The sequence below is a fragment of the Nocardioides sediminis genome, assembly GCF_003047295.1.
Lineage (GTDB): Bacteria > Actinomycetota > Actinomycetes > Propionibacteriales > Nocardioidaceae > Nocardioides > Nocardioides sediminis.
Map to the genome: position 1 here is coordinate 1 of NZ_PZYZ01000006.1, position 52,761 is coordinate 52,761.

Annotated in this window: 66 protein-coding genes (1 of these 66 only partly in view); 38 read left to right on the forward strand and 28 right to left on the reverse strand. The window is 71.7% G+C overall.

The genetic code is table 11. The features are described 5' to 3' along the window. Nucleotides 1-214 precede the first annotated feature (214 nt). A complete protein-coding gene (locus tag DAI17_RS14030; RefSeq protein WP_107773839.1) occupies nucleotides 215-460 on the forward strand; it encodes a tautomerase family protein in 246 nt (81 codons plus the stop codon). A gap of 55 nt (nucleotides 461-515) precedes the next feature. On the opposite strand, the gene DAI17_RS14035 is transcribed toward DAI17_RS14030, so the two are convergent. Then, nucleotides 516-842, reverse strand: a complete 327-nt coding sequence (locus tag DAI17_RS14035) for an Imm51 family immunity protein (RefSeq protein WP_199905137.1) — start codon at nucleotides 840-842, stop codon at nucleotides 516-518. On the opposite strand from DAI17_RS14035, the gene DAI17_RS14040 reads away from it, so the two are divergent. Further along, nucleotides 841-1,185 carry a hypothetical protein gene (locus DAI17_RS14040; protein WP_159081543.1) on the forward strand — a complete coding sequence of 115 codons (345 nt, stop codon included), beginning with the start codon at nucleotides 841-843 and terminating at the stop codon, nucleotides 1,183-1,185. The two genes, DAI17_RS14035 and DAI17_RS14040, sit on opposite strands and share 2 nt — an antisense overlap. A gap of 89 nt (nucleotides 1,186-1,274) precedes the next feature. On the opposite strand, the gene DAI17_RS14045 is transcribed toward DAI17_RS14040, so the two are convergent. Further along, nucleotides 1,275-1,904: a class I SAM-dependent methyltransferase gene (locus DAI17_RS14045; RefSeq protein WP_107773841.1), complete on the reverse strand. Its 630-nt coding sequence runs from the start codon at nucleotides 1,902-1,904 to the stop codon at nucleotides 1,275-1,277. 34 nt (nucleotides 1,905-1,938) lie between these two features. On the opposite strand from DAI17_RS14045, the gene DAI17_RS14050 reads away from it, so the two are divergent. Further along, nucleotides 1,939-2,949: an aldo/keto reductase family protein gene (locus tag DAI17_RS14050; protein WP_107773842.1), complete on the forward strand. Its 1,011-nt coding sequence runs from the start codon at nucleotides 1,939-1,941 to the stop codon at nucleotides 2,947-2,949. Nucleotides 2,950-3,001: 52 nt separating this feature from the next. On the opposite strand, the gene DAI17_RS14055 is transcribed toward DAI17_RS14050, so the two are convergent. Both DAI17_RS14055 and DAI17_RS14060 read right to left on the reverse strand, forming a co-directional pair. Next, a complete protein-coding gene (locus DAI17_RS14055; RefSeq protein WP_107773843.1) occupies nucleotides 3,002-3,526 on the reverse strand; it encodes a DUF2231 domain-containing protein in 525 nt (174 codons plus the stop codon). 85 nt (nucleotides 3,527-3,611) lie between these two features. Beyond that, complete coding sequence (locus DAI17_RS14060) at nucleotides 3,612-5,426, reverse strand: DNA/RNA non-specific endonuclease (protein WP_107773844.1); 1,815 nt, start codon at nucleotides 5,424-5,426, stop codon at nucleotides 3,612-3,614. A 114-nt stretch (nucleotides 5,427-5,540) separates the two neighbouring features. Between DAI17_RS14060 and DAI17_RS14065 the strand changes: the two genes are divergently transcribed. Then, nucleotides 5,541-5,978, forward strand: coding sequence for an SRPBCC family protein (locus tag DAI17_RS14065; protein WP_159081544.1), 438 nt, complete (start codon nucleotides 5,541-5,543; stop codon nucleotides 5,976-5,978). Next, a complete protein-coding gene (locus tag DAI17_RS14070; protein ID WP_107773846.1) occupies nucleotides 5,975-6,940 on the forward strand; it encodes an SDR family NAD(P)-dependent oxidoreductase in 966 nt (321 codons plus the stop codon). The genes DAI17_RS14065 and DAI17_RS14070 overlap by 4 nt, the downstream gene beginning before the upstream one ends. Nucleotides 6,941-6,961: 21 nt before the next feature. On the opposite strand, the gene DAI17_RS14075 is transcribed toward DAI17_RS14070, so the two are convergent. Then, on the reverse strand, nucleotides 6,962-7,915 hold the full coding sequence (locus DAI17_RS14075; protein ID WP_107773847.1) for an NAD(P)-dependent alcohol dehydrogenase: 954 nt from the start codon (nucleotides 7,913-7,915) through the stop codon (nucleotides 6,962-6,964). A gap of 101 nt (nucleotides 7,916-8,016) precedes the next feature. On the opposite strand from DAI17_RS14075, the gene DAI17_RS14080 reads away from it, so the two are divergent. Genes DAI17_RS14080 through DAI17_RS14090 form a run of 3 tightly spaced genes read left to right on the forward strand, consistent with a single transcriptional unit; the run spans nucleotide 8,017 to nucleotide 9,309 of the window. Next, nucleotides 8,017-8,703 carry a TetR/AcrR family transcriptional regulator gene (locus DAI17_RS14080; protein ID WP_107773848.1) on the forward strand — a complete coding sequence of 229 codons (687 nt, stop codon included), beginning with the start codon at nucleotides 8,017-8,019 and terminating at the stop codon, nucleotides 8,701-8,703. Between the two features lie 9 nt (nucleotides 8,704-8,712). Then, nucleotides 8,713-9,006 carry a Dabb family protein gene (locus tag DAI17_RS14085; protein ID WP_107773849.1) on the forward strand — a complete coding sequence of 98 codons (294 nt, stop codon included), beginning with the start codon at nucleotides 8,713-8,715 and terminating at the stop codon, nucleotides 9,004-9,006. A gap of 36 nt (nucleotides 9,007-9,042) precedes the next feature. Then, nucleotides 9,043-9,309: a hypothetical protein gene (locus DAI17_RS14090; RefSeq protein ID WP_107773850.1), complete on the forward strand. Its 267-nt coding sequence runs from the start codon at nucleotides 9,043-9,045 to the stop codon at nucleotides 9,307-9,309. Between the two features lie 20 nt (nucleotides 9,310-9,329). Here DAI17_RS14090 and DAI17_RS14095 read toward each other — a convergent pair whose 3' ends face one another. Then, a complete protein-coding gene (locus tag DAI17_RS14095) occupies nucleotides 9,330-10,145 on the reverse strand; it encodes a DUF72 domain-containing protein (protein ID WP_107773851.1) in 816 nt (271 codons plus the stop codon). Nucleotides 10,146-10,253: 108 nt separating this feature from the next. Here DAI17_RS14095 and DAI17_RS14100 point away from each other — a divergent pair, with 108 nt between their 5' ends. The 3 genes from DAI17_RS14100 (at nucleotide 10,254) to DAI17_RS14110 (ending at nucleotide 11,640) form a co-directional block, all read left to right on the forward strand. After that, nucleotides 10,254-10,736: a cupin domain-containing protein gene (locus DAI17_RS14100; protein WP_107773852.1), complete on the forward strand. Its 483-nt coding sequence runs from the start codon at nucleotides 10,254-10,256 to the stop codon at nucleotides 10,734-10,736. A gap of 108 nt (nucleotides 10,737-10,844) precedes the next feature. After that, entirely contained in the window at nucleotides 10,845-11,201 is a 357-nt protein-coding gene (locus tag DAI17_RS14105) for a hypothetical protein (protein ID WP_107773853.1), read from the forward strand. A gap of 61 nt (nucleotides 11,202-11,262) precedes the next feature. Then, the gene (locus DAI17_RS14110; protein WP_107773854.1) at nucleotides 11,263-11,640 is read left to right on the forward strand and encodes a tetratricopeptide repeat protein; all 378 of its coding nucleotides are present in this window, start codon (nucleotides 11,263-11,265) and stop codon (nucleotides 11,638-11,640) included. Nucleotides 11,641-11,760: 120 nt separating this feature from the next. On the opposite strand, the gene DAI17_RS14115 is transcribed toward DAI17_RS14110, so the two are convergent. Continuing rightward, on the reverse strand, nucleotides 11,761-12,705 hold the full coding sequence (locus tag DAI17_RS14115) for a helix-turn-helix transcriptional regulator (protein ID WP_107773855.1): 945 nt from the start codon (nucleotides 12,703-12,705) through the stop codon (nucleotides 11,761-11,763). Between the two features lie 62 nt (nucleotides 12,706-12,767). On the opposite strand from DAI17_RS14115, the gene DAI17_RS14120 reads away from it, so the two are divergent. Then, nucleotides 12,768-13,343 (forward strand): mycothiol transferase, encoded by a 576-nt coding sequence (locus DAI17_RS14120; RefSeq protein WP_107774123.1) that lies wholly within the window; start codon nucleotides 12,768-12,770, stop codon nucleotides 13,341-13,343. A gap of 135 nt (nucleotides 13,344-13,478) precedes the next feature. Here DAI17_RS14120 and DAI17_RS14125 read toward each other — a convergent pair whose 3' ends face one another. Continuing rightward, complete coding sequence (locus tag DAI17_RS14125) at nucleotides 13,479-13,799, reverse strand: GNAT family N-acetyltransferase (RefSeq protein ID WP_107773856.1); 321 nt, start codon at nucleotides 13,797-13,799, stop codon at nucleotides 13,479-13,481. Between the two features lie 106 nt (nucleotides 13,800-13,905). Between DAI17_RS14125 and DAI17_RS14130 the strand changes: the two genes are divergently transcribed. The 5 genes from DAI17_RS14130 (at nucleotide 13,906) to DAI17_RS14150 (ending at nucleotide 17,462) form a co-directional block, all read left to right on the forward strand. Next, nucleotides 13,906-14,253: a hypothetical protein gene (locus DAI17_RS14130; protein WP_107773857.1), complete on the forward strand. Its 348-nt coding sequence runs from the start codon at nucleotides 13,906-13,908 to the stop codon at nucleotides 14,251-14,253. Next, a complete protein-coding gene (locus DAI17_RS14135; RefSeq protein WP_107773858.1) occupies nucleotides 14,250-15,035 on the forward strand; it encodes a WXG100 family type VII secretion target in 786 nt (261 codons plus the stop codon). Before DAI17_RS14130 ends, DAI17_RS14135 begins: the two co-directional genes overlap by 4 nt. Nucleotides 15,036-15,173: 138 nt before the next feature. After that, nucleotides 15,174-15,446, forward strand: a complete 273-nt coding sequence (locus tag DAI17_RS14140) for a hypothetical protein (protein WP_199905138.1) — start codon at nucleotides 15,174-15,176, stop codon at nucleotides 15,444-15,446. Nucleotides 15,447-15,631: 185 nt separating this feature from the next. After that, nucleotides 15,632-16,570 carry a JmjC domain-containing protein gene (locus tag DAI17_RS14145; RefSeq protein ID WP_325049871.1) on the forward strand — a complete coding sequence of 313 codons (939 nt, stop codon included), beginning with the start codon at nucleotides 15,632-15,634 and terminating at the stop codon, nucleotides 16,568-16,570. Then, nucleotides 16,563-17,462, forward strand: a complete 900-nt coding sequence (locus DAI17_RS14150; protein WP_107773860.1) for a sucrase ferredoxin — start codon at nucleotides 16,563-16,565, stop codon at nucleotides 17,460-17,462. The genes DAI17_RS14145 and DAI17_RS14150 overlap by 8 nt, the downstream gene beginning before the upstream one ends. 12 nt (nucleotides 17,463-17,474) lie before the next feature. Here DAI17_RS14150 and DAI17_RS14155 read toward each other — a convergent pair whose 3' ends face one another. Both DAI17_RS14155 and DAI17_RS14160 read right to left on the reverse strand, forming a co-directional pair. After that, a complete protein-coding gene (locus tag DAI17_RS14155) occupies nucleotides 17,475-18,428 on the reverse strand; it encodes a succinylglutamate desuccinylase/aspartoacylase family protein (RefSeq protein ID WP_107773861.1) in 954 nt (317 codons plus the stop codon). Beyond that, the gene (locus DAI17_RS14160) at nucleotides 18,428-18,916 is read right to left on the reverse strand and encodes an ATP-dependent zinc protease family protein (RefSeq protein WP_107773862.1); all 489 of its coding nucleotides are present in this window, start codon (nucleotides 18,914-18,916) and stop codon (nucleotides 18,428-18,430) included. Before DAI17_RS14160 ends, DAI17_RS14155 begins: the two co-directional genes overlap by 1 nt. 41 nt (nucleotides 18,917-18,957) lie before the next feature. On the opposite strand from DAI17_RS14160, the gene DAI17_RS14165 reads away from it, so the two are divergent. Both DAI17_RS14165 and DAI17_RS14170 read left to right on the forward strand, forming a co-directional pair. After that, nucleotides 18,958-20,151, forward strand: a complete 1,194-nt coding sequence (locus tag DAI17_RS14165; RefSeq protein WP_107773863.1) for a RimK family alpha-L-glutamate ligase — start codon at nucleotides 18,958-18,960, stop codon at nucleotides 20,149-20,151. Nucleotides 20,152-20,159: 8 nt separating this feature from the next. Further along, nucleotides 20,160-20,465, forward strand: coding sequence for a hypothetical protein (locus tag DAI17_RS14170; RefSeq protein ID WP_107773864.1), 306 nt, complete (start codon nucleotides 20,160-20,162; stop codon nucleotides 20,463-20,465). Nucleotides 20,466-20,470: 5 nt separating this feature from the next. Here DAI17_RS14170 and DAI17_RS21010 read toward each other — a convergent pair whose 3' ends face one another. The 4 genes from DAI17_RS21010 to DAI17_RS14190 form a co-directional block, all read right to left on the reverse strand. After that, nucleotides 20,471-21,214 (reverse strand): WXG100 family type VII secretion target, encoded by a 744-nt coding sequence (locus DAI17_RS21010; RefSeq protein ID WP_159081545.1) that lies wholly within the window; start codon nucleotides 21,212-21,214, stop codon nucleotides 20,471-20,473. Beyond that, nucleotides 21,214-21,531, reverse strand: coding sequence for a hypothetical protein (locus DAI17_RS14180; protein ID WP_107773866.1), 318 nt, complete (start codon nucleotides 21,529-21,531; stop codon nucleotides 21,214-21,216). Before DAI17_RS14180 ends, DAI17_RS21010 begins: the two co-directional genes overlap by 1 nt. Then, a complete protein-coding gene (locus tag DAI17_RS14185) occupies nucleotides 21,531-21,926 on the reverse strand; it encodes a YbaB/EbfC family nucleoid-associated protein (RefSeq protein ID WP_107773867.1) in 396 nt (131 codons plus the stop codon). The genes DAI17_RS14180 and DAI17_RS14185 overlap by 1 nt, the downstream gene beginning before the upstream one ends. A gap of 80 nt (nucleotides 21,927-22,006) precedes the next feature. After that, the gene (locus DAI17_RS14190) at nucleotides 22,007-23,056 is read right to left on the reverse strand and encodes a DNA polymerase IV (RefSeq protein ID WP_234412508.1); all 1,050 of its coding nucleotides are present in this window, start codon (nucleotides 23,054-23,056) and stop codon (nucleotides 22,007-22,009) included. Between the two features lie 97 nt (nucleotides 23,057-23,153). Between DAI17_RS14190 and DAI17_RS14195 the strand changes: the two genes are divergently transcribed. After that, nucleotides 23,154-24,848, forward strand: a complete 1,695-nt coding sequence (locus DAI17_RS14195) for an alpha-amylase family protein (protein ID WP_107773869.1) — start codon at nucleotides 23,154-23,156, stop codon at nucleotides 24,846-24,848. A 70-nt stretch (nucleotides 24,849-24,918) separates the two neighbouring features. Beyond that, on the forward strand, nucleotides 24,919-25,878 hold the full coding sequence (locus tag DAI17_RS14200) for a TIGR03885 family FMN-dependent LLM class oxidoreductase (protein ID WP_107773870.1): 960 nt from the start codon (nucleotides 24,919-24,921) through the stop codon (nucleotides 25,876-25,878). Here the strand turns inward: DAI17_RS14200 and DAI17_RS14205 are convergent. Continuing rightward, nucleotides 25,858-26,334, reverse strand: a complete 477-nt coding sequence (locus DAI17_RS14205; protein WP_107773871.1) for a MarR family winged helix-turn-helix transcriptional regulator — start codon at nucleotides 26,332-26,334, stop codon at nucleotides 25,858-25,860. The two genes, DAI17_RS14200 and DAI17_RS14205, sit on opposite strands and share 21 nt — an antisense overlap. Nucleotides 26,335-26,443: 109 nt before the next feature. Here DAI17_RS14205 and DAI17_RS14210 point away from each other — a divergent pair, with 109 nt between their 5' ends. The 6 genes from DAI17_RS14210 to DAI17_RS14235 all read left to right on the forward strand — a co-directional run bounded on the left by DAI17_RS14210 (nucleotide 26,444) and on the right by DAI17_RS14235 (nucleotide 30,654). Continuing rightward, nucleotides 26,444-27,040, forward strand: coding sequence for a maleylpyruvate isomerase family mycothiol-dependent enzyme (locus DAI17_RS14210; RefSeq protein ID WP_159081546.1), 597 nt, complete (start codon nucleotides 26,444-26,446; stop codon nucleotides 27,038-27,040). A gap of 41 nt (nucleotides 27,041-27,081) precedes the next feature. Beyond that, nucleotides 27,082-27,438 carry a hypothetical protein gene (locus tag DAI17_RS14215; RefSeq protein WP_107773873.1) on the forward strand — a complete coding sequence of 119 codons (357 nt, stop codon included), beginning with the start codon at nucleotides 27,082-27,084 and terminating at the stop codon, nucleotides 27,436-27,438. Beyond that, complete coding sequence (locus DAI17_RS14220) at nucleotides 27,425-27,832, forward strand: hypothetical protein (RefSeq protein WP_107773874.1); 408 nt, start codon at nucleotides 27,425-27,427, stop codon at nucleotides 27,830-27,832. Before DAI17_RS14215 ends, DAI17_RS14220 begins: the two co-directional genes overlap by 14 nt. Nucleotides 27,833-27,933: 101 nt before the next feature. Next, the gene (locus DAI17_RS14225; RefSeq protein ID WP_107773875.1) at nucleotides 27,934-28,527 is read left to right on the forward strand and encodes a DUF4956 domain-containing protein; all 594 of its coding nucleotides are present in this window, start codon (nucleotides 27,934-27,936) and stop codon (nucleotides 28,525-28,527) included. Between the two features lies 1 nt (nucleotide 28,528). Continuing rightward, nucleotides 28,529-29,308: a VTC domain-containing protein gene (locus tag DAI17_RS14230; protein WP_107773876.1), complete on the forward strand. Its 780-nt coding sequence runs from the start codon at nucleotides 28,529-28,531 to the stop codon at nucleotides 29,306-29,308. Further along, nucleotides 29,305-30,654 (forward strand): CotH kinase family protein, encoded by a 1,350-nt coding sequence (locus tag DAI17_RS14235; RefSeq protein WP_107773877.1) that lies wholly within the window; start codon nucleotides 29,305-29,307, stop codon nucleotides 30,652-30,654. The genes DAI17_RS14230 and DAI17_RS14235 overlap by 4 nt, the downstream gene beginning before the upstream one ends. 12 nt (nucleotides 30,655-30,666) lie before the next feature. Here the strand turns inward: DAI17_RS14235 and DAI17_RS14240 are convergent, their stop codons facing one another. Then, nucleotides 30,667-31,389 (reverse strand): EcsC family protein, encoded by a 723-nt coding sequence (locus DAI17_RS14240; protein WP_107774124.1) that lies wholly within the window; start codon nucleotides 31,387-31,389, stop codon nucleotides 30,667-30,669. Nucleotides 31,390-31,535: 146 nt separating this feature from the next. Between DAI17_RS14240 and DAI17_RS14245 the strand changes: the two genes are divergently transcribed. The 3 genes from DAI17_RS14245 to DAI17_RS14255 all read left to right on the forward strand — a co-directional run bounded on the left by DAI17_RS14245 (nucleotide 31,536) and on the right by DAI17_RS14255 (nucleotide 35,372). Then, complete coding sequence (locus DAI17_RS14245; protein WP_107773878.1) at nucleotides 31,536-32,960, forward strand: alpha/beta hydrolase family protein; 1,425 nt, start codon at nucleotides 31,536-31,538, stop codon at nucleotides 32,958-32,960. Between the two features lie 67 nt (nucleotides 32,961-33,027). Further along, complete coding sequence (locus tag DAI17_RS14250; RefSeq protein ID WP_107773879.1) at nucleotides 33,028-34,653, forward strand: sensor histidine kinase; 1,626 nt, start codon at nucleotides 33,028-33,030, stop codon at nucleotides 34,651-34,653. After that, entirely contained in the window at nucleotides 34,650-35,372 is a 723-nt protein-coding gene (locus DAI17_RS14255; RefSeq protein ID WP_107773880.1) for a response regulator, read from the forward strand. The genes DAI17_RS14250 and DAI17_RS14255 overlap by 4 nt, the downstream gene beginning before the upstream one ends. Here DAI17_RS14255 and DAI17_RS14260 read toward each other — a convergent pair. The 7 genes from DAI17_RS14260 to DAI17_RS14290 all read right to left on the reverse strand — a co-directional run bounded on the left by DAI17_RS14260 (nucleotide 35,353) and on the right by DAI17_RS14290 (nucleotide 42,174). Further along, the gene (locus DAI17_RS14260; RefSeq protein ID WP_107773881.1) at nucleotides 35,353-36,852 is read right to left on the reverse strand and encodes a tripartite tricarboxylate transporter permease; all 1,500 of its coding nucleotides are present in this window, start codon (nucleotides 36,850-36,852) and stop codon (nucleotides 35,353-35,355) included. The genes DAI17_RS14255 and DAI17_RS14260 overlap by 20 nt on opposite strands. Before the next feature lies 1 nt (nucleotide 36,853). Beyond that, nucleotides 36,854-37,375: a tripartite tricarboxylate transporter TctB family protein gene (locus DAI17_RS14265; protein WP_107773882.1), complete on the reverse strand. Its 522-nt coding sequence runs from the start codon at nucleotides 37,373-37,375 to the stop codon at nucleotides 36,854-36,856. After that, nucleotides 37,372-38,364, reverse strand: coding sequence for a tripartite tricarboxylate transporter substrate-binding protein (locus DAI17_RS14270; protein WP_107773883.1), 993 nt, complete (start codon nucleotides 38,362-38,364; stop codon nucleotides 37,372-37,374). Before DAI17_RS14270 ends, DAI17_RS14265 begins: the two co-directional genes overlap by 4 nt. 160 nt (nucleotides 38,365-38,524) lie before the next feature. Then, nucleotides 38,525-40,750 carry a heavy metal translocating P-type ATPase gene (locus DAI17_RS14275; protein ID WP_107773884.1) on the reverse strand — a complete coding sequence of 742 codons (2,226 nt, stop codon included), beginning with the start codon at nucleotides 40,748-40,750 and terminating at the stop codon, nucleotides 38,525-38,527. After that, nucleotides 40,740-41,672 carry a hypothetical protein gene (locus DAI17_RS14280; RefSeq protein ID WP_107773885.1) on the reverse strand — a complete coding sequence of 311 codons (933 nt, stop codon included), beginning with the start codon at nucleotides 41,670-41,672 and terminating at the stop codon, nucleotides 40,740-40,742. Before DAI17_RS14280 ends, DAI17_RS14275 begins: the two co-directional genes overlap by 11 nt. Then, nucleotides 41,672-41,881, reverse strand: a complete 210-nt coding sequence (locus tag DAI17_RS14285) for a heavy-metal-associated domain-containing protein (protein ID WP_456093753.1) — start codon at nucleotides 41,879-41,881, stop codon at nucleotides 41,672-41,674. Before DAI17_RS14285 ends, DAI17_RS14280 begins: the two co-directional genes overlap by 1 nt. A gap of 11 nt (nucleotides 41,882-41,892) precedes the next feature. Next, nucleotides 41,893-42,174, reverse strand: coding sequence for a metal-sensitive transcriptional regulator (locus tag DAI17_RS14290; protein WP_107773886.1), 282 nt, complete (start codon nucleotides 42,172-42,174; stop codon nucleotides 41,893-41,895). Nucleotides 42,175-42,352: 178 nt separating this feature from the next. On the opposite strand from DAI17_RS14290, the gene DAI17_RS14295 reads away from it, so the two are divergent. From DAI17_RS14295 to DAI17_RS14310, 4 genes are all read left to right on the forward strand, one after another. Then, nucleotides 42,353-43,501 carry an LLM class flavin-dependent oxidoreductase gene (locus tag DAI17_RS14295; RefSeq protein WP_107773887.1) on the forward strand — a complete coding sequence of 383 codons (1,149 nt, stop codon included), beginning with the start codon at nucleotides 42,353-42,355 and terminating at the stop codon, nucleotides 43,499-43,501. After that, on the forward strand, nucleotides 43,498-44,154 hold the full coding sequence (locus tag DAI17_RS14300; protein WP_107773888.1) for an FMN reductase: 657 nt from the start codon (nucleotides 43,498-43,500) through the stop codon (nucleotides 44,152-44,154). Before DAI17_RS14295 ends, DAI17_RS14300 begins: the two co-directional genes overlap by 4 nt. A 67-nt stretch (nucleotides 44,155-44,221) precedes the next feature. Continuing rightward, the gene (locus DAI17_RS14305) at nucleotides 44,222-44,689 is read left to right on the forward strand and encodes an SRPBCC domain-containing protein (RefSeq protein ID WP_107773889.1); all 468 of its coding nucleotides are present in this window, start codon (nucleotides 44,222-44,224) and stop codon (nucleotides 44,687-44,689) included. 40 nt (nucleotides 44,690-44,729) lie between these two features. Beyond that, a complete protein-coding gene (locus DAI17_RS14310) occupies nucleotides 44,730-45,155 on the forward strand; it encodes a VOC family protein (RefSeq protein WP_107773890.1) in 426 nt (141 codons plus the stop codon). 67 nt (nucleotides 45,156-45,222) lie between these two features. Here DAI17_RS14310 and DAI17_RS14315 read toward each other — a convergent pair whose 3' ends face one another. Further along, entirely contained in the window at nucleotides 45,223-45,747 is a 525-nt protein-coding gene (locus DAI17_RS14315) for a hypothetical protein (RefSeq protein ID WP_107773891.1), read from the reverse strand. A gap of 343 nt (nucleotides 45,748-46,090) precedes the next feature. On the opposite strand from DAI17_RS14315, the gene DAI17_RS14320 reads away from it, so the two are divergent. Further along, nucleotides 46,091-46,555, forward strand: a complete 465-nt coding sequence (locus DAI17_RS14320; protein ID WP_159081547.1) for a hypothetical protein — start codon at nucleotides 46,091-46,093, stop codon at nucleotides 46,553-46,555. Nucleotides 46,556-46,619: 64 nt separating this feature from the next. Further along, a complete protein-coding gene (locus tag DAI17_RS14325; RefSeq protein WP_234412528.1) occupies nucleotides 46,620-47,648 on the forward strand; it encodes an ImmA/IrrE family metallo-endopeptidase in 1,029 nt (342 codons plus the stop codon). On the opposite strand, the gene DAI17_RS14330 is transcribed toward DAI17_RS14325, so the two are convergent. The 3 genes from DAI17_RS14330 to DAI17_RS14340 are packed head-to-tail and all read right to left on the reverse strand — an operon-like array spanning nucleotide 47,620 to nucleotide 50,293. Next, a complete protein-coding gene (locus DAI17_RS14330) occupies nucleotides 47,620-48,501 on the reverse strand; it encodes an alpha-glutamyl/putrescinyl thymine pyrophosphorylase clade 3 protein (protein WP_107774126.1) in 882 nt (293 codons plus the stop codon). The two genes, DAI17_RS14325 and DAI17_RS14330, sit on opposite strands and share 29 nt — an antisense overlap. 31 nt (nucleotides 48,502-48,532) lie before the next feature. Continuing rightward, nucleotides 48,533-49,336: a hypothetical protein gene (locus tag DAI17_RS14335; protein ID WP_107773894.1), complete on the reverse strand. Its 804-nt coding sequence runs from the start codon at nucleotides 49,334-49,336 to the stop codon at nucleotides 48,533-48,535. A gap of 18 nt (nucleotides 49,337-49,354) precedes the next feature. Beyond that, entirely contained in the window at nucleotides 49,355-50,293 is a 939-nt protein-coding gene (locus tag DAI17_RS14340) for a thymidylate synthase (RefSeq protein ID WP_107773895.1), read from the reverse strand. Between the two features lie 329 nt (nucleotides 50,294-50,622). Here DAI17_RS14340 and DAI17_RS21015 point away from each other — a divergent pair, with 329 nt between their 5' ends. Together DAI17_RS21015 and DAI17_RS14345 are read left to right on the forward strand one after the other, a co-directional pair. Further along, the gene (locus tag DAI17_RS21015) at nucleotides 50,623-51,054 is read left to right on the forward strand and encodes a hypothetical protein (protein WP_159081548.1); all 432 of its coding nucleotides are present in this window, start codon (nucleotides 50,623-50,625) and stop codon (nucleotides 51,052-51,054) included. 186 nt (nucleotides 51,055-51,240) lie between these two features. After that, entirely contained in the window at nucleotides 51,241-52,257 is a 1,017-nt protein-coding gene (locus DAI17_RS14345) for a M48 family metalloprotease (RefSeq protein ID WP_159081549.1), read from the forward strand. A 51-nt stretch (nucleotides 52,258-52,308) separates the two neighbouring features. Here the strand turns inward: DAI17_RS14345 and DAI17_RS14350 are convergent, their stop codons facing one another. Further along, nucleotides 52,309-52,761 carry the 3' portion of a toll/interleukin-1 receptor domain-containing protein gene (locus DAI17_RS14350; RefSeq protein ID WP_159081550.1) on the reverse strand. It continues 576 nt past the right edge of the window, so only the last 453 of its 1,029 coding nucleotides appear in the window; its start codon lies beyond the right edge, outside the window; the stop codon is at nucleotides 52,309-52,311.

A 52,761-nucleotide genomic window follows, 5' to 3' on the forward strand; every position in this document is an offset into this window, starting at 1 on the left:
ATGCCGACGGCAGCCGTTTGGTACGCCGATCGCACGGCCGACCCCGAGCAGGAGCCGTGACTGTCAGGGGACAGCTGGGCGCCTGCATCGAATCGGACGTCCGCACATGTCGCGTTGGGTGCGAGGATCTGGCGATGTGAGGACGACCCAACACCGCGATGCTTGCGTAGCGCGGTGACCGCGACGCTGGCCGAACTCGTGCGCGACAGATGGGCTGTACTGCTCGCCGACGCTGACACAGCCTGAGTACGCGACGTTGGTGGCGGTCGACTGCTTCGCCGGTCGCTCGGTCGAGGCGAAGAGACGGCTCTACTCGGAAATCGTCGACCAGCTCGAGCCACTGGGAATCCCTCGCGACCACATCGCCATCAACCTGCGGGAAAGCCTTTCGGAGAGCTGGGGCATCTCCGGCGGCCAAGCCGCGTGCGACGTGGATCTGGGCTTCAACGTCAACGTGTAGTGGCCGCACTGACCTGCCGCTGAGCGCTCGTTGCCGACGGTGGTTGCGCGCAGGATCAGTCGTCGAACTGGAACCCTTCGCGTGCAGCGGCCGCCACAGTGTCCGCGACTAGTCCGCTGTCCACCAGGTAGGGAGCCAGGACGCCCTGTACACGCTTCATCTGTCGACGTCGACCGGTGGCAGCGAACATCCCGCCTTCCGAATCCAGTTCGATCTGCTCCGTGAGGTCGGGCTCCAGGTAGCGAAGCATCCCCTCCCAAAAGTAGCCATTCGGTTCGTGGCCTGCCGCGACGATGGTCTCGTCGACCGGCAGCTCCCCGACATAGAAGGTGCAGTCGTACTGCATGAGCCCGACCCGGTTCACGCGAGGTGTGTCAGTCATGGCGCACATCTTGGGCTGTGAATCACCTCAACGTCCGGATCTGTCGCTGATGGTGCGCGATCATGCCGATGTGCGCGCGGCTCCAATGACGCGCATCTACGGTGGGTTCATGACTGCTGAGGAGCGTCAACTCACCGTCGCCGAGGCATACGAGGCCGCCTATCGCTTCGTCTGGCAGTACGCGGAGCGAGAGCCGAGCAACCAGGCGCTGCAACTTCTCCTGGTGAGCATGGAGCCGACGGGCGATCCCCAGCGGACCAACGACCCGGCAGCATGGCCGGACTGGGTCGCGTGCGTGTCCGACGTTGGACGGACAGCGTTGCCGCGCTTCCCCCGGGCATAGGTCAACGTCCGGATATGCCGCCTTCCGCGCGGTCCCGGCACAGTGACCGTCGTACTCGTCCCGGCAACGGGGAGCACACCCGCCAAGCCTCAGCCCCGGCGCGCCCGGAGCACCTGGTCGGTGTGGTGGTGCGCGCCCGGACCCTCGACGGGTGCACGCTCGACCTCCGCCACCTGCTCCACGGTCCAGCCGGCCGCGGTGACCGCCGCGACCAGGTCGTCGTGGCCGACGTAGTCGTCCGGGTCGAAGCCGTGCTCCGCGGCGCGCTCGCGGTCGACGTACGCGTGGTGCACGGCCAGGAGGGTGCCGCCGGGGGCGACCGCCCCGAGCAGCGTCGCGACGATCGAGCCGTCCCCGCGCAGGAGCGCGGGGTAGAAGAGGCTCACCAGGTCGTACGTCGCGTCCGACGGCAGGTCCTCGAGACCGTGGTGGCGCCACTCGATCGAGACGCCTGCGGCGGACGCGGCGTCGGCGGCGCGAGCCAGGGCGCGGCCCGAGACGTCGAGCCCCGTCACCCTCCAGCCCTGCTGGGCGAGCCAGAGGGCGTCGGCGCCCTCGCCGCAACCGACGTCCAGCACGGTGCCGGGCGGCATGCCGGAGACCTCCCGCACCAGGCCCTCGTTGGGGCGGCCGCTCCACATCGGCTCCTCGCCGTACCGGTCGTCCCACTCGTGGCCGTGCCCGTGCTCATGGCCGCCACCGTGCCCGTGCTGGTCCATGAACCCCAGTTTGGCAGCCCCGTAGTTTGAGCACATGGACTACCGATACCTCGGACACAGCGGGCTCAAGATCTCGGAGATCACCTACGGCAACTGGCTGACCCACGGGTCGCAGGTGGAGAACGAGATCGCGACCCAGTGCGTGCAGGCCGCGCTCGACGCGGGCATCTCGACCTTCGACACCGCCGACGTCTACGCCAACACCGCCGCCGAGACGGTGCTCGGCGAGGCCCTCAAGGGCGAGCGACGCGAGTCGCTGGAGATCTTCACCAAGGTCTACTGGCCGACCGGGCCCAAGGGCAAGAACGACACCGGCCTGTCCCGCAAGCACGTCATGGAGTCGATCAACGGCTCGCTGCAGCGGCTGCAGACCGACTACGTCGACCTCTACCAGGCGCACCGCTTCGACACCGAGACGCCGCTGGAGGAGACGATGCAGGCCTTCGCCGACATCGTCCGGCAGGGCAAGGCTCTCTACATCGGCGTCAGCGAGTGGACCGCCGACCAGATCCGTGCGGGCGTCGAGCTGAGCCGCGAGCTCGGCTTCCAGCTCATCTCCAGCCAGCCGCAGTACTCCATGCTCTGGCGCGTCATCGAGGACGAGGTCGTCCCGGCCTCCCGCGAGCTCGGCGTCTCCCAGATCGTGTGGAGCCCGATCGCGCAGGGCGTGCTGACGGGCAAGTACGTGCCCGGCCAGCCCCTGCCCGAGGGGTCGCGCGCCACCGACGAGAAGGGCGGTGCCGACATGATCAAGCGCTTCATGAACGACGACGTCCTCACCCGGGTCCAGGCGCTCAAGCCGGTCGCCGACGAGGCCGGCCTGACCATGGCCCAGCTCGCCGTCGCCTGGGTGCTGCAGAACGACAACGTCGCCTCCGCGATCGTCGGCGCCTCCCGGCCCGAGCAGGTCGGCGAGAACGTCAAGGCCGCCGGCGTGAAGCTCGACGACGACGCGATGAAGGCGATCGACGACGCCCTCGGCGACGTCGTGGAGCGCGACCCGGCGAAGACCGCCGAGAACGCGCCTCGGACCCGCGTGGTCTGAGCCGTACGACGCACGCCGCGGAGCGCCGTACGGTGCCGGGTCGGCGTCGGGGTCAGTCCTCGACGCCGACCCCGAGCCGGTAGGTGAGGTGCCCGCCCAGGTAGGCGCCCGCGCTCGCCACGGTGATCCCGGCGAGGGCCAACCGCCGCGCCCGGCGGCGGTCGCCGCGCCGGCGACTGACCCAGGCGGTGGCGAACAGGACGAGGGACGCGTCCATCGACGCGGCGTGGACGACGGTCACTCGCGTCGCCGCACCGGTCGTCGTGGCGAGGTCGTGGGCGCCCGTGACGGCGGTGGGGATGGCGGTGGCGCAGCCGGTGGCCAGCAGGGCGTCGACCGCCGCCGCGTGCCTCTCGCCGTCGACGAGGTCGAGCAGCACCGCCATCAGCCAGGCGCCCATCGGCACCTGCACCGCGATGGGGTGCACCCGGTGCCCCAGCCAGGACCCGCCGAGCAGGTCGTCGAGCGCCGGTCGGGCCACGAACATCTCGTGCGCCCAGTCGCGACTGACGTCGGCGAGGGAGTCGAGGGCGTCCGCGTCCTCGATGCGGCGGGCGAGTGACTCGAGCAGGCTCATGCGTCCTCCTGTGCGATGGCGCCGGACGAGCGGCCGGGCTGGTCCCGCCAGTCGACCACGGGTCAGGGTGTGAGGGACAGGGTCGTCACCAGGCGATGTCCTCCTCGCGAGTGACGACCCGTGCTTCGACCGCCTCGACGCCGGTGCCCTCGACGAGGGCCGGGTCCAGCACGACGCCGGTGCGCTCGGTGACCACGGAGAGCGGCACCTGGTAGGTCTCGAGGTCCCCGAGGTCGATCGTCTCCAGCGGGTCGAGGTCCTGGGTGAGCAGGAACGCCCGCGCGGTGAGGGCGCCGTCCTCCTCCCAGGCGATGACCTTCCAGTACTCCCGCGGGACCTGGACGTCGCGGTAGACGAGGTCGTCGTCGCGCAGCACCGGACCGCCGAACACGCTGATCCGGAGCCGGTCGACGGTCGCCGCCTCGTAGAGCGCGTCCTCCAGCCGTCCCCAGACCCCGTTGCGCTTCGCCTGGTTGAACGCGTCGATCTGGGGCGCGATGTTGGTGAAGAAGAACGAGTCGGTGTTGGCCCGCGCCGCCTCGGCGGCCGTCCCCCACGTGAGGTCGGCCCGCCGGGCGAGGTGGCCGCGGTCGAGCCGGTTGTCGGCATAGAGCTCCTCGCCGACCTGCGCGTCGGCCGGCACCCGCGGGTCGAGGCGGAAGTCGTCGCTGCGCTCGAGCCGCCGCATCGAGGTGCCGTCGACGTTCCACGCGACCCACCGGGCCAGCCGCCGCGAGGTGCTCATGGTCAGCGAGAAGTGGGTGTAGGGCACGACGGGGTCACCGTCGACCTCGACCGCGTCGGCGGCCAGGTCGGGGACCAGCGAGGGCACCGCGACGGGCGTGCCGAGGAACTCCTCGTCGTAGCCCGTCCCCGCGGCCGCGGCGGCCGCCTGCGCGGCGGTCTCGGCCGAGAGCGTGATGCCGAGCTTGTCGAAGACCGAGCGCGGCAGGCACGCCAGCGCGTGCTCCTCCGAGGCACGCCCGTCGGTCTCGCCGGCGAAGTGCAGGCCGGCCAGCACCCGGGTCGGGCGGCCGTTGCCCGCCTTGAACAGCCACGCGCTGCCGGAGTCGCCGCCGTCGCTGAGCTCCCCGCCCTCTGGCGGACGCCCGGGGTCGGGGCTGATCTCGAAGCAGCCGATCCGGTGCGAGCCGGCGCTGCCGTAGTCGAGCCGCACGATCACGTCGACCCGCGACACCCGGCCGTGGGTCACCCCCGTGGTCCGACCCGACTTCACCACCGGGTCGCCGAGCTCGGGGTCGCCCAGCTCGGTCGGCGCGACGCCCAGCTCGAGCACGGCCGGGTCGAACCCGCGCTCCTCGATGGTCGCGATCGCGGCGTCGCCGGCGATGCCGAGGTAGGAGCGGGTGACGACGCCGAGCCGGTTGCGGCCCGCGCGGTTGTCGTCGTACGGGCCGGGCTGGACGACCTCGTCGCCGATCGACCCGCCCGGACCCTGCAGGACGTGCCAGTTGCTGAGCACGTGCGGCGCACCCGTGTCGGTGTCCCACACGATGCAGCCGAGCGTGCCCGCGCTCTCGCCCACCCCGGCGACGCTGACACCCGGCACGACGGGGTCGATGCGGGTGCGCCGTGCGTCGGGCGCGGCCTCGGGCACCACGACGTACGACGGGGCGTAGGTGCGCTCGAGGACGTCGGTCGGCACCTCGACGCTCTCGACGACGACCGACCCGGGGATCAGCGCGGACCCCAGCGCCTCGACCTGCTCCGGCGGGACCTTGGCGGCCACGGTGAACTGCACGCACACGACGTCGGTGCGGCGTCCGTCGACGACCTTGTGGCCGATGCCGATCGAGGTGATGTTGGGGTCGGCGAGGAAGTCGGAGCCGTGCCGGCGGACGTAGTCGCGGAGGGCGGCCGGGGTCGCGGTGGTGGGCATGCCCCGACGGTACGGCGCATCGGGGACAGCGGTAGGACAGCGCGCGCGGCGTGCGTGTGGGGCCCGCCCGTAGCGTGGAGGGCACCCCAGGACTGCCCCGAGGAGCGCATGCCCGTGAAGCCGACCGTGTCCCGCACCTTCACCACGACCGCCCCGCCCGGGGCGGTCTTCGACTACCTCGCCGACTTCACCCACGCGGAGGAGTGGGACCCGGGCACGGTGTCCTGCGAGCGCGTGTCGGGGGACGGCGGCGTCGGGACCGTCTACCGCAACGTGTCGTCCTTCATGGGCCGCACCACCGAGATCACCTACACGACGGTCGAGGCCGAGCGCCCCACGCGGATCCACCTCATCGGCCGCAACGAGCAGTTCGAGGGCCACGACGTGCTCGGGATCCGCGCCAGCGGCACCGGTTCGGAGGTCACCTACACCGCCGAGTTCTCCTTCGAGGGCGCCGCCCGCTTCGCGGCGCCGGTGGTCGCGGCGTACCTCCCGGTGCTGGCGCGCAAGACGGTCGGCGAGCTCCGCTCCTGCCTGGACCGGCTCGCATGAGCCGGCCGCTGCCCGTGCGGGCGCTGGACACCGTGCTCGACCGGACGCTGGTGCTGGGCTACACGACGATCGGACTGCGGGTGCGCCGGGCGCTGCCCGGCTGGCCCGCCGACCCCGCACCCGACGCGCTGGCCGGCAAGGACGTGCTGGTGACCGGCGCCAGCTCCGGGCTCGGCGTCGCGACCGCCGAGGGGCTCGCCTCGCTGGGCGCTCGCGTGCACCTGGTGGTGCGGGACGAGGCCAAGGGTGCCTGGGTCCGCGACGAGATCGCCGGCCGGCTCCCGGACGCGTCGCTGCGGCTGTGGCGCTGCGACGTGGGGGACGTGGAGGACGTACGCCGCTTCGCCGCCGACGTCGCCGCCGAGCTGCCCTCGATCCACGCGATCGTCCACAACGCCGGCGTCATGCCGCCCGAGCGCACCGAGTCGGCCCAGGGGCACGAGCTGAGCATGGCGGTGCACGTCGTCGGTCCGGTCGTGATGACCGAGGCGCTGCGGCCGCAGCTGGCCGGGGGCCGGGTGGTGCTGGTGAGCTCCGGCGGGATGTACGGCCAGGCGCTGCGGGCCGACGACCCGGAGTACCGCCGCGGCGACTACTCGCCGACGACGTCCTACGCCCGCTCCAAGCGCATGCAGGTCGAGATGCTGCCTCTGCTCGCCGACCGGTGGTCCCTCCACGGGATCACCGCGGCCGCGATGCACCCGGGCTGGGCCGACACCCCGGGCGTGCAGGAGTCGCTGCCGCGCTTCCGCACGGTGACCCGGCCGGTGCTGCGCGACGACGCCCAGGGCGCCGACACCAGCGTGTGGCTGGTCGGCACCGAGCCGACGCCGCCCACCGGGCGGTTCTGGCACGACCGCGTGGAGCGGCCGGTCAACCTGCTGCCGACCACCCGGGCCGGCGAGGAGGCCCGGGCGACCGCGTGGGCGTGGCTGCGCGTGGCGGCCGGGCTGTCCGACTGACGCGGGCCCGGCCGCTGCGCCTCACGGGCGGAGCAGCACGTTGCCGACCTTGCGGCCGGAGTCGACGCGCTCGTGGGCGGCGACGACCTCGTCGAGCGGCAGCACCCGGTCCAGCACCACCCGGAGCCGTCCCGAGGCGACGAGGTCGAGCAGCTCGCGCATGTCCCCGACCCGCTCGGGCGCCGGCCCGGCCTTGACGTCGCCGCGGGCCCGCAGGGTGTCGCCGAGGGAGGCGACGGCCAGCAGCAGGACACCGCCGTCGGCCAGCAGGGGGCGGCCGGAGGCGGGCGAGAGGGTGCCCACGGTGTCGAACACGACGTCGTACCGCTCGGGGAGCGTCGTGACGTCGGTCGTGGTGTGGTCGACGACGTGGGTGGCGCCGAGGCTGCGGACGAGGTCGGCGTTGGCGCCGCTGCAGACGCCGGTGACGGTGGCGCCCGCGTTGTGGGCGAGCTGGACCGCGTTGGTGCCGACCGCCCCCGATGCGCCGACGACCAGGACCGAGCTGCCCGGCCTGTCCTGCAGATGGGCCTTCTCGCGCAGGTAGAACAGTGCGGTCGTGCCGCCGAAGATCACGCCGGCCGCGTCGTCGTGGCTCACGCCGGCCGGGACCGGGACGACCTTCGTGGCACGTACGACGACCAGCTCGGCGTGGGTGCCCATCCGGGCGCCGGTCGTGCCGGCGACCTCGTCGCCGACGGACACGTCGGTGACCTCGGACCCGACGGCCTCGACCGTGCCGGAGAACGTGAGGCCCAGGACCGACCGCCGCGGCCGGCGGACCCCCAGGGCCAGCCGGGCGAAGGGCGCGAACCCGCGGGGGAAGCGCGCCCCGCGGATGCGGGCGTCGCCCGAGGTGACGGCCGTCGCGCGCACTCGGACGAGGACGTCCTTCGGACCTGGGACGGGATCCGCGACCTCCTCGACCCGCACCACCCCGGGGGGACCGTACTCACGGACGACGGCTGCTCTCATGGTGTCTCCCTCCGGTTTCCTTACACCTGTAAGTCTGCCCAGGACTGTAGCCTTACACCCGTAAGCCTGCAAGGGTCCTCCGACCCCGACCGAGGAGTGCCATGCCCGCCCGCTCGCCCCGACCGGCTCCCAGGTCTCGAGCGCTGAGTCGCGACGGCATCGTCGACGCCGCCGTCGCCGTGGCCGACCGCGGCGGGCTGTCGGCGGTGAGCATGCGCAGCGTCGGCCGCGAGGCGGGCGCGGAGGCCATGTCGCTCTACCACCACCTGCGCGGCAAGGAGGAGCTGCTCGACGCGCTCGCCGACTGGGCCTTCGCCCGGATCGCGCTGCCCGGCGCGGACGAGCCGTGGCGGGCCGCGATGCGCGCCCGCGCCTCCTCGGCGCGCGCCGTGCTGGTCGCGCACCCCTGGGCGCTGGGGCTGCTGGAGTCGCGGCGCCACCCGGGTCCCGCGCTGCTGCGCCACCACGACGCCGTGCTCGGCTGCCTGCGGCGGGCCGGGTTCCCGGTGGTGCTGGCGGCGCACGCCTACTCGGTGCTCGACGCCTACGTCTACGGCTTCGTGCTGACCGAGCTCAACCTGCCGATGGAGGGCGGGGAGGACGCCGAGGAGTTCGCCACCGGACTCGGTCTCGCCGCCGAGGAGCACCCGCACCTGGTCGAGATGATCACCGAGCAGGTGGTGGGCGGCGACTACTCCTACGCCGCGGAGTTCGACTGGGGCCTCGACCTCGTCCTCGACGGGCTCGAGGCGCGGCTGGCCGGGTCGACCGGGCGCGCGCACGGCTAGGGTCGGCGCGTGATCCGCCACACCGTCGCCTTCCGCCTCGTCCACCCGTCCGGCTCCCCCGCGGAGCAGGAGTTCCTCGACGCCGGCGCGGCCCTGGCCGCCATCCCGGGGGTGGAGCGCTTCGAGCAGCTGCGCCAGACCGGCACCAAGAACGACTTCACCCACGGCTTCTCGATGGAGTTCGCCGACCGGGCGGCGTACGACGCCTACAACGAGCACCCCGTGCACGCGGCCTTCGTCGCGCAGCGCTGGGTCCCGGAGGTCGAGGACTTCCTCGAGCTCGACTACCAGCCGCTGGGGTGAGCCTGCGTCGTACGACGCGCGCGTAGGGTCGCCGGCATGGACACCGGCACCCCCAGCAGCCCCGCGCCCGACAGCACCGGCAGCGACTGGCACGACCCCGAGGCGAGCGACGCGGACGGCAGCCCGGCGTCGTCGTTCCCCGGCGCCGGCGAGCGGCGCGACGACGGCGCCGAGGCGCTCGAGGCGGAGCCCGCGGGCAACGCCACCGTCGGTGACACCGTCGACACCGATGCCGTCGACTCCAGCGCCCACGAGGCGGGTCCTGCCTCCGACGAGGTGGCCGACCAGGTGGAGCGCGGCTGACCCGACCGTCGCGACCCGCGTCAGTCGCGCAGCAGGTCCGCGAGCGCGATGGCGTCGAAGGGTGCGTGCACCTTGACGTCGTTGTCGAAGTAGACGAACACGTCGAGCTCGGCGGCGTCCCAGGCCCGCGACCTGTCGGCCCAGCGCGCCAGGGCCTCCGGCCCGTAGCCGCTGGCGTAGAGCTCCTCGTCCCCGTGCAGGCGCACGTAGACGACGTCGGAGGTGACCTCGTCGAACATCGGCCACGTGCCCGCGGAGTCCGACACCACCATCCCGACGTCGTGGGCGCGCAGCAGCTCGCAGAACTCCGGGGTGCGGAACGACTCGTGCCGCACCTCCAGGACGTGCCGCAGCGGCCGGTCGACCGGCACCTCCGTGTCGGCGCCCTCCACCAGCCGGTCGGGCTCGTGGTGGGCCCGGGCGAGCTCGGCCGCCGAGGTCGTACGTCGCGGCAGGGCGTCGAAGAAGGCCGCGAGGCGGTCGGGCCGGAAGGTCACCTGCGGGGGCAGCTGCCACAGCACCGGGCCGAGCCGGTCGCCCAGCGACAGCACGCCGGTGGCGAAGAAGTTGGCGAGCGGCACCTCGGGGTCCGCGAGCTTCTTCATGTGCGTGATGAACCGCGGGCCCTTGACCGAGAAGACGAAGTCCTCGGGCACCGCGGCCGCCCAGGCCCGCCAGCTCGAGGGCCGCTGGAGGGAGTAGAACGAGCCGTTGACCTCGATCGTTGACAGGCGTCCGGCGGCGTGCTCGAGCTCGCGGCGCTGGGGCAGTCCGCGCGGGTAGAACACGCCGCGCCAGCCGGCGTACCGCCAGCCCGAGATGCCGACCCGGATCATCGTCCTGCCTCCTGGGATGGGTGGGCCCTGCTCGTACCCGCCCACGGTCGCAGGATGCGGGCCCTCAGACGACCGCGACCGCCCGCCGGACCGTGCGACGCTGGGGGCATGTCGTTCCCCGCCTATCCGTCCGACGTCTACACCGGCGAGGGTGGGGAGGTGAGCGCGTGGCTGCGTCGCGACGACACCCCGCCCGACATCACCTACCCCAGTGGCGGGACCTGCGAGTACCTCGTCACCGGCGAGCAGTCACGCGGGCTGCTGGGCGTCTACCGCTGGACGTTCGGCGAGGCCGAGACCGGGCCGGACCCGCACTTCCACCGCAGCATCTCCGAGCACTTCTACGTGCTGTCGGGCACCGTGCGACTCTTCGACGGCCGGGAGTGGGTGACGGGCTCGGCGGGCGACTACCTCTACGTGCCGGAGGGCGGCATCCACGGCTTCCGGGGCTCCGACCATGCCCGGATGCTGCTCAGCTTCGCCCCCGGTGGGCCGCGCGAGGACTACTTCGAGACCCTCGCCCGCGGCGGGCGGATGAGCGAGGACGAGCGGGCGGCGTTCATGCTGCGCCACGACACCTTCTGGGTCTGACAGCCGGGTCTGACAGCCGGGTCCGACCCCGGGTCTCCGGGTGCCGGTCGCGACACCCGCGGGTGGCCGACGCTTGCCCCGTCACCACCCACGGGACAAGGTGGAGGCATGAGGCACGAGAGCGAAGGCGACTGGGGCGAGACCCAGCTGGACCCGGCCGAGCAGGCCGAGGCGGAGATCAACCTCGAGGACCCGGAGGCCGGCGACTTCGAGCCGTGGAGCCCCCCGGACCGCCAGCCGCGTGGCGCGGAGTTCATCGAGGGCGACGAGACGATCTCCCAGCGCCTCCGGCAGGAGGAGCCCGACCCCGACGCCGGCTACCACGACCCCGCGGACGTGGACATGGTCGGCGGCGACGACCCGGACGCCGTGCCCGCCGACGAGGACGTGCTCGGTGCCGGCGACGGGATCGAGCCCGGCGGCGACGAGGGCCCCGAGTCGCGGGCGATGCACGTCGAGCCCTGAGGAGGAATACCCCCTGGGGGTAGCGGGTTGTGGTGTCGTCCGACCCACGAGAGGGGAACCCATGACCCGCATCGAGCAGACGCTCCGCACCCTGGCGCCGTACGACGCCTTCCGCTGGGCCGAGGACCTCTTCGAGCAGCGCGACTACTACGCCGCCGCGACCGTGCTGCAGCACCTCGTCGACACCCACCCCGACGAGCGCGACCTCGGCAGCGCCCGCGAGCTGCTCGCGCGCAGCTACTTCCACTCCGCGCAGTCGCGCCGGGCGGCGGAGGCAGCGCGCGACCTGCTCGACCGGGACCCCGGCAACGCGTACGCCGCGCTGCTGCTCGCCCGGTCGCTGCAGCGGAGCGCCGGAGGCGACGCCGCCCGGCGTGACGAGGCCCGCGGCGTGCGGCGGCTCGCGGACGCGATGACCGCTGGCGTCGACGCCGCCTGATCAGGGACGACCGCCTCGTCGGACGTCGAGCGGGACGTCCGACGGAGCGGTCGCCGGGGCAGCCGGGTCGTCGGACGTCCCGGCGGACGTCCGACGGAGAGGCTGCCGGATCGTCGGACGTCAGCCCGCCGCGAGCAGCCGGCGTCCGAGCTCGCGCACGGCGTCGCGCACCTCGTCGCCCGCCACCACGCGGAACGGGACGGGCAGCAGCGCCAGCCCCTCGGCGTACGACGCGGGGTTGCTGGTGCTGCCCGTCAGCCGGGTGGTCCGGTCGTCGACCGCCTCCAGCCTCCCGAGCCGCCGGGGGAGCCAGGCGACCCGGTCGACCGGCGCGTCGATGACGACCTCGACGGGGTGCTCCCAGCCGACCGCGAGGTGCTCCTCGAGCGCCGACACGGGGTCGAGGTCCGCGGGCGGGCGGAACCCCGCGTCGAGCACCCGGACCGAGGTCACCCGGTCGATCCGGTAGGCGCGGGTGGCCTCCGAGTGGTGCGACCAGCAGAGCAGGTACCAGCGGCCGTGGCGGACCACGATCGCCCACGGGTCCACGGTGCTCTCCCACTCGCGCCCGGCCTCGGAGCGGTAGCCCAGCGACACCTGGCGGCTGGTCGACGCCGCCCGGACCAGGGCCGTGATGGCGGCGGGGTCCGGGCGCGCGGCCGACCGGTCGGGGACGGCGGCGGCCGTGCGGCGTACGGCCTCGGCCTGGGCGGCGACCGTGCCGGGGAGCGCGGCGATCAGCTTGCCGAGCGCCGAGCCGACGAGGTCGGTGGGGTCGCTGGCGGGGTGGTGCCCGTCGAGCGCGGCCATCACGAGCCCGAGCGCCTCGGCGGCGCTGAACCGCAGGGGCGGTAGCCGCAGGGCGCGGGCCACCCGGTAGCCGCCGTACTGCCCGCGGCTGCTGTCGATGTCGATGCCGGCGGCGCGCAGGATGCTGACGTAGCGCCGGGCCGCGCGGTCCGAGACGCCGAGCCGCTCGCCGAGCTCGACCGCGCCGATGCCGGGACTGGACTGGATCAGGTCGAGCGCGAGCAGCGCGCGGGCGGTGGGGTTGGTGTCGTCCACCGCCTCAGGATGGCACGCTCAACGGACGCGATCCGTCCGGAACCGGTCGTAGCGTGGCGACCATGACCGAGACCTACACCGCCGGCTGGACGCCGCCGCCCTGGGAGCCCCCCGTCGCGGGTACCGAGACCGAGCACCTGCTGGGTGCGATCACGCGGATGCGGACGACGTTCCGTTGGAAGGCCGGCCACCTCGACGCCGCCGGCCTGTCGACCACCCTCGGCCCGTCGTCGTTGACGCTCGGCGGGCTGCTGCTCCACCTGGCGCTGGTCGAGGACTTCATGTTCACCACCAAGCTGCGCGGCGAGGAGCTCGTCGAGCCGTGGCGCTCGCTGGGCCACGACGGCACCGACGACTGGGAGTTCACCAGCGCGGGCGGCTTCTCGCCCGAGGAGCTCTACCGGCAGTACGACGACGCGGTGGAGCGCGCCGACGCCCGGATCGCCGCTGCGCTCGACGAGGGCGGCCTCGACTTCGTGTGCCACGTCGACGACGGCGACGGCAACCACGCCAGCCTGCGACGGCTGCTGTTCGACCACCTCGAGGAGTACGGCCGCCACACCGGCCACGCCGACATGCTCCGCGAGTCGGTCGACGGGCTCGTCGGGGAGGACCCGCCGGGCGACTGGACCCGCTGAGAGCGAGGCCCTCGGCTTAGTTTGGGACGATCTGGGTGGGAATCTCGCCGGAATCCACCGAGATCGTCCCAAACTACCGGTGGCCGGCGCTGGTGACGGTCGCCCGAATCCCCGGCCCCACGCCGCCCGGTGGGCTCAGGCGCGCTGGGCGGCGCGGACGACGGCGACGGCGTCGTGCGTGACCGGGTCGACCAGGTCGGCGTACTCCTCGTGCCGGCCGAGGTAGCGCTTGACATAGGGACACACCGGTACGACGCGCAGCCCTGCCTCGCGCGTGGCGTCGAGCGCCCCGGAGACGAGCTCGCCGGCCAGCCCCTGGCCCTCGAACTCGTCGCCGACCTCGGTGTGGAAGAAGATCCGCTGCCCGTCGGAGTCGACGAACTGGGTCAGCCCGGCCCGCACGCCGTCCACCGAGATCTCGAAGCGGTCGCCGGCCAGGGTCACGTCGGTGCTCATGGGCCCACCCTAGGAGCGGCCGTTCCTCCACAGGCGCGAAGTCGTCCGTGTCCGGCCGCGTCGTCCCGGGAAGCGTGACCTCACCGACACGAGTGAGGAGCACGAGATGTGGCCCAGCAGTGAGCAGTCCGCCGGCGGGGTGATGCGGGTGGAGTACGACGTGGTCTCGCGCGCCGCGGCCGAGGAGCGCGCCGTGCGCAACGAGCTGATCCGGGTGCAGGACGAGCGGCGCGCGACCGCCCTGCCGCCGGCGGCGCTGGGCAGGATCCTGCCCAGCGAGGACCTCCTCGCCGCGGTGCGCCGGGCGGACGAGGCGACCCGGCGGCGGTTGTGGGACCAGGCCCACCGCTGCCAGGACCTGCACGAGACCCTGCGGGACTTCCGCAACGAGGTCCGGGCGGTCGACGCCGACGTGGCCGACCGCTTCGAGTCGCTGACGAGGGCCGTCTCGTGAGCGGGGTGGCCCTCGCCCCGACCCGCCTCGAGTCGGTGGCCCTGCTCGCCAGCCTGCCGGCCGAGGTGCAGGCGATCATCCGGCCGCTGGTGCAGCCGCTGCTCGAGCAGTGGGACGCCCTGGTCGGCGACCACGACGCCGTGCGGGAGGCCGCCGACCGGTGGCGGGGCGTGGGCGGCCACCTCGAGGACCTCGCCCACCGCCAGCGCCGGGCCGTGGCGGACACCGAGGTCGGGTGGGTGGGGCTGGCCCAGCTCAGCTGGACCGAGGCGGGGAGCGAGGTCGGACAGGGGCTCGAGGGGCTGGCCGAGCGCGCCCGGGACGTCGGCGACTGCCTCGAGCAGGCGGCGACGGCGGTCCACGAGACCGAGCGACTGGTGCGCGACCTCGTGCGCGAGCTGCTGGAGTGGGCCGCGCTGACCCTGGCCGTGTCGGCGGTGACCGGACTGGTCACCCTGGGTGCCTCCACCGTGGCGGGGGCCGCGACGGCCGCGGCCGAGGCGGCCGTGACCGGCTCCCGGATCGCCGCGCTGGTCCGCCGGCTGGCCGCCGTGCTGCGGCGGATCCAGGACCGGGTCGAGGCCTACCGTGACTGGGTGCAGGGCCTCCCGCGGCTGCACCGCCTGGTCGTCGAGCGTGCGGAGAAGCAGGTGGTCTCGACCGTGGTCAAGAAACCGCTGCGCGGGGCGACCTCGGAGGCGACGGGGATGGACGGCCAGGTCCGCGAGCCGCTCGAGGGCCTGTCCGCGACACGTTCCCGTCCCCTCGCGGCGCCGGGCTGAGACGGCTCGGTCGACCCACCCTTGCCGCGGGGTCCGCGCACCCGCAAGGGTGTGGGGGGTGCCACCGGGCACCCAGCAGACTGACGAGCCTGTGGGCGGACCTGCCGCCGGACAGGTGAGATGAGGAGGCACGACGCGATGACGATGACCCCCCCGCCGCTCGGCGACGACGACATGAGCACCGAGGGCACGCCCGACGACGCCGACAACCCGATGCTGGGCGGCGACGCCGACAGCACCGACGCGGACGCCACCGACGGTGACAGCACCGACTCCACGGACGGCGACTCCACCGACGCCGACGGCACCGACGGCGACTCCACGGACGCCGACGCGACCGACGGTGACAGCACCGACTCCACGGACGGCGACTCCACCGACGCCGACGGCACCGACGGGACGGCCCTCTGAGCGCGCTCGACCTGCTGACCGGCGACGCCCAGGCCTTCCGCGAGAAGACCTGGGCGTCGCGGGTCCACGTCCACCACACCGACCCCGCCCGCCTCGTCGGGCTGCTGTCCCTCGACGACGTCGACGGCCTGCTCACGGCGAGCGCCATCCGGACCCCGGCCGTCCGCGTCGCGCGCGACGGCAGCGTGCTGCCGGAGTCGTCGTACACCCGCAGCGGCACGCTGGCCGGCAAGCCGCTCACCGGGCTCGTCGACCCGGTCCGGCTGCTGCGGCTCTTCGACGAGGGCGCGACCGTCGTGCTCCAGGGGCTGCAGCGCTACCACCCCGCGCTGACCGACCTCGTCGCCGAGCTCGAGCTCGAGCTGGGCCACCCCTGCCAGGCCAACGCCTACCTCACCCCGCCCGGCGCCCAGGGCTTCGCCGTGCACTCCGACTCCCACGACGTCTTCGTCCTGCAGACCCACGGGTCCAAGCAGTGGGAGGTCCACGGCGCCGACGGCCCCGGCGACCTGCTGCTCGAGCCGGGCGTGGTGGCCTACCTGCCGACCGGCACGCCGCACGCCGCCCGCGCCCAGGACACCGTGTCGCTGCACGTCACCATCGGCATCAACCAGCTCACCTGGCGCGGCCTGGTCGAGCGGGTGGCCCGCGACGCCGTCGCCCGGGTGCCCGACGAGCACCTCCCGGCGGGCTGGCTCGACGACCCGGCCGACCTGGCCGCGGGGCTGGGTCGGCACCTGCAGGACGTCGCGCGCGAGCTGTCCGGCGTCGATGCCGGTGCGCGGTGGGAGGCGGAGGTACGCCGCTTCCTCACCACCCGCCCGCCCCGGGCGGCGGGCGGCCTCCGCGACCTCGTCGCGCTGGGCGACGGCCTCGCGGCCGACACGCCGCTGCGCCGACGACCCGGCGTGCCCTGCCGGCTCGTGCCCGAGGGCGACGACCGCCTCCGGGTGCTGCTGGGGGACCGGTCGCTGGTCGTCCCGGCGCACGTGCGCCCGGCGCTCGAGGAGGTGGCGCGTCGCGAGTGCCTCACCGCGGACGACCTGGTCCCGCACCTCGACGCGGAGAGCGCGCTCGTGCTCGTCCGCCGGCTGGTGCGCGAGGGGCTGCTGCGCGTTGGCTGACCCGGTCCGGTGCGCCGCGGAGGCGGCCCGGCGGGGCGACGCCCTCGCCGGGAGCGCGTCGACCTTCCCCGCCTTCCTGCTCCTCGAGCACCCCGGTCCGTGGGGGGTCGACGCCCTTCTCGACGCCCGGCTCCCCGACGGGCTCGGTGCGCACCTGACCGCGGCGGCGCGGGGGACCGGCGTCCGGGTGCTGCTGGCCCGGCGCCACGGGAGCCCCCGGCGCTCCGCCGGGGACGGCCATCGCGTGGTCGCCGCGCACGCCCGCGCCGGTTGGTGCGAGGCCATGACCGTGGCCGACCTGGGGGACGTCGCCGCTCTCGACCTCGCCGCCCTCGGCGCCGGGCACCGCCCGGGCTGGACGCCGCTGCCCGGGCCGGTGCTCGCGGTGTGCACCCACGGCCGCCACGACGCCTGCTGTGCCGAGCGGGGGCGTCCGGTGGCCGCGGCGCTCGCCGCCGAGCACCCCGACCTCACCTGGGAGGTGAGCCACGTGGGTGGCGACCGCTTCGCGGCCAACCTGCTGGTGCTGCCGCACGGGCTCTACTACGGAGGGCTCGACCCGGCGTCCGCCCTCCGGGTCGCCGACGCGACGCTGTCGGGCCACGTCGTGCTCGAGCACCTCCGGGGCCGCTCCCGCTGGCCGATGCCGGTGCAGGCCGCCGAGGTCGCCCTGCGCCGGCACCTCGACCAGACGCGGCTCGACGCCGTCGAGCTCGCCGGGCACCGGCGTGACGACGAGCTCGTCACGGCGCGGTTCGCGGTCGCCGGGGCGTCGTACGACGTGACGGTGCGGGTGGGTCGCTCGGCCCCCGCGCGGCTGACCTGTCGCGCGGGCCGCGACTCCGCGGCCTACACCTTCGAGACGGTGTCGGTCGCCGACGTCCCGGCCTGACCGGCAGGGTTCCTACTCCGCCGAGGCGATGTGGACCAGCGCGTCGCCGGAGTTGACGAGCGCCTGCTCGCTGCGGCCGATGACGATGCCGGTGCGGTTGGCGTGCACGAGCCGCAGCGTCTTGCCGAACGCGTCGACCAGCGCGCCGAGGCGCTCGCCCTCGGTGACCTCCTGGCCCAGGGTGGCGTCGAGGTCGAGGATGCCGGTACGCCGCGCGCGCACCCAGCCGCTGGCCCGGCACTCGGTGCTCGCGGGCGGCGGCGCGTCGTCGACCCCGTCGACCATCCCGAGCGCGGCGAGCACCCGGCGGACGCCGAGCACGCCGGCGTCGATGGCGTAGGCGTCCATCCGCAGGTTCTCGCCCGCCTCGTAGAGCAGCACCGTGGCCCCGCGCTCGCGCGCCGCGTGCCGCAGCGACCCGTCCCGGATCCGCGCGTGCAGCATCACCGGCGCGCCGAAGGCCGCGGCCAGGTCGCGGGTGAAGCCGTCGTCGAGGTCCGCGCGGATCTGCGGCAGGTTGGAGCGGCGGTCCGAGCCGGTGTGCAGGTCGAGCCCGACCGAGCACTTGGCGACCACCTCGGTCATCACCAGGTGCGCGATGCGGCTGGCGAGCGACCCCCGCGCCGAGCCCGGGAAGGACCGGTTGAGGTCGCGGCGGTCGGGCAGGTAGCGGTCGCCGTTCATGAAGCCCAGCACGTTGACCATGGGCAGCGCCACGACCGTGCCGCGCACCTGCTTGGGGTCGAGCCCGGCCAGCACCTGGCGGACCACCTCGACCCCGACGACCTCGTCGCCGTGGATGGCGGCGCTGATCCAGATGGTCGGGCCGTCCTCGCGCCCGTGCACGATCCGCACCGGCAGGCTCACGTCGGCGCCGGTCACGAGCCGGGTGATGGGCAGCTCGAGGTTGCGGATCGTGCCCGCGCGCACCCGGACGGTGCCGATCGCGAAGGACTCCCGTGCCATCAGGCGCTCTTCGTCGCGACGCCGCGGTTGCGACGACGTACGGCGCGCAGCGGACGCCCGCCGAGGTAGGAGCGGTGCGCGTCGACCAGGAACCCCTGGCGGAGCGCCTCGCGTCCGACGAGCATCCGGAACCCCATCTCGTCGCGGCTGCTGAGGGTGACCTCGGCCCGCACCGTCCGGCCGACGAGGCTCACGTCCAGCAGCACGACGTACCGCTCCTCGGAGTGTCCCGACGAGCTGCGCACGAGCCGACGGTCGTGGACCGGGCACTCGTGGTGCACCGCGTCCTCCTGCGAGCGCTGCCAGGGGTGGATGGAGAAGCGCACCCACGGCTGCCCGTCGCGCTCGAGCTCCTCGACGTCGAAGGCGTGGATCGAGGAGGACCGTGCCCCGGTGTCGAGCTTGGCCTTGATCCACTCGACCCCGGGCTCGGGGAGGGAGACCCACTCCCGCCATCCGGCGACGATGGTTGGATGGACGGCGGCCACCCCCCCATCCAATCAGGCCCCCATCCGATCCAGGTGGAAGAGTGAAGCTCGCGATCCTGTCCCGCGCCCCCCGGGCGTACAGCACCCAGCGCCTGCGCACCGCGGCCCTCGACCGCGGGCACGAGGTCAAGGTGCTCAACACGCTGCGCTTCGGCATCGACCTCTCGGGCGACGAGCCCGACCTGCAGTTCCGCGGCAAGCAGCTCTCGGACTACGACGCGGTGCTGCCGCGGATCGGCAACTCGATCACCTACTTCGGCACCGCGGTGGTGCGGCAGTTCGAGCAGATGGACGTCTACACGCCCAACACGGCGTACGGCATCTCCAACTCCCGCGACAAGCTGCGGGCGACGCAGATCCTCTCCAAGCACGGCATCGGGATGCCGGCCACCACGTTCGTGCGCGACCGCGCGGACGTGATCCCGGCCATCGAGCGCGTGGGCGGCGCGCCGGTCGTCATCAAGCTGCTCGAGGGCACCCAGGGCATCGGCGTCATCCTGGCGCCGGACATCAAGGTCGCCGAGGCGATCATCGAGACCCTGCAGAGCACCCGGCAGAACGTGCTGATCCAGCGCTTCGTCAAGGAGAGCAAGGGCCGCGACATCCGCGCGCTCGTCGTCGGCGACCGGGTGGTCGCGGCGATGCGCCGCGTGGCGCAGGGCGACGAGTTCCGCTCCAACGTGCACCGCGGCGGCTCCGTCGAGCCGGTCGAGCTCGACCCGGCCTTCGAGGAGGCCGCCGTCCGCTCCGCGCAGATCATGGGCCTCAAGGTCGCCGGCGTGGACATGCTCGAGGGCAACGACGGCCCACAGGTGATGGAGGTCAACTCCTCGCCCGGGCTCGAGGGCATCGAGACCGCCACCAAGCTCGACGTGGCCGGCGCGATCATCGACTACATCGACAACCAGGTCGCGTTCCCGCAGATCGACGTGCGCCAGCGGCTCAGCGTCTCGACGGGGTACGGCGTCGCGGAGCTGCTCGTGCACGGCGACGCCGACATCGTCGGCAAGACCCTCGGCGACTCGGGTCTGCGCGAGCGCGACATCTCGGTGCTGACCCTGCACCGCGGCACCACCGTGATCCCCAACCCGCGCAGCAGCCACGTGCTCGAGCCCGAGGACCGGCTGCTGTGCTTCGGCCGGCTCGAGGAGATGCGCTCGATGATCCCCGCGCGGCGCAAGCGCCGGCAGAAGGTCAAGAAGCTGCCCAAGCACCCCATCCACGACCAGGACTGAGGAACACGATGACGGACCAGCGCCGCGGTCGCGAGCCCGACGAGCAGGCCCGGGACGAGTCCCTGGGCACGGAGATGGCCCGCTGGGGCCGGGAGGGGCTGCGCGACCTCGGGGAGGACCTGAAGATCGCGCTGGTCTTCCTGGCCGTGATCCTCCCCGCCGGCGTCGTCGGCTACCTCGTGGCCGGCGGGGCGGGGGCGTTCTACGGGGCGATCGCCGGGGGCGTCGGGCTCGTCGTCGTGCTGGTGGCGATCCAGGCGTGGCGGACCGCCCGCGGCGCTCGCCGGTGGTGGCGCGGGCGTCGCGGCGCCTGACCCTGCTACCCGGTGTGGTGGCCCGGGATCGCCGGCATCCTGGTGTCGGCGAGCGCGAGGGCGGGGTCCTTGAAGTTGGCGTCCAACCCGGTGATCGCCTTGACGATCGGCGCCTGGACACCGGTCTTCCACAGGATCTTGAAGACCAGCTTCTCGCCCTTGAGCCACGCCTTGTAGGCCTCGATCGCCGCCTTGACCTTCTTGAGCGCGGCCGCCACCTTGCGCAGCAGGTTGGCGATCTTGGCGCCGGTGACCCCGGCCTTCGCGGCAGCGGCCGCGGCACCGGCGGCCGCCGACGCGCCGAGCGTGATCACGGCGCCGGCGGCGCTGATCGCCAGGCTGACCGCGGCCCACTCCACCAGCTCGTAGATCAGGTCCTGGCAGAGGTTCTCGGCCTCCTGCACCTGCTGCGAGGCGCTCTCGAGCAGCCCGCTGACCCCGTCCATCTGGCCGGCGATCTCGTCCATGAAGTCGGCGAGCTCCTGGACCGACTCGCGATAGGCGTCTCCGGAGAGGCCCCGCCAGCCGTCGACCGTCGCGGCCGCCGACTGGCCCTCGAAGGTGCCGACCGAGCGCATCGTCTCGGCCATCCCGCGCCACTTGCCCGCGGTGTCGTGGACGGCCTGCGCGTCGCCGGTGACCTGGTCCCACTTGTCGACCAGGGGGTTCATCAACGGCTTCAGGATGTCGTAGACCATGTCCACGAAGCCGGAGAGCATCTGCTCGGCCTTGGTGTCGTTGGCACTCATCAGGCACCTCCCGCCATGGCGTCGAAGCTCTCCGCGACCGCCGCGTCGACCGCCCGGAAGTACTTCTGCAGCATGTCGACCATGTCGGCCATGGCCTGGCAGGCCTTGATCGTGGCCTCCAGGGTCTCGGCGGTGTCGTTGGTCGCCTCGGTGAAGGCGGACTGGATCGCCTCGGCGTCCACCAGGGTGCCGAGCGACCCCGCCGGGATCGTCGCGCCGGCCCGCACCTGCTCGACGTCGGTGAGGACGTCGGCGGCCTTGCGGTGGTCCTCGGCGGCGGCGTCCATGACGGCGTACTCGACGTAGAGCTCCGACATCACTGCACCTCCGCGCGGAGGGCGTCGAGCTGCTCGCGGACGCTCCTGCGGTCGGCCTCGGTGGTGGTGCCACGCATCATCGCCTCGAGCTCGTCGGGCGGGACCACCTGGCCCACGACGGCCCGCATGCGCTCGGCCGCCTGGGCGGTCGCGTCGGCGATCGCGGCCATGATGTGGCCGGCCAGCTCGTCGGCAGGCAGGTGCGTCGCCTCGGGCTCGAGGTGCAGCCGGGTCGGCATCCCGGCGGGGGTCACCCGGACGGTGACCAGCCCGCGTGCCGCGTCGGCCTCTCCGTGCACCTGCGCCAGCTCGTCCTGCATCCGCTGGATCGACTCCAGCTGGCTGATGCTGTCGTCCCGCAACCGCTGGACCCACTCGTCACTCGACCCGGTCATCCTGAGCTCCTGTTCCCCTCGTCCTTCGCGGGGCACGCTTCCGCACTGGAGCGGTCTTCAAACGTACGGCGCCGGACCAGTCAGTAGCCGCCCTCCGGCGGCACCATCTCGCCGCGGATGCCGAGGAGGCGCACCGGCCGGTCGTCGCCGAGCGCGAGGTAGAGCTCGAGCGCCGTCGCGGCGATGGCCTCCGCGTCGTACGTCGGGGCGGGGAGCTTGCGCACCTTGGTGGAGGTGAAGAAGGGCTTGACCCGCACCTTGAGGTGCACCCGCATCGCCGCGCGCTCCTCGCGACGGAGGTCGGCGGCCACCTGCTCGGCCAGCACCCGCAGCGCGTCGGGCACCTCGGCCGGGTCGAGGTCGCGCTGGTACGTCGTCTCGTGGCCGTGCGCGCGGGCCACCCAGGGGGTGTCGTCGGGCCACGCCCGTCCGCCGCCGCGGCCCAGCCGGCCGACGTGCGCCCCGTGGGCCGGACCGAAGTGCGCGACGAGGACGTCCTCCTCGGTGGCGGCCAGCTCGGCGACGGTGCGGATCCCGAGGTCCGCGAGCCGCGCGGAGATCCGCGGGCCCACGCCCCACAGCGCGGTGGTCGGGCGCTGGCCCATCACCTCCAGCCACGTCTCCCGGGTCAGCCGGAAGACGCCGCGCGGCTTGCCGAGGTCGGTGGCGACCTTGGCCCGGACCAGGGTGTCGCCGATGCCGACCGAGCAGTGCAGCCCGGTGGACGCCAGGACGGCCCGCTGGACCTCGCGCGCGGTCGCCTCGGGGTCGTCGGTGCGGACGCCGACGAACGCCTCGTCCCAACCGAGAACCTCCACGACGGCGCCCGGGACGTCCTTCAGCACCTGCATCACGCGCGCCGAGGCGTCCTCGTAGACCGGCCGGTCCACCGGCAGGAGGACCGCGTCGGGGCACTTGCGCACCGCGAGGCGCAGGGGCATCCCGGACCCGACCCCGTGCTCGCGGGCCTCGTACGACGCGGTCGAGACGACGGCGCGCTCGGTGGGGTCGCCCCGCCCACCGACGATCACCGGCAGGCCGACGAGCTCGGGACGGCGCAGCCGCTCGACGGCCACGAGGAACTCGTCGAGGTCGACGTGCAGCACCCAGCGCCCGTCCGTCGTGGTCACGCCACCATGATGACGTGCACCTTGGGGGTGCGCGCCCCTTGTGCGCGAGCGTCCGCTCTGTTGGTGTGAGGGCCCGACGACCCCGAGGAGACCGGGCGTGAACATCACCGACACCGCCGACCTGTGGTGGAAGAACGCCGTCCTGTACTGCGCGGACGTGCAGACGTTCCTCGACCTCGACGGCGACGGACAGGGCGACCTGCGCGGGATGGTGCACCGCGTCGACTACCTCGCCGACCTGGGCATCACCTGCCTGTGGTTGATGCCGTTCTACCCGACGGCCGACCGCGACGACGGCTACGACATCACCGACTTCTACGGGGTGGACCCGCGGCTGGGGAGCGCCGGGGACTTCGTCGAGCTGGTCCGCACCTGCCACTCCCGCGGGATCCGGGTCATCGTCGACTTCGTCATGAACCACACCTCGGACCGGCACCCGTGGTGGAAGGACGCGATCCGCGGCGAGGACTCGGCGTACCGCGACTGGTACGTGTGGCGCTCCTCGACCCCGCCCGACACGAGCAAGCAGGTCGTCTTCCCCGACCAGGAGGACGCCCTCTGGGAGAAGGACCCGAACTCCGGGCAGTGGTACCTCCACAACTTCTACAAGACGCAGCCCGACCTCAACCTGGCCAACCCGGCCGTGCGCGACGAGATCATGCGCACGATGGGCTACTGGCTGCAGCTCGGCGTCGACGGGTTCCGCATCGACGCGGTCCCCTTCCTCTTCGCCGAGGACCAGCTGCCCAAGCGGGAGCGGCGCTTCCCCCACTTCGACCCGCACGAGTACCTGCGCAAGCTCAAGGCGTACGCCGACCGGCGCCAGGGCGGCACCGCGTTCCTCGGCGAGGTCAACCTGCCCTACCCCGAGATGGCCGAGTTCTTCGGCAGCGGCGACGCCGACGAGCTGTCCATGCAGTTCGACTTCATCGGCATGCAGGCCACCTACCTGTCCCTGGCCCGCGGCGACGTACGGCCGCTGGTCGAGGCGTTGCGGGACCGGCCGCCCATCGACACCGGCAGCCAGTGGGCCAACTTCTTGCGCAACCACGACGAGCTCACCCTCGACAAGCTCAGCCGGTCGGAACGGCAGGAGGTCTTCGACGCCTTCGGCCCGGAGCCGGAGATGCGGCTCTTCGACCGGGGCCTGCGCCGGCGCCTCCCGCCGATGTTCGGCGGCGACGAGCGCCGCCTCCGGATGGCCTACTCGCTGATGTTCTCCCTGCCCGGGACGCCGGTGCTGTTCTACGGCGAGGAGATCGGCATGGGGGAGAACCTCGACGTGCCGGGCCGGCTGGCGGTGCGCACCCCCATGCAGTGGCAGGCCTCCGACAACGGCGGCTTCTCCACCGCGTCCAAGCGGTCGCTGGTACGGCCCGTGACCGAGGGCGCCTACGGGCCCGAGCAGGTCAACGTGGGACAGCAGCGCAACGACCCCGAGTCGCTGTGGTCGTTCATGCAGCGGCTGATCTCCCGCTACCGGCAGTCGCCGGAGATCGGATGGTCCGCGGTCGAGGTGCTCGACCAGCCCGACCGCCGCGTGCTCGCGCACGTGTGCCGCAAGGACGAGTGGGCCCTGGTGGCGCTGCACAACTTCGCCGCCGAGCCGGTCGAGGTCAACGTGGAGGTGCCCGGCGTGGCGCGCGGCACCGGCCTGGTGGACCTGCTCACCCCGGGACCGGCCCAGCGCCGGGAGGCGGGGCCGCGCGGCCGGATCACCCTGACCCTGCCGGCCTACGGCTACTGCTGGTGGCGGGTCGTCCCCGAGGGCGACCGGCGCATCGACCACTGAGCAGTCCGGACCACCGAGCAGTCCGACCAGACCCGCACGACCACCCGAGAGCCCCGAGAGAGAGAACCCCGTGACCCGCATCGGCTTCCACGCCTCCCACGAGCAGATCTCGCCCCGACAGCTGCTCGCCGACGTCCAGCACGCCGAGCGCGCCGGCTTCGAGATGGCGATGTGCTCGGACCACTTCTCCCCGTGGAGCACCCGGCACGGCCACTCCGGCTACGCGTGGTCGTGGCTCGGCGCCGCCCTGGCCACCACCGACCTGGACCTCGGGTGCGTCTCGGCGCCCGGGCAGCGCTACCACCCGGCGGTGCACGCCCAGCGGATCGCCACCCTCGCCCAGATGTTCCCCGGCCGGTTCTGGGTCGCCCTCGGCAGCGGCGAGGCCTCCAACGAGCACATCACCGGCGAGCGCTGGCCCGACAAGGAGCAGCGCACGCGACGGCTCGAGGAGTGCGTCGACGTCATCTCCCGGATGCTCGACGGCGAGGAGGTCACCCATCGCGGTCTGGTCACCGTCGACCGCGCCCGGCTGTGGGAGGTGCCGGAGCAGCGGCCGCTGCTGATCGGACCGGCGGTGTCGGTCGCCTCCGCGGGCCGCGTGGCGGCGTGGGCGGACGGCGTCGCGACCCTCAACCAGCCGGTCGAGGTGCTGCGCGACCTGCTGGCCGCCTACCGCGACGCCGGCGGGCGTGGCCGGGCGGCACTGCAGGTGCACCTGTCGTGGGCGCCGACGGAGCAGGAGGCCGAGGCGATCGCGCACGACCAGTGGCGCACCAACGTGTTCAGCGAGCCGGTCAACTGGGACACCGAGACACCGCAGGCCTTCGACCTGATGGGCGAGCACGTCGGGATCGAGGCGGTGCGCGAGGCCGTCCGGGTCTCCGCCGACCTAGGGCGCCACCGGGAGTGGCTGGCGGAGTACGCCGACCTCGGGTTCGACGACATCTACCTGCACTTCGTCGGGCAGGAGCAGGGGCCGTTCATCGAGGCCTTCGCCGCGGAGGTGCTACCCGCGCTGCGCTCCTGACAGCTCCGCGGCGCGCGGGGGTCCCTCCCACCACGGGTCGGTGATCTCCCGCAGCTCCGTCAGCAGCTCGCGCAGGGTCTCCAGCCGCTCGGGCCCGAGGTGGTCCGCCCACTCCGCCTCCACCCGGCGCTCGACCTCGCGCGCCGCTCGCTGGAGGTCGCGGCCCCGCTCGGTGAAGCAGACCAGGCGGGCCCGTGCGTCGGTCGGATCGGGCCGCCGCTCGACGTAGCCCGCGCGCTCGAGCTGGTCGACGAGGTAGCCGGCGGTCTGCTTCGTCACCTGTGCCGCCTCCGCCAGCTCGGTGGCTCGCGTGCCCTCCTCGCCGATGCGGGCCCCGAGGCGGGCCTGCGCGAGCGTGAGGTCGTCGTACCCGAGGGCGGCGACGGCCTCCATCACCCGCATCTCGACGTGGCGCTGGGCGATGAACATGAGCACGCCGGTGCTCGGTCCGCTCATGGGTGGTTCCTCCCTCGACATGCTCCTTGACACGACGGTCAGCCTATCTGACCATTGTTAGATAGTCAGTGAGACTGACCGATCGCGAGGTGACCGGGGAGGGTCCGCCGTGAAGCGTGACGAGGTCTGGCAGCACACCATCGCCCAACGGGTGGCGCTGCGCGAGGCGCTGCACGAGCTGACGCCCGACGAGTGGGAGCGGCCGTCGCTGTGCGCCGGCTGGCGGGTGCGCGACACCGCGGCGCACGCCATCGCGAGCCCCCAGATGGGCTGGACCGCCACCGCTCGCGCGCTGGGGGGCGCCTGGCGCGGATACAACACGTTGCTCTTTCGCGACGGCCTGCGGCGCGGGCAGGCCCCGGTGGCGGAGATCCTGAGGCAGTACGACGAGTGGGCCGAGGTGCCGAGGGGGCCGGTCACCGTGACGCACGTCGAGCCCCTGATCGACGCCATCGTCCACACCCAGGACTGCCTGCGCCCCCTCGGCCGGACCGTCGAGGTCCCGCCGGAGGCGGCCGCCGTCGCCGCCGACCGGGTGCTCCTCATGACCTTCCTCTTCGGGACGCGTGGTCTCCTCTCCCGGACGCGGATGGTCGCCACGGACACCGACTGGGCGCGGGGGTCCGGGCCGGAGGTGCGGGCCCCGATGATCGACCTGCTGATGATGAGCGCGGGCCGGCCGGGACCGGTGCCCGCGACCCCCTGACGCCGGCTCGCCCGTCGCAGGCCCCCTGACAGACTGGCGCGGTGATCGAACCGCTCCAGACGGCCCTCATCGTGGGCGCGCTCGTCCTCGCCCTCGTCACCGGCGTCTACGTCGCCCTGGACCGCAGCCCCGACCGGGTGCTCATCGCCCTGCTCGGCGTTCTCGAGCTCGGGTTGCTCGTGCAGGCGGTCGCCGGGATCGCCCAGCTCATCGGCGGGAGCAACGACCCCGGCATCACCTTCGTCGGCTACCTGCTGGCCGTCCTGGTCGTGCTGCCGCTCGGGCTGCTGTGGTCGCTGGGGGAGCGCAGCCGGGGCGCCACCGCGGTGCTCATTGTCGCCCTGCTGACCGTCGCGTTCCTCGTCCTGCGGCTGGTCCAGATCCATGCCGCAGCCTGACGTCCGGTCGACGTCGACGGGTCTCGGACGGGTCCTCGTCGCGACGTACGCCGTGTTCGCGCTCGCCGCGACCGCCCGCAGCGCCGTGCAGCTGCTGACCCGCGCCTCCGAGGCCCCGCTGGCCTACTCGCTCTCCGGGGTCGCGGCGGTGGTCTACGTCCTGGCGACCCTCGGGCTCGCGGAGGTCGGACCGCGCCCCCGCACCATGGCGTGGGCGGCCGTCGTCTTCGAGCTGGTCGGGGTGCTCACCGTCGGCACCCTGACCGTGCTCGACCCGGAGCTCTTCCCCGACGCGACGGTCTGGTCGGCCTACGGCCAGGGCTACGGCTACCTGCCGCTCGTGCTGCCGTTCCTCGGCATCGGCTGGCTGGTGCACACCCGCGACCGGGAGTAGCCCGGGTCTCCTCACAGGTGCGGCACAGCGTCGCGGAAGGCGGGCGACAGGTGCGGACGTGAACGTTCCGGTGACACGCACCCGAACCGGAGGAGCCCCGCATGCCCGATCACCTGCTCGCCCTGGCCGACGTGGCCGCCGTCCTCGTCCTGGCCCTGGCCGTCTACTACCCGCGGCACCGCCGCGGCGACCTGGTCACGGCCTTCATCGCCGTCAACGTCGGCGTCCTGGCCGTCACGATGGCCCTGTCGAGCAGCGCGGCGACGGTGGGCCTGGGGCTCGGCCTGTTCGGGGTGCTGTCGATCATCCGGCTGCGCTCCGCCGAGCTGGGGCAGCACGAGATCGCCTACTACTTCGCCTCCCTGGCCCTCGGGCTGCTCGGTGGCCTGGGCACCGCCGACCCCCGCACGGCGGTCGGGCTGATGGTGCTGCTGGTCGCCGTGGTGGCCGCCGCCGACAGCCGGCTGCTCCAGCGCGGTGCCCGCCAGCAGGTCGTCGTGCTCGACTCGGCGATCACCGACGAGGCCGCCCTCGTCGAGCGCCTCGAGCTCGTCCTGGACGCGCGCGTGCACCGGGCCGTCGCGCTGCGCGTCGACCTGGTCGACGACGCCACGACCGTCGACGTCCGCTACTCGCCCTCCTCGCGCCCGGCGATGCCGGCCGTGGAGCGTGTCGACGCGCTGGCGGCCCACTGACATGCACCTCCTCGACACCCTCCCCGCCGTGGGGCTCGACGAGCTCAACGCCACCGCCGGGCTGCTGGTCCGTACCGACCGCAAGTACGTCGTCCCCGTCACCGACCTCGCCGCCGTGCTGGGCGGCGTACCGGACCTGCGCGTCCTCGAGGTGGCCGGCCGGCGCTCCGCGCGCTACGGGTCGACGTACCTCGACACCAACGACCTCGCCAGCTGGGCCGCCTCCGCCCACCCGCGGCGCCGCCGCTGGAAGGTCCGCACCCGTGTCTACGCCGAGTCCGGCGAGTGCTGGCTGGAGGTCAAGAGCCGCGGTGCGCGCGGCGTGACCGTCAAGGACCGCCTGCCGTACGACGCAGCGCTGTGCGCCGAGGTCGGCCCGCAGGCCGTGGGGTGGGTCGCCGAGCGGCTCGCCGCGGCCGGTGCCGCGGGCGTGGACCCGCGGGGACTCGTGGCCACCCTGCACACGGCGTACGACCGGACCACGCTGCTGCTGCCCGGCGGCGGCGGGCGGGCGACCGTCGACGCCCGCCTGGCCTGGACGACGGCCTCCGCCCGCGCCGAGGTCGGCCCGGTGCTGGTCGTGGAGACCAAGTCGCCGCCCGGCGGGGCCGGCCCCCTGGACCGGCGGCTGTGGTCGCTGGGCCACCGCCCGGCGCGGATCTCCAAGTACGGCACCGGCCTGTCCCTGCTCACCCCCGGGCTGCCCGGCAACCGCTGGCACCGGGTCACCACCCGTCACCTGGCCCCCGGCCTGACCCTCTCCGAAGGAGACGCCGCATGAACCCCGACCCCCGTCCGTCCCGCCTGCGGCGCCGCACGGTCGTCATCGCCACCCTGGCCGTCCTCGCCGTCGGCGGCGGCACGGCCGTCGCGGTCACCACCGCCGACCACGGAGTCGCCACCAGCGGCGTCACCACCGCCGCCGTCGACGCGGGTGAGGGCACCGGCATCTGGGACGCCGGCACCGTCCACGACATCTCCCTCGAGGTCGACGACGGCGCGGTCACTTCGATGGTCGAGACCTACCGCGAGAGCGGCGAGAAGGAGTGGATCGAGGCGACGGCGACGATCGACGGCACGACCTACGAGCGCGTCGGCCTGCGGCTCAAGGGCAACAGCTCGCTGAGGAGCGTCTCGGAGGACTCGGACCCGGCCGACCTGCCGTGGCTCCTGCGGCTGGACGAGTACGTCAAGGGCCAGTCGCTGGACGGCTGGACCGACTTCGTCGTCCGGTCCAACAACACCGAGACCGCGCTCAACGAGGCCGTCGCCCTCGACCTGCTCGCCGAGGCCGGGCTGGCCAGCGAGCACGCCGTCGCCACGTCGTTCACCGTCAACGACGGCGACCCGCGGCTGCGGCTCGTCGTGCAGGCGCTGGACGAGGCGTGGGAGGCGGAGAACTTCAGCACACGTGGGCTGCTCTACAAGTCCGAGGCCGAGGGCGACTGGTCCTGGCGGGGCGCCGACCCGGACTCCTACACCGACGTCTTCGACCAGGAGACCGGCGAGGACGACCTCACCCCGCTCATCGACCTGCTCGACTTCCTCAACAACAGCACCGACGCCGAGCTGCAGGAAGGGCTGGCCGACCGCCTCGACCTCGAGGCGTTCGCCCGATACCTGGCCTTCGAGGACCTGGTGGGCAACACCGACGACATCGACGGGCCGGGCAACAACTCCTACCTGCGCTACGACGCGGAGTCCGGCGGGTTCACCGTCGTCGCGTGGGACCACAACCTGGCCTTCGGTGGCTTCGGCGGACCCGGCGGCGGCCCGGGTGGGTTCGGCACGGACGGCGAGCGGCCCGAGGGGATGCCGGAGGGGATGGAGCCGCCGGAGGGGATGTCCGAGGGGATGGAGCCCCCCGGCGGCGAGCGGCCCGACGGCGGCATGCGCGGCGGGTCCAACGTGCTCGTCGAGCGCTTCACCGCCGTGGACGAGTGGGCCGCGATGGTCGACGACGCCCGCGCCGCGCTGGTCGAGGAGCTCTACGCCAGCGGGCTGGCCGACGAGGTGGTCGACCGGTGGGCCGACCTGCTCACCAGCGACGCCGGCGACCTGGTCGACGCCGCCACCGTGGCGGAGGAGGCCGACGCGATCCGCGAGGTGGTCGCGGACGCGTCCTGACCGTCGTACGCCTCAGGCGGCGGGAGCGGAGCCGGTGACCGGCGGGAACTCCGTCAGCGCGTGGTCGGCGATGCGCTTCATCATCCAGGCGTCGATCCCGCCGCCCAGCAGGCCGCCGACGACCGGGACCCCGCGACCGAGCCCGCCGAGGGCCTTGAGCCCGACGCCCCGCATCAGGTTGAAGCCGATCGCCTTGTTGAGGACCATCAGGGCGGCCGGCGGCAGCCCGCGGGTGGCCACGGCCGCGAAGCGGCCGCTCGCGCTGGTCATCCCGGCCTTGCGCAGGACCTCCTCCGACCGAGAGCCGACGAGGGTGAGCATCACGGCCGTCCTGATCCGCTCGTCGGTGAGGTCGTAGCCGTGCAGGGACGCGATGGCGCCCACCATCCGGGTGGCCTGGACGTAGAACTCGAGCAGGTTGGCCGGCAGGGCGACCGGCATCGTGACGAAGCCGCCGACGCCGGTGACGAAACCGCCGACCGCGGCGCCCACGGTGGCGCCCCGCGCGACGGCCCCGACCGCGTCCTCCGCGCTGCTCGTGCCGCGTCGCGCCCTGGCCGCGACCTGCTCCGCCGAGCGGATGGGCCCCCGCCCGTCGAGGCCGGTGTCGAAGAGGATCTCCATCACCCGGTGGATCGCGCCGTCGTCCTTCGTCGCGTCCTGCGCGGCCTCGAGCGCCGAGCGCGTCGTCGCGATGTCGTCGGGGTCGGCGCGGAACAGGTCGAACAGGCCCATGGTCACTCCTTGGTCGTCCACCGGGGGTCGCGGTGATCCTGTCACGGCCCGGAAACACAACGAACACAAGAGTGAGACCCAGGTCACACCGTCCTAGCGTCGGGCCACCGGGTGCATCGGGTGCCCGCCATCCACGGAGGCATGACATGCCGCACCGACCGACCACACGACTCGCCCGCAGCCTGGCTGCCGGCGCCGGCGGCGCCCTGCTGCTCGCCGGCCTGCTCGCTCCCACCGCGCCCGCCGGGGCCGCCGCCGCTCCCGCGCCGGTCGCCTGTCCGCCCGCCGTGGGCGACCTCGCCACGTGCTGGTCCGGGCAGGACGACAACGGCGCGTGGTACACCTTCGCCGTCCCCGACGACTGGAACGGCGACCTCGTCGTGCACGCCCACGGCGGCCCCGGGCTGGACCCGGAGTCCGACCCGGAACGGAGCCCGGAGGACCTCGACCGCTGGTCGGTCATGGTGCGCGAGGGCTACGCGTGGGTGGGCTCGGCCTACCGACGCGGCGGCTACGGCGCCCGGATGGCCGTCGCGGACACCGAGAACGCACGCCTGGTCTTCGAGGAGGCTGTCGGGGTCCCGGGTCGCACCTTCGCCCACGGCCAGTCGTGGGGCGGCGACGTCGCCGCCAAGCTCGTCGAGGTGCACCCCACGTCGTACGACGGCGTCCTGCTGACCAACGGCGTCCTGGCCGGCGGCTCGCGCGGCTACGACTACCGCGTCGACCTGCGCGTGGTCTACCAGTACTACTGCGGCAACCACCCGCGGCCCACGGAGGTGCAGTACCCGCTCTGGATGGGCTTGCGCGAGGATTCGACGATGACGTCCGCCGGGCTGCGCTCGCGGCTCCAGGAGTGCACCGGCTACCAGTCCGACCCCGCCGACCGGACGGCGCTCCAGCAGCGCAACCTCGACGACATCCTGGCGGTGACCAAGATCCCCGAGCGCACCATCGAGTCCCACCTGCGGTTCGCCACCTTCACCTTCCGCGACATCGTGCACCAGCGCCTCGAGGGCCGGAACCCCTTCTCCAACCAGGGCATCCGCTACTCCGGCAGCCACGACGACAAGGCCCTCAACGCCGGCGTCGAGCGCTTCGCCGCCGACCCCACGGCGCGGCGCGACCTCTCCTGGGACAGCGACCCCACCGGCGCCGTGCAGGTGCCGACCGTGACGCTGCACGCCATCGACGACCCGACCGCCTTCGTGGAGCACGAGTCGGCCTACCGCGAGTCGCGCGAGGGAGCCGGCACCGACGACCTCCTGGTGCAGGCCTTCAGCCGCGAGTCCGAGCACAGCTCGCTGAGCGACTCCGGCTACGCCACCGTGATGGCCGCGCTGGCGGACTGGGTGGAGACGGGCGTGCGGCCGACCGCGGAGCAGGTCGCTGCGAGCTGCCCGGCTGCCGACGCCCGCTACGGCACCGGCTGCTTCCTCGACCCGACCTACACGCCCGCCGCGTACGCCGAGCGCGTCGAGGCCCGGCCGGGTGGGCACCGCTGGCCGGTGCTCACGGCAGCGCAGGAGCGGGCCTGGTCCCACCTCCCCGGCATCGGGATCGCGCCATGACGCCGGGGACCTCGGGGGCACGCGCCGGGCATGAGACCGCCCTCACGGACGGGCCTACGATGTCGCCGTGCTGAGACGGGTCGGACGCGAGCGGTCCGTGGCGCGCCAGGTGCTGGTGCTGCAGCTCGTCGCAGTGCTGGTCCTGGTGGTCACGGCGCTCGCGCTCGCGACGTACGACGCCCGGTCCGACATCCGGGCCAGCGCCCGCGACGAGGCGATCTCGGTCGCCCAGGCGGTCGCCCGGGCGCCGGTGCTGCACGAGGCGCTGCGGACCGAGGACCCCTCGGCGCTGATCCAGCCCTTCGCGGAGGCGGTGCGGGTCGACACCGGCGTCGACTTCGTCGTGGTGATGGCCCCGGACCGGACGCGCTACTCCCACCCGAGCGTCGAGCAGCTCGGCAGGGCCTTCATCGGCAACCTGGGCGGTGCCCCCGACGGCGAGGTCTACACCGAGGAGTACGTCGGCACGCTGGGCCCCTCGATCCGGTCCATCGTGCCGGTCCTCGCCCCGTCCACGGCTGCGCCCACCACGGCGCCCGACGACGACGTCGTCGCGCTGGTGTCCGTCGGCATCACGCTGCGGCAGCTCGACGACCTGCTGGTCGACGAGTTCTGGGACATCGTGGTCGCGGCGCTGGCCGTGCTGATCGTCGGCGTCCTCGGCGCGTGGTTCATCAGCAACCGGCTGCGCCGCCAGACCCACGGGCTGGGCGAGCGCGAGATCACCCGGATGTACGAGTACTACCGGGCCGTCCTGCACGCGGTGCGCGAGGGCCTGCTGCTCATCGACCTCGAGGGTCGGGTGCAGCTGGTCAACGACGAGGCCCGTCGGCTGCTGCGGCTGCCCGACGACGTGGTGGGCCGCTCGCTGAGCGAGCTCGGCCTGCCGCCCGCCCTGGTCGAGGCCGCCTCCGGCGAGCGGGGCGCCGACGAGGTCTACGTGACCGGTGACCACGTGCTCGTCGCCAGCACCAGCACCGCGCTGTGGGAGGGCCGCGAGGTCGGCGCCGTGGTGACGCTGCGCGACCACACCGAGCTCCAGGCGCTGACCGGCGAGCTCGACGTCGTCCGCGGTCTCACCGAGTCGCTGCGCGCCCAGACGCACGAGGCCGCCAACCGCCTGCACACCGTGGTGTCGCTGATCGAGATGGGCCGTCCCGAGGAGGCGGTCGAGTTCGTCACCGGTGAGCTCCAGGTCGCCCAGATGCTCACCGACCAGGTGGTCGGCGCCGTCGGCGAGCCCGTGGTCGCGGCCCTGCTGCTCGGCAAGTCCGCCGAGGCCGCCGAGCGCGGCGTCTCGCTGACCGTCGACGGCGAGCTGACCGGGACCCACCCGGAGGTCTCCACCCGCGACCTGGTGACCGTGCTGGGCAACCTGGTCGACAACGCGATGGACGCCGTCGCCGGCAGCCAGGACCGCCGCATCGTCGTGCACCTCGACGGCTCCGACGACCACACCCGTCTGGTCGTCGGCGACAGCGGCCCCGGGCTCGCGCCCGACGAGGCCGCCCACGCGCTCGAGCGCGGCTGGACCACCAAGGCCGACGCCGGCGACGGGCGGGGCCTGGGCCTGGCGCTCGTCTCCCAGGTGGCCCGCCGCCTCGGCGGCAGCGTCACCATCGGCAGCTCGCCCCTCGGTGGCGCCGAGCTCGTCGTCGTCCTGGGGACCCCGCGACTGGAGCGTGTGTCGTGAGCGTCCGGGTCCTCGTCGTGGAGGACGAGCCGCTGGTGGCCGAGGCGCACGCGGAGTACACCCGCCGCGTCGACGGCTTCGAGGTGGTGGGCGTCGCCCACTCGGCCACCGAGGCGTCGCGGCTGCTGGGCGAGCTCCCCGTCGACCTGGTGCTGCTCGACATGTACCTCCCCGACGGCCACGGCCTCGGCCTGCTGCGCAACCTGCGCGCCGCCGGCGACCTGTGCGACGTCATCGCGGTGACGTCCGCGCGCGACGCCGACATGGTGCGCCGGGCGGTGGCGCACGGGGTGGCGCTCTACCTCATCAAGCCCTTCACGTTCCCGATGTTCCGCTCCAAGCTCGAGCAGTACGCCGAGTACCGCCGCCAGCTCGTCGACGCGCCCGCCGAGGTCGTCCAGGACGAGGTGGACCGGATGCTGGGCTCGTTGCGGGTGACCGGCGTCGCCGGGGCGCTGCCCAAGGGGCTGACCGCCGAGCGGCTGCAGGAGACGATGGTCGAGCTGCGGCAGCCGCCCGGGGTCCTGTCGGCCCGTGAGCTGGCCGAGCGGCTGGAGAGCTCGCGGGTCACCGCCCGCCGCTACCTCGAGCACCTCGCGGAGGTCGGCGTCGTGGTGCGCTCGCTGCGCTACGGCGGCGGTGGGCGGCCAGAGGTGGAGTACCGCTGGCAGCACACCGCCGCCGAAGGCGGGGACGAGGTCAGTCGTCCTCGCCGCTGAAGACGACCTCGCGCTTCTTGCGCACGGACGGCAGCAGGGCCGCCACCACGATGATCAGCGCGAGCGCGAGGAGCGTCGCCGAGATCGGCCGGGTGACGAACACCGACGGGTCGCCCCGCGAGATGATCATCGCCCGGCGCAGGTTCTCCTCCAGGAGCGGTCCCAGGACGAAGCCCAGCAGCAGCGGCGCCGCCTCGCACCCCCAGCGGATGAGGAAGTAGCCCAGCACGCCGGCCACCGCGACGGCGAAGACGTCCCAGGCGTTGAGGCCCAGCGAGTAGCAGCCGATCGACGCGAAGGCGATGATCGCCGGGAACAGCACGCTGTAGGGCACGCTCAGCATCCGCACCCACAGGCCGATCAGCGGCAGGTTGAGCATCACCAGGAGCAGGTTGCCGATCCAGAACGACGCGATGAGCCCCCAGAAGAGCTCGGGCTCGTCGTTGATGACGTTGGGACCGGGGGTGATGCCCTGGATGATGAAGGCGCCGACGAGCAGCGCCATCACCGGGTGGGCCGGCAGGCCCAGGGTGAGCAGCGGGATGAACGACGTCTGCGCGGCCGCGTTGTTGGCCGACTCGGGCGACGCCACCCCCTCGATGGCGCCCTTGCCGAACTCCTGGGGCTTCTTGGAGATCCGCTTCTCCAGCGAGTACGACGTGAAGCTCGCCAGGACGTGCCCGCCGCCGGGCAGCACGCCGAGCAGCGAGCCCATCGTCGTGCCCCGCAGGACGGGCAGCCGGATGCGCCGGAAGTCCTCCTTGCTGAGCCACAGGCCCTGGACCTTCCGGGTCACCAGGCTCGGGTTGATCCGGTGCTCGAGGTTGCGGATGATCTCGGCCAGGCCGAAGAGGCCGACCGCCAGCGACACGAAGTCCAGCCCGCCGTAGAGCTCGCGGACACCGAAGGTGAAGCGCGGGACGCCGGTGAACTGGTCCTGCCCGATCGTGCCGAGCAGCAGCCCGAGCACGATCATGGCCAGCGCCTTGATCGCCGACCCGCTCGCCAGCGCGATGGAGGCGAGCAGGCCCAGGACCACGATGGAGAAGTAGTCCGCCGGCCCGAACTCCAGGGCCGCGGAGGCGAGTGGTGGCGCGAAGAGGGCCACCAGCACGGTGGCCACGGTGCCGGCGAAGAAGGAGCCGAGCGCCGCCGTGGCCAGCGCGGGTCCGGCCCGGCCCTGCTTGGCCATCTGGTGGCCGTCGAGGGCCGTCACCACCGCCGACGACTCCCCTGGCAGGTTGAGCAGGATGGCCGTCGTGGAGCCGCCGTACTGCGCTCCGTAGTAGATGCCGGCGAGCATGATCAGCGAGGCGACCGGGTCGAACTCGAAGGTGATCGGCAGCAGCAGCGCGACCGTCGCCGTCGGGCCGATGCCCGGCAGCACCCCCACCGCGGTGCCCAGCGTGACGCCGAGCAGGCAGATGAGGATGTTGGAGGGCTGGAGGGCCGTCTCGAGTCCCAGCAGGATGCCGTCCACGTCAGCCCCCCAACCAGTCGCCGAGGATGGGCAGCCGGAGCTGGAGCAGGCTGACGAAGACCACCAGGCACAGCGCCGTGAGGCCGATCGCGATCACGAGCGCCCGGCCGGGCCGGGTCCCGTGCCCGGCCAGGGCGGCCAGGAAGGTCGTCACCAGCAGGCTGGGGCCGAGCCCCAGCCCGCCCACGGTGAACCCGAAGAACAGGATCGCGCCGACGAGCAGCCCCATGCGCTGCCAGGGGATCGGCCCGCGGTCGGCGTTGGCGACCGTCGGGTCGACCCCGCGGAACGACGCGACCACGATGACCAGCCCCAGCACCGTGAGGATGCCGCCGAGCGCGATCGGGACGTAGCCGGAGCCCATCCGCAGCGCCGTGCCCACGTCGTACTGCGATCCGCCGATGGCGAACGCGAGGCCCAGCACGACGAAGGTGGCACCCGCCATCAGGTCAGGCAGGGACGGCCCGGACCGCCCGCCGAGGCGCCCGGCGTGGTCGCCGGGCGCCGCAGGCGTCGTGCTCATCCGCCGGTGACCCCGGCGTCCTCGATGATCGGCGTCCAGAGGTCGATCTGCTCCTCGAGCTTGGCCGTGTGGGCGTCGGGGGTGGCCTGGTCCTCGGCCACCGGGGTGGTGCCCAGGTCGGCCATCTGGTCGATGACGTTCTGGTCGGCCAGTGCGACCGCCAGCGCGTCGGTGAGCTTCTCGACGATCTCGTCGGGGGTCTCGGCCGGGACGTAGAGCCCGTGCCACACGCTGACCTCGACCTCGGGCAGGCCCGCGTCGGCGGTCGTGGGCAGGTCGGGCAGCGCCTCGACCGGCTCCGGGGTGGTCACGGCGTAGCCCTTGATGTCGCCGGACTGGATCTGGCCCGTGGTGTTGGTGGTCTGGTCGCACATGAAGTCGACCTGGCCGCCGACCAGGTCGGTCAGCGCCGGGCCGGTGCCGTCGTAGGGGACCTCGGTCAGGTCCGTGCCGACGGCCTGCTCGATGAGCAGGCCGCAGAGCTGGGACGCAGCGCCGACGCCGGCGTTGGCCAGGGTCACGGTGTCGGCGTTCTCCTTGACGTAGCTGACCATCTCCTCGAGCGTCTCGGGCTCGAAGTCCTTGCGCGCCACGATCGTCATCGGCACCTCGGTGACCAGGCCGATGGTCTTGAAGTCCTCCAGCGGGCTGTACTCGAGGTCGGGGTAGAGCGCGGGCGCCGTGGACATGCCGATGTGGTGCATCAGCACCTGGTAGCCGTCGGGGTCCTCGCCGGCCACCTGGCCGGCCGCGACGGTGCCGCCCGCGCCCTCGACGTTCTGCACGACGATCTGCTGGCCGAGCTCCTCGGCCATCGGCTCGGCGATCAGCCGGGTGACGGTGTCGGTCGGTCCGCCGGCGGAGAACGGGACGACGAAGGTGATCTCGTCCTCGGGGTAGGCGGCGGGGTCGGCGTCGCCGCCGCCGCAGGCGGCGAGGGACGTCACCGCGAGGACGGCGAGTGTGGCGAGGGGGGTGCGCCTGTTCATGACGGCTCCTTGTCAGGGGTGTGTGGCTCAGGTCACACCTTGGAGTCGTCGCGCGCAGCCGTCGACGTTGTGCACCTTGTGTTCACGGGATGCCGGGACTTGTGTCCACGGCCTCCGGGGCCCGGCGTGTCGCCTCGCCCGGGCGGGGCCCCGTCGCGCCTCAGCGCACGGCGGTCCGGAAGCCGCGCAGCCGCAGACTGTTGGTGACCACGAAGACGCTGGAGAAGGCCATCGCCGCGCCGGCCAGCATCGGGTTGAGCAACCCCGCCGCCGCCACCGGGATGGCCGCCACGTTGTAGGCGAAGGCCCAGAACAGGTTGCCCTTGATGGTGGTCAGGGTGCGCCGGGACAGCCGGATCGCGTCGGCCGCGACCCGCAGGTCGCCGCGCACCAGGGTCAGGTCGCTGGCCTCGATGGCCACGTCGGTGCCGGTTCCCATGGCCAGGCCGAGGTCGGCCTGGGCGAGCGCGGCCGCGTCGTTGACACCGTCGCCCACCATGGCCACGACCCGGCCCTCGTCCTGCAGGCGCTTGACGACGTCGACCTTGTCGGCCGGCAGCACGTCGGCGACGACGTGGTCGATGCCGACCGTGTCCGCGACCGCGCGGGCGGCCGAATCGTGGTCGCCGGTGAGGAGGTACGGCGTGAGGCCGAGGTCGCGGAGCATGGTCACCGCCTCGGCGGAGGTCTCCTTGACGGTGTCGCCGACGACCACGACGCCGCGGGCGCGTCCGTCCCAGCCGACCGCGATCGGCGTACGGCCGGCGTCCTGGGCGTCGCGGACCGCGCGGTCCAGGGCCGGTGGCAGGTGCTGCGACCACTCGGCCAGCAGGCTGGGGCGGCCGACGACCACGGCGTGCCCGTCGACGACGCCCTCGACGCCGAGGCCCGCCCGGTTGGTGAAACCCTCGACCGGGAGCAGGTCGCCGGCCGCGGCGGCGATGGCGCGCGCGATCGGGTGCTCGGAGGCGTGCTCGAGCGAGCCGGCAAGACGGAGCACCTCGGCGGCGTCCTCGCCCTCGGCGGCCACCACGTCGTGGACGGCCATCTCGCCGGTGGTCACGGTGCCGGTCTTGTCGAGCACGACCGTGTCGACCCGGCGGGTGGACTCGAGGACCTCGGGGCCCTTGATGAGGATGCCGAGCTGGGCGCCGCGGCCGGTGCCCACCATCAGGGCGGTCGGCGTGGCCAGGCCGAGGGCGCACGGGCAGGCGATGATCAGCACGGCGACCGCGGCGGTGAACGCCGCCGACGCGCCCGCGCCGGAGCCGAGCCAGAAGCCGAGGGTGGCAACCGCGAGCCCGATGACGATTGGCACGAAGATCCCCGAGATCCGGTCGGCGAGCCGCTGCACCTGGGCCTTGCCGTTCTGGGCGTCCTCGACGAGCCGGGCCATCTGCGCGAGCTGGGTGTCCGACCCGACCCGGGTGGCCCGGACGACGAGTCGCCCGCCGGCATTGACGGTCGCGCCGACGACGGCGTCGCCGGGGCCGACCTCGACGGGCACCGACTCGCCGGTGAGCATGCTGCGGTCCACGGCCGAGCTGCCCTCGACGACCTCGCCGTCGGTGGCGACGGCCTCTCCCGGGCGTACGACGAAGTGGTCGCCGACCGTGAGCTGCTCGATCGGCACCCGGGTCTCGCTGCGCCCACCGGAGCCGTCGTCCCGCAGCACGGCCACGTCCCGGGCGCCGAGCTCCATCAGCGCGCGCAGTGCGGCCCCGGACTGCCGCTTGGCGCGGTGCTCCAGCCAGCGGCCGGCCAGGATGAAGGTCGTCACCCCGGCGGCGGCCTCGAGGTAGATGTTGGACGCGCCGTCGGTGCGGTCCACGGTCAGCTCGAAGGGGTGGGTCATGCCCGGTGTCCCGGCCGTGCCGAGGAAGAGCGCGTAGAGCGACCAGCCGAGCGCGGCGAGCACGCCGACGGAGACGAGGGTGTCCATCGTGGTGGCGCCGTGGCGCAGGTTGGTCCACGCGGCGCGGTGGAAGGGCCAGGCGCCCCAGACCACGACCGGAGCGGCGAGGGTCAGGGAGAGCCACTGCCAGTAGTCGAACTGCCAGGCCGGCACCATCGCCAGCGCAACCACCGGGACGCTCAGCACCGCGCTGACCACCAGCCGGTCGCGCAGCGGGTCCCGCTCGGCGGCCTCGGGTGCGGCGGCGTCGGCGCCGGCCGGCGCGGGCAGCGTGGCGGCGTACCCGGCCTGCTCGACGGTGCGCAGCAGGTCCTCGGTGCTCACCGAGTCCGGGTGGCTGACCTTCGCCTTCTCGGTCGCGTAGTTGACCGTGGCGGTGACGCCGTCGAGCTTGTTGAGCTTGCGCTCGATGCGGTTGGCGCAGGACGCGCAGGTCATGCCCGTGATGGCGAGCTCCACGTCAGTGGCCATGGGACTGCTCCTCCCCGCTGGTGGATCCGGCGGCGCCGGGACCGGTGCGGACCGCGAATTCGGCGGTGCGGACGACGCCGTCGTGCTTGAAGTCGAAGAACAGGCGGTAGCCGCCCGCGCTCGGCACCTCGACGGCGAAAGGCACCTCGGGTCCGGCGTCCCCGTCCTCGGGGTGCACGTGCAGGTAGGCCAGGTCGCCCTCGCGCAGCGCGACCAGGTGGCCGTAGGCGCCGAGGTAGGGCTCGAGGTCGGTGACCGGCTCGCCGTCGCGCCTCACCCGGACGGTGACGGCGCCGTCGTCGAGGTCGCCCTCGAGGTCCACGGTGTAGCCGTCGGCGGTGTCGCTGGTCCGGTGGCCCGGGTGGTCGACCGGCGCGTAGCGGCCGGGGACGTCGAGGTCGGTGCCCAGCGTCAGCGGGGGTCCGCCCGTGGGCTTGAAGTCCGCGTAGACCCGCCAGCTGCCGGGGGTGAGGTCGACGTCGGTCGTCCAGGTCCCGTCGGCGGCCATCGTGGGGTGCACGTGCTGGTAGCCGGAGAAGTCGCGGCGTACGACGATGAGGTGCAGGTCCTTCTCGTGCTCCTCGTCGTACGCCGTCACGGCCTCGCCGTCCGGGCCGGTCACCACGAAGCGCAGGGTCGCGCGCCCCGGTGCGAGCCCGCTCGCGGGCAGCTGCAGCGTGTAGCCGGACTCGCTGACCTGGAGGCCGCCTGGGACGTCGGCGGCGGGGGCGGCGGCGTGGCCGGACCCGCCCTCCGTTGCAGCCTCGGTCTGGTGGCCGCCGGCATCGTCGGTCCCGTGCTCGTCGGTCGCGACCTCGACGGGCCCGACCCGGTCCTCCACGACCCGGCCGACGCCCCAGGCGGCGCCGAAGACGAGCGCGAGCGCGGTGACGAACAGCGCCACGCGCAGCGGGGTGCCCATCAGGCGAGCTGGTAGCCGGCTTCCTCGACGGCGGCGCGGACGGCCTGCTGCTCGAGGGGCTGGCTGCTGGTGACGGTGACGGCACCCGAGTCGAGGACGACGTCCACGGACTCGACGCCGGGGATCTCGCTGATCTCCTCGGTGACGCTGGCGACGCAGTGGCCGCAGGTCATGCCGGTGACGGTGTAGGTCTCGGTCTGCATGGTCATCGGTGTCCTCCTCAGGACTTCACGAGCCGCGCGATGGCCGCGCTGGCTTCCTTGAGCTTGGCCTGCTGCTCGTCGCCCACGGCCTGGACGACGCAGTGCTCCATGTGCTCGTCGAGCAGGGCGAGCGAGAGCGACTGGAGGGCGCGGGTGACGGCGGAGACCTGCGTCAGGATGTCGATGCAGTACTGCTCCTCGTCGACCATCCGGTGCAGCCCGCGGACCTGCCCCTCGATGCGCTTGAGACGCTGGAGGTGCTTGTCCTTGGTGCCGTGCGCGACGTAGCTGTGTTCCATGACGACAGACCATACCCCTAGGGGGTATGGGTTCGCAAGAGGGTAGTCCGTGACGATCGGACCCCCTCGGGAGGGGCTGGTGGGGGTCCGTCCGTCACGAACTACCCCCGGAATATCGGACGAACTCCCACCGTTATGGGTCGTACAATCTTCAACCAATAGGCACCAGGAGGCAGTCGTGCAGTTCGGCATCTTCAGCGTCGGCGACGTCACGCCCGACCCGACCACGGGACGCACCCCGAGCGAGGCCGAGCGCATCGAGTCGATGACCCGCATCGCCCTGGCGGCCGAGGAGGCCGGGCTCGACGTCTTCGCCACCGGCGAGCACCACAACCCGCCCTTCGTGCCGAGCAGCCCCACCACCCACCTCGGCTTCATCGCGGCCAAGACCGAGCGGCTGCTGCTCTCGACGTCCACCACGCTGATCACGACCAACGACCCGGTCAAGATCGCCGAGGACTACGCGATGCTCCAGCACCTGTCCGGCGGCCGCGTCGACCTGATGATGGGCCGCGGCAACACCGGCCCGGTCTACCCCTGGTTCGGCAAGGACATCCGCGACGGCATCAAGCTCGCGATCGAGAACTACCACCTGCTCCGCACGCTGTGGCGCGAGCCGGTCGTCAACTGGCAGGGCCAGTTCCGCACGCCGCTGCAGGGCTACACCAGCACCCCCGCGCCGCTCGACGGGACGCCGCCCTTCGTGTGGCACGGCTCGATCCGCAGCACCGAGATCGCCGAGCAGGCGGCGTACTACGGCGACGGCTTCTTCCACAACCACATCTTCTGGAACAAGGAGCACACCGAGCAGATGGTGCGGCTCTACCGCCGGCGCTTCGAGCACTACGGGCACGGCAGCGCCGACCAGGCGATCGTCGGTCTCGGCGGCCAGGTCTTCATGGGTACGACGGAGGCCGAGGCCAAGCGCCAGTTCCGGCCCTACTTCGACAACGCCCCGGTCTACGGCCACGGCCCGTCGCTGGAGGACTTCTCCACGATGACGCCGCTGACCGTCGGCACGCCGGAGCAGGTCATCGAGCGGACCCTCGGGTTCGCCGACTACGCCGGTGACTACCAGCGCCAGCTGTTCCTCATCGACCACGCGGGCCTGCCGATCGATGTCGTGCTCGAGCAGATCCAGATCCTCGGTACCGAGGTCGTGCCGGTGCTGCGCACCGAGTTCGAGCGCCGCCGCCCGGCGCACGTGCCGAGCGACCCGCCCACCCACTCCTCCCTCGTCGCCGCCGGCCCCGACGCCCCGCACCACCTCGTCGAGCCCGCCCGCGCCACGCTGGAGGCAGCCGCTTCGGAAGGAGCCCGCGCATGACCCGCACCATCGTCGTCGTCACCGCCGGCCTGAGCGTCCCGTCCTCGACGCGGCTGCTCGCCGACCAGCTCGCCGACGCCGTGGCCGCCCAGGTGGGCGCTCGCGGCGAGGCTGCCCGCTTCGAGCACGTCGAGCTGCGCGAGCTCGCCGGCGACCTCGCCACCTTCATGACCAGCGGCGGGATGCCGACCCAGCGGCTCTCCGAGGTCCGCGACCTGGTGTCGGCGGCCGACGGCATGATCGCCGTGACGCCGGTCTTCACCGCGTCCTACAGCGGGCTGTTCAAGATGTTCTTCGACGCGCTCGACACCGACGCGCTGACCGGGATGCCCGTGCTCATCGCGGCGACCGCCGGCACCGCCCGGCACTCGCTTGTCCTCGACCATGCCATGCGGCCGCTGTTCGCCTACCTGCGTGCGGTCGTCGTCCCGACGGGCGTCTTCGCGGCCACCGAGGACTTCGGGGGATCGACCGACCTGACCGCCCGGATCACCCGGGCCGCCGGCGAGCTCGCCGGGCTGGTCGTGTCCACCGACCACGTCGCCGGCTTCGGACCGGACGCGGGCGAGCGTCGTACGCCGCAGCGCAGCGCGGGCACGTCGGTGGGCCCGGTGACCGACTTCGCCGACCTGCTGCGCGGCCACGCCGGCTGAGGCGTCGTACACCCTCAGGGGTCCCCGGACGGTTGTCCGGGGACCCTCGGCACGGCAGGGTCGACGGATGAGCGACGACAAGAAGATCACCGTGGAGCGCACCATCCAGGCCCCGACCGCAGCCGTGTTCGACGTGCTGAGCAACCCGGAGAGGCACGCACAGATCGACGGGTCCGGCTTCGTCAAGGGCGACGTGGGCTCCAACCGCATCCAGCAGGTGGGCGACGTGTTCACCATGGACATGTCCGGCGACCACATGGGCGGTGACTACCGCACCGACAACACGGTCACCGGCTACTCGCCCAACCAGCTGCTGGCCTGGCAGACCGCTCCCGCCGGCCAGGAGCCCCCCGGCTGGCAGTGGGTGTGGGAGCTCGAGGCGGAGGGGTCCGAGGCCACCAAGGTCCGGCACACCTACGACTGGAGCAACGTGACCGACCAGGAGCTGCTGAAGAAGATCAGCTTCCCGCTGGTCTCGGAGTCCGACCTCGAGGCGGCGCTGACGAACCTCGACCAGGCGGTCACGGGCTCGTAGGTTGGTGGGGGTCCGTCCCTCGCACGAGAAGGAGCCCCGCATGGCCACCCTCAACCCCTACGTCAACATCCTCGAGGGCCGCGCCCGCGAGGCGCTGGAGTTCTACCACTCGGTGCTCGGCGGCGAGCTGCGCGTGATGACCTTCGGCGAGATGGGCACCGAGGGCCCGCTCGCCGACCAGGTTATGCACGGGCAGCTCGAGACGCCCGCCGGCTTCACACTGATGGTCGCCGACGCCCCGCCGGAGATGACCCAGGTGACGGTCGGCAACAACATCTCGATCAGCCTCTCCGGCCCCGCTGAGGACGGCGCCGCGCTGCGCGGCTGGTTCGCCGGGCTGGCCGAGGGTGGCCAGGTTGCCCAGCCGCTCGAGGCTGCGCCGTGGGGTGACGAGTTCGGGATGCTCGTCGACAAGTTCGGGATCGGCTGGATGGTCAACATCGCCGGGGCGGGCGCCCAAGGCTGACGCGCGGCCGGCGGGCGTTCCGGCCGCCGGTGTCGAGTTGCATGCGTGACCCCGTCATCCGGGTTGGTCAGCAGGACTCCACGGGCCTCAGCGAGACCACCTTTGTCAGGTCGACGCGGAGCACGGTGTCCTCCACGTCGAGGTCGATCCAGCCGGCGGCGCTGTCGACGATCGGGCCGCACGCGGTACCGCCGTTGGTGCTGACCTGGACGGGCCGGTCGGCACCGGACTCTGGCCACCAGTTGCTGGACGCCGAGAGCGCGGTCAGCCCGACCGCCACGCACGTGAAGGCGACACCCGCTCGGAGCCGGCGGGCGCCGGCCGAGAGGTCCGTCAGTACGCCGGGCGGCCACGCCACAACTGCCACGAGCAGGAGCCCGATGGCAGCGAACCCAAGGGCGAGGAGCGCCAGGACCCCCGCGACCGATTGCAGCCACATCGGGAGCCTGGTGCCGTTGTCGCCAGTGAGCACCCCGCACAGCCCCACGAAAGCCAGCGCCGCGATCTGCAGCTTGTGCCACTCGCGAGCCGAGGCAGTGAGGGCTTCGACCGCGGCACGCTGCTCCGCCCGCTCTCCAGGTGTGTCAGCCACAGCGGATTCACCCCTCACTCGGTTACCTCGACGGTACGCCCATCAGCCCGGAGCGCGCCTTCGATGAGGGCGCCTGGCTCTCCGTCCAGATGGCGCGTCCCGAAGGCGCTGCACGACGCTCAGAATGACGATGGCCAAGCAAGCTCGCTAAGCGGCGGAGTCACGACGCCCGTAGTCGCCCTGTTCTCCGCCGCCCGTCTTCGGTCACCGCTTACTACGAGCGACGCCGAATTACTCGTGCCCGTTGGGGCTCGCGCTCGGGTACATCGCAGATGCAACGGTGCAGCCACAGGCAGCTCACGATCCTCGACGTGTCCGTCGACGGGTCCTTCGCCTGCGTCGTGTGTACGAGCGCGAGCAGTTGTCCTCGCTACCGAAGTCGATAACAGAGGGTCTTCATAGATGCACCCGTCGGCGTGTCAAGCCGATCTCGGTCTTGTCGCCGCCGCGCGTCGGTATGTTCGACTCTCGAGAGCTGGAACTATCTGTGATTATCGCCTTTAAGACACCCACACTGCGGCGACTGTGCGAGGACAACTCTGTCGCCATCGCCGAGTTCGGCGAGCACGTAGGCGCTGGTCTACGCGGTCGCGTGGCCGACCTGCGTGCCGCTGAGACGATCGCCGACCTTGTCGTCGGAAGTCCCCGTACGGGGGGACCGTTCAATTGCGAGCTCACTCTTGATCTGGCACTCGGCGCAAGCACCTTGTGGATCGCGAACCACACCGAGCCGCGCCTCGACCATGCTGGCATGGTCGACTGGTCCCGAACGACGTACATTCAGTTGATGAAGATCGAGGTGATCTAACGTGCACGCTGGAGGACTGACCCCTCGGTGGGCCTCCGCGCCAGGGGAAACGATCGGCGCGGTGATGAACGAGCGGCAACTCGACCTCGACGACCTCGCCCCCTCACTCGGTCTGAGTGCCGGCGACACTCGCAGCCTCTTGGCCGGCGCACTTCCACTGACGCTGTCAATTGCCCGGAACCTCAGTGCATCCGTCGGGGGAACGACCGAGTTCTGGATGACGCGCGAGGCTCAGTACCAGGATGACCTCGCCCGAGTAAGGGCCGACAAGTGGTCTCAAGACCTGCCGGTCGCGCAGATGGTCCGACTCGGGTGGATGCAGAAGCCATCGTCGTGGCTGGACCAGATAGACACCTGTCTGCGCTTCTTTGACGTCCCGGACATCGACACCTGGGAGGAACGTTATGACAGGCAGGTCGAATCCGCGCACTTTCGATCATCATCCGCTTTCGACCTGAAGGCCGGAGCAACCACTGCCTGGTTCCGGGCTGGTGATCTCGTCGCAGAAAGTGGCCCGAAACTCCCAGCTTTCGATTCGCAGAGGCTGACAGCTCTCCTTCCGTGGTTGCGCGATCTCACCCGCGTTCCGCAACCCGAGAAGTTCGTTAGCGAGTTGGTCAGCCTGTGTGCCGGGGCCGGCCTCCACGTCGTGGTTCTTCCGACACCGAAAGGTTGCTCGGCAAGCGGGGTCGCCCGTCGCCTGCACGAGAATCCACTCATCCAACTAAGCGCACGCCACCTCACTGACGATCACTTCTGGTTCACGTTCTTCCACGAGGTCGGCCACGTCCTGCACCACGATCTCGAGATGACGTTCATCGACAACTTGGATGACCGCGATCACCTAGACGTCTTTGAGGATGAGGCGAACGAGTTCGCATCAGAGTTCCTTATGGGTCGGACCTCAATGCGCTGGAATGGCGCCTTGAGTAGGCGAGAAATCGTCCGTATTGCACACGCGAACTCGATCTCGCCAGGGATCGTCGTCGGCCAGTTCCAATATCGGGGCCTGTTGAGGCCCAACCAACATAACGGCCTCAAGCGACGCTACGTCTGGAACGGCGCTACCCTCGAAACGCGACGAAGGACGTAGGACTCTTCTGCCAGTTGCACAGTGCATCCTCGAAGACGTCGTAGCCGATCCCGAGCCTGTCTCGCAGCGGCGCTAGCCGGCGCTCGATCTCGAGGTTGCGAGGCTGACCCCTGAAGTGCCCTGCAAGTAGAAGGCGTGCCCCGTACTGTGGGCCGCTGGCACCGACCAAGTGCAGGCCGTCCGGCTCAACGTCCATCAGGCCGAGCTTCCCCATCATCGACAGGTAATCGAAGCGAGCGATTCTTCCGAACCGCCTCACCTGCGCAGCGGACTCGTACAGTGCGGCGAAGCGCTCCATCGGTGTCGGACCTACAGCGATGCTCGAGAAGTGCGCCTCGTGCGAGGCACCCACCCACTCGATATAGCTGCTTAGGACCGCGCCCGTGCCATTGGCAGAGGACCCGGACAAGCTCTCACGCTTCCGGTGGTTGCCGAATCGGCCACCTCGAGCGCTGATCGTTGTCCGGTTGGCATCCAGCCAATCACGCATGTCGACCACGTTGGCAATCGCGCTCGCCCAGTCCCACCGACCCGGCTGTCCAAGGCGACCATAGAAATCAGACGACAACTGCCAGTCGTTCCTCCGGTGGCGACCGAAGTGGACTGAGAGCAGTACTAGCCAGCAAGCCTCGTCGTACTCGCGGTCTCGCGAGTAGAGAATCGCGGCCTTGAGCGGGTCAAACGAGCCCGATGCCGGGTCGCGTGAAGGCTCGGTCAGGGGAACCTCGGTCAGCAGCCTTCGGATGTACCGGTTACGACGCTGGCTCTCGATAATCTGCGCTACGAACACCTCCCGCGCCGGCGTCGAAGCGACGCCGACGAGCGGTTCGACATCGCGCTCGAACTCGTCCAAGGCCGTGTGAAGTCGGTCCGCCTCGGTTCGATCACCTGGCCGCACCAGCGGTTGCGTTGGCAACGGTTGCTCCTACCCATTCACCGATTCGCTGCATCACCTGCGTGGTGACGCCGAAGCTACTTTGCAGATTGTGGTTGTAGCCGACCACATGGATGAAACGGTCGAGGCTCACCTCGCCGATGGTGTCGATGACGCCTTCGTAGGCAATGCCGCCGACCCCTGTGCCGCTAGAGCGCGGAAGTGTCCAAGCTGCGACGTCTCGAGCAACGAGGGCTGTGCCTGAGAACTGTATGAACTCCGATACGACAGACCGGCCGTTGAGGACGAGCACCTCGATGGCGGAGTCACGGATGAGCTCAGCAATAGTTGCTCGACCACGCCGGACCAGGTCCTCGCGCACATTGCTGGGAAGAACGCCCCACTTTGTCGATGTCGCGTAGGCGACCAGATCGAGGTGACAAGCAGTTGAGTCGTAGTAGGAGGCGCCGCCCACGCAAAGCATCCGATCGAGGACGTCGAACCACTGACGGTAGGGGTTCCTAGCGAAGTATTGGCGGCAGCCGAGAGCGATAGAGCGGATGTCGTCACCGGTCGCGTCGTCCCAGGAGGCCCGACCGAGAGATGACAAGGTTGGTAGGCGCCGGTCCGCTTCGGCCAGCTCAGTTCCGGCCCGGTCGACGAACTCCCGGTTGCTGGGATTGATCCCGACCGTTGCCACCTTCGCCGTCGCGATCTCGCCGAAGAAGGGGACCGGGCACGCCCAGCCGAGGACATCGCACGGGGCCACCTGCGAGCCGAGTTGGTCGACCAAGCGTGAGATCTGTCTGTACACGCCTCTCCCCGGTGGTTGTTACATGAACTCTCTCAGTATCGCGTCTTGCATGTCGCGAGCGATCCGTCGCATCGCCTCGACGTCCTCCGCCTTCCTTGCGACATGGTGAGCGAGGATCCGGGCCAAGTCAGCCCAGTACGGATCTGTCGGCAGACTTACCTGCTCATAGGGAACCCCTGCTCGGATCTGCACCTCGGCCGCAACCAACTCCTCGGCTCGACACCACGGGTCTCCCAGCGGCATGGGCGGCATACCGTCAGTGGTGCTCTGATATCCCTCGCCGAGATACACCTTCATCGATTCCTCGGTGGAGTCATACAAGTGAAGGCTGCCCGCGTTGTGCACGTATCTGCCCGGCTCCGCATTCACTGAGCGAGCGACCATCTCCTGCAACATCGTGAAGGCAAAGACGTCGTGCGGCAGGCCCACGTATGCGTCGTTCGAACGCATGGAAACCACCATGTGCAGTTGTCCGTCACGCAGTAGAAATTGCATGGTGCATGTGCACGGAACGTCCTTGAATCGTGGTACTCGCTGGTCGGACCTGTCGAAGATCTGCACCACGGCTCGGCGGGAGGTGGGACTTTCCTTCAAGAGAGCGATGACATTCCGGACCTGCGCGTCTTGGTCATGCCCAAACAGGCGGGGTCCGTAGCCGCCGTGAACCGTTCCGTCTTCCTCGAGCTCAGCGGCGTACTTCGGCATATAGAAGACGACTAGGTCGCCACGGTTTGAGCCGGACAGATACCAGCAGAGCTCTGCCACACCGCTAACGACACGACGACGAGACTCGCTGCGACTCAGCCGTGCCCGGACATTTGTCAACTCGAGTGTGGCACCCACGATTTCACGAAACCGGCCTCGGTTGGCACTTACCCGCTCGCCATCTTGAACTAATCGTAGGTACGTATCGCGCAGCAGGTCATCCAATGTACCCGCCTGAACGTTGAACGCCATCGGTCTCCCCTCGTACGACCGACTCAGTATTGTCGTCCAACTGACTCCGCGGTGAACGCCGCGCGGCAGTTCCTATCTCCTGCCGCTTCAGACTGTTGCGCGCTCAGTGACGAATGAACCACTCCCAGGTAGTTGAACAACACCAGCGCGTCCATGATGGCCGCGATCGATCCCACGCGCGGAGCTCGGACCTTTTCGAGAGAGAGGCGCGCCTTACCGCCGCGTGCTGGCAGCGCTCCGCGGCTCAACCCGCTTTCGCGACGCCGCTTTGGTATCGCCCCTGTGCGCACGTGGCGCGCATGCCAACCTCACACATAGGATCGCTCTTCATGGAGTCGACTTGGGAGAATCGGGACCTACCTGTACTTGAGTCAATCGTCAGATTGGCGGATCAGAAGCGTTCACCCGTCGGAGCGCAGCAACTGGTCGACGACACCGGGCTGGACATGGACGACGTCCAGCGAGCCATCTTCGCGCTCAAGAACGAAAATCCTCCGTTCATCGAGGTGGGACGTCCATACGCCAATGGGTTCTACCACCTCATCGGAGGGGTCACAGGCCATGCACGTCGGACCGTCGGCGCGTGGCCAACACCAGAAGATTTGACCGATAGATTGGCGGCGGCGTTCGTTGAAGCAGCGGAGGCGGAGACCGAGCCGACCAAGAAGGGAAAGCTGCGCTCGGCCGCGGAATTCTTCGGTGGGGTCGGCAGAGATGTCTCATCCGAGGTCATTGCGAAAGTCATTACTCAAGGCATGTGACCAGCGCAGCTCGACGTACCGGACCCGGTCGCGACGTTGGGTATGCGTTCCGCGGCCGTGCTTGTCGGAGGTGCGTCGCTTCGCCGCGAGTCCGCGCCGGCGTACCTGCCTAAACCCAGTTCTCGCGTGCCACCGATTGCGAATCGCTACGCTTCCTCGTTCAAGCATCAACCGAGGGCGGGAACGGTGTCGGAGAACGATCGACCAAACGCACGGGAGTTCTGGGCGCGAGGCGTAGTGACTCCTTCTCCACTTCCGAGTTACCAACTGGAGCATCAGGCCGAATACTGGCGCGTCGTTGACGACAAACCGACGACGTGGCGAGACGCCACTGAGTACTCAAATGATCCTCTCCTCTCCGACCTCTGGCGCAAGCTGCTCAAGCGCGCGCCAACGCACCTAGCGCAAGCCTTGTCGGGAACCTTCGTGGTGAAGCGCCAATCCTGGGAGTCACAGGCGGCCACCTGGGCGTCACCCCACCACTTCTCCGGCGCCTTCATTGACTTCAATGTGGGCTTCTCCGACGCGACCGCGCAGTTCGCGACCTTCTTCGAGAGAATCCGACGCGCAGACGCGAACGTCGAGCAATTGGCTGACGACGCCCGACGGATGGCATACGTCGCGGACCTCTGGCGGGAGACCGGGGAGGTGTTCGTGGGTGACTACGGGTTCACCGGTGACGAACTCACTCCGACGTCTATCGGGTTATCACTACTCGGTGATGTCTGGTGCCTGGCACACGAGGCTGCCCACCGAGTCCTTGGGCATGTCGAAGGAGTACGGCCTGCCACCGTCGACGAGTTCTCGGCCTCAATAGGCGAGCTAGCGGCAACGTTCGAGGAACCGGGCGGCATGGAGCTCCAAGCGGACGCGTTGGCAACGTACTTGCTGCGCGGAGACGAGCCGTACGATCCTGACAGCCAGGCTGCCTTCGAGGCGTGCTTCGGTTCTCATCTTGCGCTCGGCGTTCTCAAGTTGGGAGACGCAGACCCCGAGAACGGAGATGCGGACCACCCGCCGATCGGTCGCCGGCTCGCCTTCAACGCCGAAGTTCAGGAACGGCTGACGGGTGGCGCTTACTCCCAGCCCGTCCGTGCTGACATCGAATGGTCGACGGCTCTTGTCGAGGCGACCATCGTCGCGGCAACCGCGCGTGAGGCTGATGCCGCCGCTGCTCAGCAGAACCCGTTGCCCGAGAGGTAGATGACCTGGCCCAGCGGGCAGGCCATAGGACGCCGTCGACAAACGGATTCGTCAGGAGCGTCTTTCCGCCGCCAACGTTGGCAAGTCATCAAGGGTGAGAGCGGCGGTGCGGTCAGTAGCAATGACGTAGCGCACCACCGCGACCGGTTCGTACCCGTTCAGGGCGGGACGGAAGATGACGTCGTCGAGAATGAGCAGCGCCCAATAGCCACTTCGGTTCATCATGACCAACACGTCTCCGGGGGTGGTTCGCTCGGCGCGATTAGACATCGGCAGGGCGGCGAGGTCGGCGAGCGTTTCGCGGCGTTCAGCAGCGGCAGCGACCAAGCCGATGTTGCCGATGCCATCCTTGTAGTGGCGGACTCCCTTCGGTGCACTTGGGTGAATCGCACCGCCGTAGGGATAGTCCATGTGCAGCTCAAAGCGGGCCTCGTCGCTGCCAAGGGTGAACTGCCCCGAGTTTTCGTTCAGGTTCACCGCGACCAGCCCGCTCGTTCGGCCATC

Coding starts and splice junctions, on each gene's coding strand:
- DAI17_RS14050 (WP_107773842.1), top strand. CDS start 1,939: ATGGACTACCGATACCTCGGACACAGCGGGCTCAAGATCTCGGAGATC.
- DAI17_RS14130 (WP_107773857.1), top strand. CDS start 13,906: ATGTGGCCCAGCAGTGAGCAGTCCGCCGGCGGGGTGATGCGGGTGGAG.
- DAI17_RS14110 (WP_107773854.1), top strand. CDS start 11,263: ATGACCCGCATCGAGCAGACGCTCCGCACCCTGGCGCCGTACGACGCC.
- DAI17_RS14080 (WP_107773848.1), top strand. CDS start 8,017: ATGCCCGCCCGCTCGCCCCGACCGGCTCCCAGGTCTCGAGCGCTGAGT.
- DAI17_RS14100 (WP_107773852.1), top strand. CDS start 10,254: ATGTCGTTCCCCGCCTATCCGTCCGACGTCTACACCGGCGAGGGTGGG.
- DAI17_RS21010 (WP_159081545.1), bottom strand. CDS start 21,214: ATGAGTGCCAACGACACCAAGGCCGAGCAGATGCTCTCCGGCTTCGTG.
- DAI17_RS14245 (WP_107773878.1), top strand. CDS start 31,536: ATGCCGCACCGACCGACCACACGACTCGCCCGCAGCCTGGCTGCCGGC.
- DAI17_RS14060 (WP_107773844.1), bottom strand. CDS start 5,426: ATGCCCACCACCGCGACCCCGGCCGCCCTCCGCGACTACGTCCGCCGG.
- DAI17_RS14290 (WP_107773886.1), bottom strand. CDS start 42,174: ATGGAACACAGCTACGTCGCGCACGGCACCAAGGACAAGCACCTCCAG.
- DAI17_RS14300 (WP_107773888.1), top strand. CDS start 43,498: ATGACCCGCACCATCGTCGTCGTCACCGCCGGCCTGAGCGTCCCGTCC.
- DAI17_RS14125 (WP_107773856.1), bottom strand. CDS start 13,799: ATGAGCACCGACGTGACCCTGGCCGGCGACCGCTTCGAGATCTCGGTG.
- DAI17_RS14340 (WP_107773895.1), bottom strand. CDS start 50,293: ATGGCGTTCAACGTTCAGGCGGGTACATTGGATGACCTGCTGCGCGAT.
- DAI17_RS14275 (WP_107773884.1), bottom strand. CDS start 40,750: ATGGCCACTGACGTGGAGCTCGCCATCACGGGCATGACCTGCGCGTCC.
- DAI17_RS14095 (WP_107773851.1), bottom strand. CDS start 10,145: ATGATCCGGGTCGGCATCTCGGGCTGGCGGTACGCCGGCTGGCGCGGC.
- DAI17_RS21015 (WP_159081548.1), top strand. CDS start 50,623: ATGGAGTCGACTTGGGAGAATCGGGACCTACCTGTACTTGAGTCAATC.
- DAI17_RS14240 (WP_107774124.1), bottom strand. CDS start 31,389: ATGGGCCTGTTCGACCTGTTCCGCGCCGACCCCGACGACATCGCGACG.
- DAI17_RS14285 (WP_456093753.1), bottom strand. CDS start 41,881: ATGACCATGCAGACCGAGACCTACACCGTCACCGGCATGACCTGCGGC.
- DAI17_RS14225 (WP_107773875.1), top strand. CDS start 27,934: ATGCCCGATCACCTGCTCGCCCTGGCCGACGTGGCCGCCGTCCTCGTC.
- DAI17_RS14155 (WP_107773861.1), bottom strand. CDS start 18,428: ATGGCACGGGAGTCCTTCGCGATCGGCACCGTCCGGGTGCGCGCGGGC.
- DAI17_RS14105 (WP_107773853.1), top strand. CDS start 10,845: ATGAGGCACGAGAGCGAAGGCGACTGGGGCGAGACCCAGCTGGACCCG.
- DAI17_RS14185 (WP_107773867.1), bottom strand. CDS start 21,926: ATGACCGGGTCGAGTGACGAGTGGGTCCAGCGGTTGCGGGACGACAGC.
- DAI17_RS14120 (WP_107774123.1), top strand. CDS start 12,768: ATGACCGAGACCTACACCGCCGGCTGGACGCCGCCGCCCTGGGAGCCC.
- DAI17_RS14045 (WP_107773841.1), bottom strand. CDS start 1,904: ATGGACCAGCACGGGCACGGTGGCGGCCATGAGCACGGGCACGGCCAC.
- DAI17_RS14035 (WP_199905137.1), bottom strand. CDS start 842: ATGACTGACACACCTCGCGTGAACCGGGTCGGGCTCATGCAGTACGAC.
- DAI17_RS14230 (WP_107773876.1), top strand. CDS start 28,529: ATGCACCTCCTCGACACCCTCCCCGCCGTGGGGCTCGACGAGCTCAAC.
- DAI17_RS14325 (WP_234412528.1), top strand. CDS start 46,620: ATGAACGAGCGGCAACTCGACCTCGACGACCTCGCCCCCTCACTCGGT.
- DAI17_RS14090 (WP_107773850.1), top strand. CDS start 9,043: ATGGACACCGGCACCCCCAGCAGCCCCGCGCCCGACAGCACCGGCAGC.
- DAI17_RS14235 (WP_107773877.1), top strand. CDS start 29,305: ATGAACCCCGACCCCCGTCCGTCCCGCCTGCGGCGCCGCACGGTCGTC.
- DAI17_RS14170 (WP_107773864.1), top strand. CDS start 20,160: ATGACGGACCAGCGCCGCGGTCGCGAGCCCGACGAGCAGGCCCGGGAC.
- DAI17_RS14070 (WP_107773846.1), top strand. CDS start 5,975: ATGAGCCGGCCGCTGCCCGTGCGGGCGCTGGACACCGTGCTCGACCGG.
- DAI17_RS14075 (WP_107773847.1), bottom strand. CDS start 7,915: ATGAGAGCAGCCGTCGTCCGTGAGTACGGTCCCCCCGGGGTGGTGCGG.
- DAI17_RS14205 (WP_107773871.1), bottom strand. CDS start 26,334: ATGAGCGGACCGAGCACCGGCGTGCTCATGTTCATCGCCCAGCGCCAC.
- DAI17_RS14280 (WP_107773885.1), bottom strand. CDS start 41,672: ATGGGCACCCCGCTGCGCGTGGCGCTGTTCGTCACCGCGCTCGCGCTC.
- DAI17_RS14270 (WP_107773883.1), bottom strand. CDS start 38,364: ATGAACAGGCGCACCCCCCTCGCCACACTCGCCGTCCTCGCGGTGACG.
- DAI17_RS14265 (WP_107773882.1), bottom strand. CDS start 37,375: ATGAGCACGACGCCTGCGGCGCCCGGCGACCACGCCGGGCGCCTCGGC.
- DAI17_RS14040 (WP_159081543.1), top strand. CDS start 841: ATGGCGCACATCTTGGGCTGTGAATCACCTCAACGTCCGGATCTGTCG.
- DAI17_RS14140 (WP_199905138.1), top strand. CDS start 15,174: ATGACGATGACCCCCCCGCCGCTCGGCGACGACGACATGAGCACCGAG.
- DAI17_RS14055 (WP_107773843.1), bottom strand. CDS start 3,526: ATGAGCCTGCTCGAGTCACTCGCCCGCCGCATCGAGGACGCGGACGCC.
- DAI17_RS14180 (WP_107773866.1), bottom strand. CDS start 21,531: ATGTCGGAGCTCTACGTCGAGTACGCCGTCATGGACGCCGCCGCCGAG.
- DAI17_RS14305 (WP_107773889.1), top strand. CDS start 44,222: ATGAGCGACGACAAGAAGATCACCGTGGAGCGCACCATCCAGGCCCCG.
- DAI17_RS14220 (WP_107773874.1), top strand. CDS start 27,425: ATGCCGCAGCCTGACGTCCGGTCGACGTCGACGGGTCTCGGACGGGTC.
- DAI17_RS14310 (WP_107773890.1), top strand. CDS start 44,730: ATGGCCACCCTCAACCCCTACGTCAACATCCTCGAGGGCCGCGCCCGC.